General features: G+C 39.6%; 51 protein-coding genes (2 of these 51 running past the window's edge). 36 read left to right on the top strand and 15 right to left on the bottom strand.

What is annotated here, in order from left to right; genetic code table 11:
• Together C7Y70_RS04815 and C7Y70_RS04810 are read left to right on the top strand one after the other, a co-directional pair.
• Window positions 1–180, top strand: the end of a protein-coding gene (locus tag C7Y70_RS04815; protein ID WP_135473575.1) for a discoidin domain-containing protein. 2,670 nt of this gene lie to the left of the window's left edge; 180 of the gene's 2,850 nt are visible here — the last part of the coding sequence; the start codon falls outside the window, past its left edge; it ends in the stop codon at window positions 178–180.
• A 68-nt stretch (window positions 181–248) separates the two neighbouring features.
• On the top strand, window positions 249–1,247 hold the full coding sequence (locus C7Y70_RS04810; RefSeq protein ID WP_135473574.1) for a N(4)-(beta-N-acetylglucosaminyl)-L-asparaginase: 999 nt from the start codon (window positions 249–251) through the stop codon (window positions 1,245–1,247).
• A 64-nt stretch (window positions 1,248–1,311) separates the two neighbouring features.
• On the opposite strand, the gene C7Y70_RS04805 is transcribed toward C7Y70_RS04810, so the two are convergent.
• Entirely contained in the window at window positions 1,312–1,971 is a 660-nt protein-coding gene (locus tag C7Y70_RS04805) for an NAD(P)H-dependent oxidoreductase (RefSeq protein WP_135473573.1), read from the bottom strand.
• Between the two features lie 356 nt (window positions 1,972–2,327).
• Between C7Y70_RS04805 and zigA the strand changes: the two genes are divergently transcribed.
• Both zigA and C7Y70_RS04795 read left to right on the top strand, forming a co-directional pair.
• Window positions 2,328–3,530 carry a zinc metallochaperone GTPase ZigA gene (gene zigA / locus C7Y70_RS04800; protein ID WP_135473572.1) on the top strand — a complete coding sequence of 401 codons (1,203 nt, stop codon included), beginning with the start codon at window positions 2,328–2,330 and terminating at the stop codon, window positions 3,528–3,530.
• On the top strand, window positions 3,527–4,195 hold the full coding sequence (locus C7Y70_RS04795; RefSeq protein ID WP_135473571.1) for a DUF1826 domain-containing protein: 669 nt from the start codon (window positions 3,527–3,529) through the stop codon (window positions 4,193–4,195). Before zigA ends, C7Y70_RS04795 begins: the two co-directional genes overlap by 4 nt.
• A gap of 79 nt (window positions 4,196–4,274) precedes the next feature.
• On the opposite strand, the gene minE is transcribed toward C7Y70_RS04795, so the two are convergent.
• The 3 genes from minE to minC are packed head-to-tail and all read right to left on the bottom strand — an operon-like array spanning window position 4,275 to window position 6,059.
• Window positions 4,275–4,538 carry a cell division topological specificity factor MinE gene (minE, locus tag C7Y70_RS04790; RefSeq protein ID WP_087531477.1) on the bottom strand — a complete coding sequence of 88 codons (264 nt, stop codon included), beginning with the start codon at window positions 4,536–4,538 and terminating at the stop codon, window positions 4,275–4,277.
• Between the two features lies 1 nt (window position 4,539).
• Window positions 4,540–5,349: a septum site-determining protein MinD gene (gene minD, locus C7Y70_RS04785; RefSeq protein WP_099293344.1), complete on the bottom strand. Its 810-nt coding sequence runs from the start codon at window positions 5,347–5,349 to the stop codon at window positions 4,540–4,542.
• A gap of 5 nt (window positions 5,350–5,354) precedes the next feature.
• The gene (gene minC, locus C7Y70_RS04780) at window positions 5,355–6,059 is read right to left on the bottom strand and encodes a septum site-determining protein MinC (protein WP_135473570.1); all 705 of its coding nucleotides are present in this window, start codon (window positions 6,057–6,059) and stop codon (window positions 5,355–5,357) included.
• A gap of 168 nt (window positions 6,060–6,227) precedes the next feature.
• On the opposite strand from minC, the gene C7Y70_RS04775 reads away from it, so the two are divergent.
• Both C7Y70_RS04775 and C7Y70_RS04770 read left to right on the top strand, forming a co-directional pair.
• Window positions 6,228–6,509, top strand: coding sequence for a YcgL domain-containing protein (locus C7Y70_RS04775; protein ID WP_099293340.1), 282 nt, complete (start codon window positions 6,228–6,230; stop codon window positions 6,507–6,509).
• Complete coding sequence (locus C7Y70_RS04770) at window positions 6,490–7,530, top strand: lytic murein transglycosylase (protein ID WP_099293338.1); 1,041 nt, start codon at window positions 6,490–6,492, stop codon at window positions 7,528–7,530. Before C7Y70_RS04775 ends, C7Y70_RS04770 begins: the two co-directional genes overlap by 20 nt.
• 355 nt (window positions 7,531–7,885) lie before the next feature.
• Here the strand turns inward: C7Y70_RS04770 and C7Y70_RS04765 are convergent, their stop codons facing one another.
• Window positions 7,886–8,317, bottom strand: coding sequence for a hypothetical protein (locus C7Y70_RS04765; protein WP_135473569.1), 432 nt, complete (start codon window positions 8,315–8,317; stop codon window positions 7,886–7,888).
• 127 nt (window positions 8,318–8,444) lie between these two features.
• Window positions 8,445–8,990: a MarR family transcriptional regulator gene (locus tag C7Y70_RS04760; RefSeq protein WP_135473568.1), complete on the bottom strand. Its 546-nt coding sequence runs from the start codon at window positions 8,988–8,990 to the stop codon at window positions 8,445–8,447.
• A gap of 190 nt (window positions 8,991–9,180) precedes the next feature.
• Between C7Y70_RS04760 and adhP the strand changes: the two genes are divergently transcribed.
• On the top strand, window positions 9,181–10,191 hold the full coding sequence (gene adhP, locus C7Y70_RS04755; RefSeq protein WP_099293333.1) for an alcohol dehydrogenase AdhP: 1,011 nt from the start codon (window positions 9,181–9,183) through the stop codon (window positions 10,189–10,191).
• A 44-nt stretch (window positions 10,192–10,235) separates the two neighbouring features.
• Here adhP and C7Y70_RS04750 read toward each other — a convergent pair whose 3' ends face one another.
• Window positions 10,236–12,647 carry a TonB-dependent receptor gene (locus tag C7Y70_RS04750; RefSeq protein WP_135473567.1) on the bottom strand — a complete coding sequence of 804 codons (2,412 nt, stop codon included), beginning with the start codon at window positions 12,645–12,647 and terminating at the stop codon, window positions 10,236–10,238.
• Between the two features lie 207 nt (window positions 12,648–12,854).
• The gene (locus C7Y70_RS04745; protein ID WP_135473566.1) at window positions 12,855–14,126 is read right to left on the bottom strand and encodes an amidohydrolase family protein; all 1,272 of its coding nucleotides are present in this window, start codon (window positions 14,124–14,126) and stop codon (window positions 12,855–12,857) included.
• Between the two features lie 144 nt (window positions 14,127–14,270).
• Between C7Y70_RS04745 and C7Y70_RS04740 the strand changes: the two genes are divergently transcribed.
• From C7Y70_RS04740 to C7Y70_RS04730, 3 genes are all read left to right on the top strand, one after another.
• Window positions 14,271–16,094, top strand: a complete 1,824-nt coding sequence (locus C7Y70_RS04740; protein WP_135473565.1) for a DUF885 domain-containing protein — start codon at window positions 14,271–14,273, stop codon at window positions 16,092–16,094.
• Between the two features lie 85 nt (window positions 16,095–16,179).
• Window positions 16,180–16,677: a YcgN family cysteine cluster protein gene (locus C7Y70_RS04735; RefSeq protein ID WP_099293582.1), complete on the top strand. Its 498-nt coding sequence runs from the start codon at window positions 16,180–16,182 to the stop codon at window positions 16,675–16,677.
• Window positions 16,677–17,195 (top strand): RNA methyltransferase, encoded by a 519-nt coding sequence (locus C7Y70_RS04730; protein WP_135473564.1) that lies wholly within the window; start codon window positions 16,677–16,679, stop codon window positions 17,193–17,195. The genes C7Y70_RS04735 and C7Y70_RS04730 overlap by 1 nt, the downstream gene beginning before the upstream one ends.
• Here C7Y70_RS04730 and C7Y70_RS04725 read toward each other — a convergent pair.
• Window positions 17,192–17,875, bottom strand: a complete 684-nt coding sequence (locus tag C7Y70_RS04725) for a hypothetical protein (RefSeq protein WP_135473563.1) — start codon at window positions 17,873–17,875, stop codon at window positions 17,192–17,194. The genes C7Y70_RS04730 and C7Y70_RS04725 overlap by 4 nt on opposite strands.
• Window positions 17,876–18,222: 347 nt before the next feature.
• Here C7Y70_RS04725 and C7Y70_RS04720 point away from each other — a divergent pair, with 347 nt between their 5' ends.
• The 15 genes from C7Y70_RS04720 to C7Y70_RS04650 all read left to right on the top strand — a co-directional run bounded on the left by C7Y70_RS04720 (window position 18,223) and on the right by C7Y70_RS04650 (window position 40,645).
• On the top strand, window positions 18,223–19,497 hold the full coding sequence (locus tag C7Y70_RS04720) for a sugar MFS transporter (RefSeq protein WP_135473562.1): 1,275 nt from the start codon (window positions 18,223–18,225) through the stop codon (window positions 19,495–19,497).
• Window positions 19,498–20,096: 599 nt separating this feature from the next.
• Window positions 20,097–21,986, top strand: coding sequence for a methyl-accepting chemotaxis protein (locus tag C7Y70_RS04715; protein ID WP_135473561.1), 1,890 nt, complete (start codon window positions 20,097–20,099; stop codon window positions 21,984–21,986).
• A gap of 24 nt (window positions 21,987–22,010) precedes the next feature.
• A complete protein-coding gene (locus C7Y70_RS04710) occupies window positions 22,011–23,102 on the top strand; it encodes a diguanylate cyclase (RefSeq protein WP_135473560.1) in 1,092 nt (363 codons plus the stop codon).
• A 38-nt stretch (window positions 23,103–23,140) separates the two neighbouring features.
• Window positions 23,141–23,728: a DsbA family protein gene (locus C7Y70_RS04705; protein WP_135473670.1), complete on the top strand. Its 588-nt coding sequence runs from the start codon at window positions 23,141–23,143 to the stop codon at window positions 23,726–23,728.
• A gap of 383 nt (window positions 23,729–24,111) precedes the next feature.
• Window positions 24,112–24,864 (top strand): DUF3450 domain-containing protein, encoded by a 753-nt coding sequence (locus tag C7Y70_RS04700; RefSeq protein WP_099293320.1) that lies wholly within the window; start codon window positions 24,112–24,114, stop codon window positions 24,862–24,864.
• A 13-nt stretch (window positions 24,865–24,877) separates the two neighbouring features.
• Complete coding sequence (locus C7Y70_RS04695; RefSeq protein ID WP_135473559.1) at window positions 24,878–26,245, top strand: MotA/TolQ/ExbB proton channel family protein; 1,368 nt, start codon at window positions 24,878–24,880, stop codon at window positions 26,243–26,245.
• Between the two features lie 3 nt (window positions 26,246–26,248).
• Entirely contained in the window at window positions 26,249–26,776 is a 528-nt protein-coding gene (locus C7Y70_RS04690) for a MotA/TolQ/ExbB proton channel family protein (RefSeq protein WP_099293316.1), read from the top strand.
• Between the two features lie 49 nt (window positions 26,777–26,825).
• Entirely contained in the window at window positions 26,826–27,236 is a 411-nt protein-coding gene (locus C7Y70_RS04685) for a biopolymer transporter ExbD (protein ID WP_058559390.1), read from the top strand.
• Window positions 27,237–27,251: 15 nt separating this feature from the next.
• On the top strand, window positions 27,252–27,857 hold the full coding sequence (locus tag C7Y70_RS04680) for an energy transducer TonB (RefSeq protein ID WP_180270374.1): 606 nt from the start codon (window positions 27,252–27,254) through the stop codon (window positions 27,855–27,857).
• Window positions 27,858–27,872: 15 nt separating this feature from the next.
• Window positions 27,873–29,180 (top strand): hypothetical protein, encoded by a 1,308-nt coding sequence (locus C7Y70_RS04675; RefSeq protein WP_135473558.1) that lies wholly within the window; start codon window positions 27,873–27,875, stop codon window positions 29,178–29,180.
• A 279-nt stretch (window positions 29,181–29,459) separates the two neighbouring features.
• Entirely contained in the window at window positions 29,460–33,569 is a 4,110-nt protein-coding gene (locus C7Y70_RS04670; RefSeq protein ID WP_135473557.1) for a hypothetical protein, read from the top strand.
• A gap of 68 nt (window positions 33,570–33,637) precedes the next feature.
• A complete protein-coding gene (locus C7Y70_RS04665; protein ID WP_135473556.1) occupies window positions 33,638–36,331 on the top strand; it encodes a TonB-dependent receptor in 2,694 nt (897 codons plus the stop codon).
• A 141-nt stretch (window positions 36,332–36,472) separates the two neighbouring features.
• The gene (locus tag C7Y70_RS04660; protein ID WP_135473555.1) at window positions 36,473–37,276 is read left to right on the top strand and encodes a polyphosphate kinase; all 804 of its coding nucleotides are present in this window, start codon (window positions 36,473–36,475) and stop codon (window positions 37,274–37,276) included.
• A 144-nt stretch (window positions 37,277–37,420) separates the two neighbouring features.
• The gene (gene asd, locus C7Y70_RS04655; RefSeq protein WP_135473554.1) at window positions 37,421–38,563 is read left to right on the top strand and encodes an aspartate-semialdehyde dehydrogenase; all 1,143 of its coding nucleotides are present in this window, start codon (window positions 37,421–37,423) and stop codon (window positions 38,561–38,563) included.
• Between the two features lie 123 nt (window positions 38,564–38,686).
• Window positions 38,687–40,645: a methyl-accepting chemotaxis protein gene (locus tag C7Y70_RS04650; RefSeq protein WP_135473553.1), complete on the top strand. Its 1,959-nt coding sequence runs from the start codon at window positions 38,687–38,689 to the stop codon at window positions 40,643–40,645.
• A gap of 35 nt (window positions 40,646–40,680) precedes the next feature.
• On the opposite strand, the gene C7Y70_RS04645 is transcribed toward C7Y70_RS04650, so the two are convergent.
• Complete coding sequence (locus C7Y70_RS04645; protein WP_210114659.1) at window positions 40,681–41,481, bottom strand: ion transporter; 801 nt, start codon at window positions 41,479–41,481, stop codon at window positions 40,681–40,683.
• A 102-nt stretch (window positions 41,482–41,583) separates the two neighbouring features.
• Between C7Y70_RS04645 and C7Y70_RS04640 the strand changes: the two genes are divergently transcribed.
• The 7 genes from C7Y70_RS04640 to C7Y70_RS04610 all read left to right on the top strand — a co-directional run bounded on the left by C7Y70_RS04640 (window position 41,584) and on the right by C7Y70_RS04610 (window position 50,488).
• Window positions 41,584–41,811 (top strand): hypothetical protein, encoded by a 228-nt coding sequence (locus C7Y70_RS04640; protein ID WP_099293298.1) that lies wholly within the window; start codon window positions 41,584–41,586, stop codon window positions 41,809–41,811.
• Entirely contained in the window at window positions 41,798–42,079 is a 282-nt protein-coding gene (locus C7Y70_RS04635) for a hypothetical protein (protein ID WP_135473551.1), read from the top strand. Before C7Y70_RS04640 ends, C7Y70_RS04635 begins: the two co-directional genes overlap by 14 nt.
• A gap of 7 nt (window positions 42,080–42,086) precedes the next feature.
• A complete protein-coding gene (locus C7Y70_RS04630; protein WP_135473550.1) occupies window positions 42,087–42,539 on the top strand; it encodes a hypothetical protein in 453 nt (150 codons plus the stop codon).
• 57 nt (window positions 42,540–42,596) lie between these two features.
• Entirely contained in the window at window positions 42,597–42,791 is a 195-nt protein-coding gene (locus C7Y70_RS04625; protein ID WP_099293292.1) for a YwbE family protein, read from the top strand.
• Window positions 42,788–43,306 (top strand): DUF4240 domain-containing protein, encoded by a 519-nt coding sequence (locus C7Y70_RS04620; protein ID WP_099293290.1) that lies wholly within the window; start codon window positions 42,788–42,790, stop codon window positions 43,304–43,306. Before C7Y70_RS04625 ends, C7Y70_RS04620 begins: the two co-directional genes overlap by 4 nt.
• Before the next feature lie 269 nt (window positions 43,307–43,575).
• Window positions 43,576–49,881 (top strand): M4 family metallopeptidase, encoded by a 6,306-nt coding sequence (locus tag C7Y70_RS04615; protein ID WP_135473549.1) that lies wholly within the window; start codon window positions 43,576–43,578, stop codon window positions 49,879–49,881.
• A 139-nt stretch (window positions 49,882–50,020) separates the two neighbouring features.
• Window positions 50,021–50,488, top strand: coding sequence for a hypothetical protein (locus tag C7Y70_RS04610; protein ID WP_135473548.1), 468 nt, complete (start codon window positions 50,021–50,023; stop codon window positions 50,486–50,488).
• Here the strand turns inward: C7Y70_RS04610 and C7Y70_RS04605 are convergent.
• Entirely contained in the window at window positions 50,483–51,745 is a 1,263-nt protein-coding gene (locus C7Y70_RS04605; RefSeq protein ID WP_135473547.1) for a Y-family DNA polymerase, read from the bottom strand. The genes C7Y70_RS04610 and C7Y70_RS04605 overlap by 6 nt on opposite strands.
• Window positions 51,733–52,146, bottom strand: a complete 414-nt coding sequence (umuD, locus tag C7Y70_RS04600; RefSeq protein ID WP_135473546.1) for a translesion error-prone DNA polymerase V autoproteolytic subunit — start codon at window positions 52,144–52,146, stop codon at window positions 51,733–51,735. The genes C7Y70_RS04605 and umuD overlap by 13 nt, the downstream gene beginning before the upstream one ends.
• 135 nt (window positions 52,147–52,281) lie before the next feature.
• Here umuD and C7Y70_RS04595 point away from each other — a divergent pair, with 135 nt between their 5' ends.
• The 3 genes from C7Y70_RS04595 (at window position 52,282) to C7Y70_RS04585 (ending at window position 54,949) form a co-directional block, all read left to right on the top strand.
• Window positions 52,282–52,482 carry a hypothetical protein gene (locus tag C7Y70_RS04595; RefSeq protein ID WP_135473545.1) on the top strand — a complete coding sequence of 67 codons (201 nt, stop codon included), beginning with the start codon at window positions 52,282–52,284 and terminating at the stop codon, window positions 52,480–52,482.
• Window positions 52,483–52,782: 300 nt separating this feature from the next.
• Entirely contained in the window at window positions 52,783–53,781 is a 999-nt protein-coding gene (locus C7Y70_RS04590) for an LLM class flavin-dependent oxidoreductase (RefSeq protein ID WP_135473544.1), read from the top strand.
• A 181-nt stretch (window positions 53,782–53,962) separates the two neighbouring features.
• Window positions 53,963–54,949: a patatin family protein gene (locus C7Y70_RS04585; RefSeq protein ID WP_135473543.1), complete on the top strand. Its 987-nt coding sequence runs from the start codon at window positions 53,963–53,965 to the stop codon at window positions 54,947–54,949.
• A gap of 71 nt (window positions 54,950–55,020) precedes the next feature.
• Here C7Y70_RS04585 and C7Y70_RS04580 read toward each other — a convergent pair whose 3' ends face one another.
• The 3 genes from C7Y70_RS04580 to C7Y70_RS04570 form a co-directional block, all read right to left on the bottom strand.
• Window positions 55,021–55,878 (bottom strand): EamA family transporter, encoded by an 858-nt coding sequence (locus tag C7Y70_RS04580; RefSeq protein WP_135473542.1) that lies wholly within the window; start codon window positions 55,876–55,878, stop codon window positions 55,021–55,023.
• Between the two features lie 151 nt (window positions 55,879–56,029).
• Window positions 56,030–56,740 (bottom strand): AraC family transcriptional regulator, encoded by a 711-nt coding sequence (locus C7Y70_RS04575; RefSeq protein WP_099293276.1) that lies wholly within the window; start codon window positions 56,738–56,740, stop codon window positions 56,030–56,032.
• 75 nt (window positions 56,741–56,815) lie between these two features.
• Window positions 56,816–57,247: an Lrp/AsnC family transcriptional regulator gene (locus tag C7Y70_RS04570; protein WP_054201566.1), complete on the bottom strand. Its 432-nt coding sequence runs from the start codon at window positions 57,245–57,247 to the stop codon at window positions 56,816–56,818.
• Between the two features lie 167 nt (window positions 57,248–57,414).
• Here C7Y70_RS04570 and C7Y70_RS04565 point away from each other — a divergent pair, with 167 nt between their 5' ends.
• A protein-coding gene (locus C7Y70_RS04565; protein ID WP_135473541.1) for an ornithine cyclodeaminase crosses the window boundary here: on the top strand, window positions 57,415–57,671 show its 5' end (the start). 835 nt of this gene lie beyond the right edge of the window; 257 of the gene's 1,092 nt are visible here — the first part of the coding sequence; its start codon is at window positions 57,415–57,417; the stop codon falls past the right edge of the window.

Genomic DNA, 57,671 nt, shown 5'->3' with positions numbered 1-57,671 from the left:
ACATGGGAAGAAATTGCTGCTTTTGTAGGAGAAAGCTGGGATACCCGTTTTGAACGCCGTACCTTTGATTTCAGTAATGGTTTTGGCTATTTAAGCTATCGTTTGAATATCAGTAAAAACGCAAACAATGATGGACTCGTCCAAATCGCAGAAATTGAGTTACTAGGGTTAGAGCAGTAATTTTAACAGACCAAAGGTCAGAGCTTATTCTGGCCTTTTTTATTATTGATGAAAAGCTAGGTTAAAGAATGAATACTAAACGAACATTTTTAAAACAATCAATTACAGCTTTACTCGCGTTCGGTGCCTCAACACTAACGAATAAAAGTCTGGCAAATATGCCGCAGATAGCCGCCAATATCAACAAGACAAAAATACGCAATATGCCCATTGTTGTGTCAACTTGGCAACATGGTTTAGCTGCAAATCAAGCCGCTTGGCAAGTGCTTATTCATAAAGGCAAAGCTATAGATGCAGTTGAAGCAGGTGTTAAGATCCCTGAAGCCGACCCAGATGTGATGACGGTTGGCTATGGCGGATACCCCGATCGAGAAGGTAACGTTACACTAGATGCATGTATTATGGATGAAAATCAAAACTGTGGTTCAGTGGCCTATCTTCAAAATATTAAACACCCAATTTCAGTTGCTAGATTAGTGATGGATAAAACACCGCATGTTATGTTGGTTGGTGAAGGCGCGCTGCAGTTTGCTAAAACACAGGGATTTGTAGAGGAGAATTTACTCACAGCAAAAGCAAAGAAAGCGTGGCAAGATTGGCTGGTGGAATCTAAATACGCACCTGTTATCAACATTGAAAACCACGACACAATAGGTATGTTAGCACTTGATAGCTATGGTGACTTATCAGGAGCATGTACCACCAGTGGTGCAGCTTTTAAAATGGCAGGGCGAGTAGGTGATTCACCTATAATTGGGGCAGGGCTATATGTAGATAATGAAATAGGCGCAGCAACAGCAACAGGAATGGGCGAATTGATGATGAAAACGGTGGGGTGTCACCTTGTAGTCGAAATGATGCGCCAAGGAATGTCGCCAACAGATGCATGCAAGGCAGCTGTTGAACGTATTGCAAGTAAGTTAGGTAATTATAAGCAATTTCAGGTGGGGTTTTTAGCATTAAATAAAGCGGGAGACTATGGCTCATATTGCATTCAACCAGGCTTTAATTATGCGGTTAAATCAAAAAAAGAAGATACATTGAATAATGCCAGTAGCTTGGTTTAGCCCGAGTAATAAATAATTTAATAGCCGAGCTAAACTCTACCTTTAAAGGGTCTAATCGTATAAGTTAAGGTGCATTTCGTTGTGATGGAGAGTTTTTAAAGTCGCCGACCATCTCATTTGGATTAACCTCTTGTTTATATTGGTGTGTTGCTGATGCCCACCACATTAACTGGTTAAATGTGCGGTTGTAATAGTTCATCCATGCGCTTTCCTCATCAGTATTTGTATGAGTACCATCCTCTTTAAACACGTCTTGTGCTTTAGGAATATGAATCATTGCAGAGACCGATAAACAACCAAGTTCAGCTAAATACGTACGCATACCAACCGCTGCGCGCATACCGCCCCATTGCCCCGCGGAATAAGTAACGATAGCGCTCGGCTTGTAGGCAAATGAAGAACTTGCAAAATGATTTAAAAGGTTAGCAAGAGCAGGACTCATTGAATGATTGTACTCAGGACTTACCATAATATAGCCATCAGCTGTGGCAATTTTTTCTGCAAGGGTGTTGAGTGGCTCGGGTGCTTTACCTTTAGCATAGGCAAATTGCGGTTTAAACACGGGGTCTAACGGGTAATCCAATGGATCAATTAATTCAAATTGATGTCTAGGGTAACTATTTTGTAAAAAACGAAGGCATGACTTTGCAACGCGCAACCCTAAACGAGCAGGTCTTGGTGGCGTACTGTCGCGCACAGTGCCTAAAAAAATAAGAAACTTCATCCATTTTCTCCTGAACGATATTTTCAGTTTATTAAAAATCGCCATTTATTGTTTGGGTATACAGCTTAAGTGATAGTGAAAAAATTACCTTAATAAAAAAATGCTTAAATCCGAGCTTAACGGATTAGTAAGTATATGGGTAATTATATAAAGTGTATTTTAATTTTGGCCAGTGAAGTCATCAAGTAAGCAATAGAATAACGTCAATTTTGGCTAATTGAGTGGCTTATCATACTAAAATTTCCCAGCTCAACATATATTACGCGGTTGTAAAAAAAGTTAGTAAACACGTTAGCTAGCAAACTCAACTGATATAATATAACATTGCTAAACTGTATCAATTAAAGAGCTATAAAATGAATAAGAAACTGCCCGTCACAGTTTTGTCTGGCTTTCTTGGGGCTGGTAAAACCACAGTGCTAAGCCATATCTTACATAACCGAGAAAATTTAAAAGTGGCCGTTATCGTAAATGATATGAGTGACATCAACATCGATGCCGCTGTTATTAAAAACGAGGTATCGCTCAATCATCATAATGAAAAACTGGTTCAAATGAGTAACGGCTGTATCTGCTGTACCTTGAGAGAAGATCTATTGATAGAAGTAACAAAGCTTGCTAATCAAGGGCTATTTGATTATTTAGTTATTGAGTCCACGGGTATTTCAGAGCCTCTACCTGTTGCAGAAACTTTTACATTTGCTGATGAAAATAATATCTCTTTATCAGATGTAGCAATATTAGACTCGATGGTGACAGTTGTTGATGCAGTCAACTTTTTGCATGATTATCAGCAAGCACAATTGTTACACGATGTTGGCGAGTCCTTAGGCGAAGAAGATGAGCGCAGTATTACGGATTTACTTGTCGATCAAGTTGAATTTGCTGATATTATTTTGATCAGTAAGACTGATTTAGTAAGCACTAAGCAAATTTCTCAACTAACCGCTATCTTAAAAGCCTTAAATACACAGGCTAAGATTATTCCTATATCGGCTGGAAACGTTGCTATAGAAGAGATATTGAATACCGGACTATTTGACTTTGATAAGGCACAACAAGCACCTGGCTGGTTAAAAGAAATGCGTGGTGAGCATATCCCAGAGACGCAAGAGTATGGAATAAGCAGCTTTAATTATGTTGCACATAAGCCTTTTGACCCTAATAAATTTTATAAATTTCTTCACACTACTGAACAATATGGCAAATTGCTTCGCTCAAAAGGTTATTTTTGGCTAGCAACACGCCCTGATTTTTGTGGGCAGTGGAATCAAGCGGGGGGTATTGCTGATTACGGTTTTGCTGGCATGTTTTATAAAGCCCTTGCAAAAGCTCATTGGCCGACAGATAAAGAAACACTTGCTGAGATAAATGAAAAATGGCAAGAGCCATTTGGCGATATGCGCCAAGAGTTGGTGTTCATAGGGCAATCATTAGATAAAGAAGCGATGAAAAATGCACTCGATGCGTGCCTTTTAGACGATGATATTTTGCACAAAGGTAAAGAGCACTGGGCATCGTTAAATGACCCATTTCCAGTGTGGGAGGAAAGTGTATGAATTCCCTTGCAGCAGTTAAAGTAGCTGAGAAACAATTAGCGAGTCGTGCGGCTGTAGGTACTGAGCCCAGTATATTTGCAGCTATTTACCAACCTGAGGTAAATATTGTTATTTGGCAAAGGCAACTTGCAAAGACGCTTTGTGCGGCAGTCGATGAGTTAATAAATAGCAAGCAATTAAAACCACTTGAAATAGCCGTTGCACCTGAGAATACGTACGATGAGCTTACTCGCATTTTAGGTAATTCTGAGGCGGTATCAATTTTGAGTAAAGATATTGCGTTGCAAGTTGACATGTTTTGTTGCTTGTTTGATTTAAAACGAGCTGGTTTGCGATTAACCATGCTAGATAAAGCAATGTGCCCACGCTTTCACGTTGATAAAATACCGTGTAGGTTAGTTTCAACCTATCAAGGTGTTGCTACTGAGTGGCTTGCACATGAGCATGTTGATCGTGCCAAATTAGGCGCTGGCAATAATGGTCTGACAGATGAAGAGTCGGGGTTATTTAACAAACCTGAACAAGTACAAAAGTTAACGAAAGGTGATGTTGCACTATTAAAAGGAGAAAATTGGCAAGATACAGAGGGAGCCGGCTTAGTTCATCGTTCTCCGGCGGTTACACGCAACAGCCAGCGTGTTTTATTAACGTTGGATTTTATGTAGATCCAAAGAGCTTGCACAGTATGACAACAAAAAGGGCGCAATAAAGCGCCCTTAAATTCATAGATGATTTTATAAAAAGCTACTTTTTCTCTTCATCTGGCAGCGTGACATTAAGTTCTAGCACTGCTAAGTCATCTTCATTTTGGTCGAATTGAACTTGCACTGCATCTGTATTCACATTGACATACTTGCGTATAACATCAAGGATGTCTTGTTTTAACTGTGGTAAGTAATCCGGTGTACCACGCTGTGAGCGCTCGTGCGCAACAATAATCTGCAATCGCTCTTTTGCCAATGATGCGGTGTTTTTCTTTTCTGAGCGGAAGTAGTCAAGTAAAGACACATTAACCTCCAAATATCCGTTTAAATAACCCTTTTTTCTCTACATCTAAGAAGCGAAAATCGACGGTTTCACCTAATAATCGCTCAATCGCATCTGCATATGCAAGGCCTGCGTCAGATTCAGAGTCTAAAATTACCGGTTGACCTGAGTTTGATGCGCTCAACACAGCTTGCGACTCAGGTATTACACCCAGTAATGGGATAGAAAGAATGTCTTGCACATCTTCAACTGAAAGCATTTCACCCTTCTCAACACGCTCAGGGTTGTAGCGAGTAAGTAAAAGGTGCTCTTTAATATTTTCAAGCCCTTCTTCAGCACGTTTTGATTTACTGTGTAGAATGCCTAAAATACGGTCTGAATCTCGAACAGATGACACTTCTGGGTTTGTTGTGACGATTGCTTCATCAGCGAAATACATTGCCATCATTGCACCTGCTTCAATACCTGCAGGTGAATCACACACAATATAGTCAAAATCTTTTTTCAGCTCGTTAAGCACGCGCTCAACACCATCACGTGTTAGCGCATCTTTATCGCGAGTTTGTGAAGCGGGTAGTAAAAATAATTTCTCTACACGCTTGTCTTTTATAAGTGCTTGGTTAAGATTTGCATCACCATTGATTACATTTACAAAATCATAAACTACTCGGCGTTCACAACCCATGATTAAATCAAGATTACGTAAGCCAATATCAAAATCGATAATAACTGTTTTATAGCCTTTAAGTGCTAAGCCTGTGCCAATTGCAGCACTTGATGTAGTTTTACCTACACCACCTTTACCAGATGTAACGACAATTACTTTTGCCATAAGATTTATCCTTTAACCAAAGCTGAAATTTCTAAAGATTCGTTTTTTTGTTGTATTTGCACAGCCTGTCCCCAGTGTTCACCCTGTAAAGAGTCACTGATCCAGTAATTACCATCAATTGAAACAAGTTCAGCCTCTAACTTTTGGCAAAAAATGTGCGCTTCTTTTAAACCTTGCGCGCCAGCAATAGCGCGACCACGTAATGTTCCATATATATGAATGTTGCCGTCAGCAATTACTTCTGCACCATGGCTAACTGCGCCAAGTACAATAAGATCTCTGTCTTTCGCGTAGACTTGTTGGCCTGAGCGAACCGTGCCATTGATTACTTGTGCAGGTAAATGAACTGCTTTTTCAACAATTGACGTGTTGGGCTCCTTTTTAACAGGTTCACTCTTAACGTCTTGTGAATAATTTAAAACAGACAGGCCTGCTGACTTAGCGAGTGCATGTTGTTCATCGGAGCCATTACACACACCAACAGCATTGAAGTTTAGCCGCTCAATTAAAGATTTAAGATGTGCAAAGTCTATTTGGTCGTTGTTCACTTCAATTAAATTAACAACGATAGGTGCGCCTTCAAAAAATCGTGGGGCTTGTGATATTTTTATGTAAAGTTGTTCTGCTAAAAGGTTTATATCAGTGCTGTACAGATGCAACACTGATAGCGTAAATAGATTTCCCTTTAACTCAAATATTTGGTCCGACATATACACTCAATTGTATTATTTGATAAGAAATTAAACCTAGATATACACAGCCTAAAATGGCCTAAATTATATGGATTAAGTTGAAATTTCTAATCTATTTTTTCTAACTTATTATTACTCTCATGTTATAGTGTGCGGCACTGTTACGCAAGAATTTATAGGCTCATAATGCTCACTGCGGTATATAAAAGTAAGAAAAAAGCGGATACCTTTCTTTTTGTCGAAAAAAGAGATGATTTTAGCAAGGTACCTGAACCTCTAATGGGTATGTTTGGTAAACCCGTATATGTCATGCTAATAAATTTAGCAAAACGGGAGCACTTAGGTGTTGCTGATCTAAACGCAGTTAAGCAAGCGTTAACAGAAAATGGGTTTTACTTGCAGATTCCACCACCACAAGATAATTTACTTGCTGAGTTTAAAAAACAAAATGGAGTTGAGAGTGACTAAAAGAGTATTAACGAAATTGGCTGCTATTATTTGTAGTGCGTGCATAAGCACATCGGCACTGGCCAATACACAAGAAAAATTTGATGCATATGTTGCAGACCTCAAACAAGAAGCAACACAAAAAGGCTATGACAAACAACTCATTGATGCTGCGTTTGCAACGGCTAAGTTTAAGAAAAAAGTTATTTCAGCTGATAAAAACCAGCCAGAAGTAAAAGAAACCCTTGAAACATACTTACCAAAACGTGTACCGCAATGGAAAATAGACCGTGCTCGTAAACTGTATGCTGAAAATAAAGAAATTTTAGAACAAGTTGCAGACGAATTTGGCGTACAAGCGCGCTTTATCGTTGCACTTTGGGGCCTTGAGAGTAACTTTGGTAAAATACAAGGCGGTCATAATGTTATTTCATCAGTTGTCACACTTGCATTTGATGGCCGTCGCGAAACTATGTACAAAAACCAACTATGGGCTGCGTTGGACATTTTAAAAGCAGGGCATATTACACTCGATAAATTTAAAGGTTCGTGGGCTGGTGCAATGGGGCAAACGCAATTTATGCCAACCTCATTTAATGCTTACGCCGTTGATTATGACAATGACGGTCGCAAAGACATCTGGACCACACAAGCTGATGCCTTTGCGTCAATCGCAAACTATTTAAAACAAGCTGGTTGGAATGACGATTTAACGTGGGGACGCCAAGTTAAATTACCTGATGGCTTTGATAAAAACTATGTATTAAAACGCGGAACGCGCACGCGTAAGCAGTGGCTAGAGTACTGGGCCGATTCAGAGCGTTCATTAGCAGATTGGCAAGCGCTTGGTCTGCGTAAGATGGACGGCACAGATCTTCCAAATGTCGATGTGACAGCGGCCCTCGTCATGCCAGATGACATGGGTGGGCGCATGTACCTTGCATATGATAACTACAAATCACTAATGCATTGGAACCGTTCATACTACTTCGCCACCAGCGTAGGTTACTTATCAGACCGCATTGGTTATCCAGCGATTTAGTAAGTTAATAGATGACTAGTTGCTAGGTAACTAGGTGCTAGGGTGTTTTTAGAAAGCGCGAGTATATCTCGCGCTTTTGTTTATAAAGAATATAAGCGAGCTAGGAGCGGTAAGCTTTAAGTCGTAAGTTCGGAGTTAAAATTAGCTGCGTTGTTTGGGGAAAGAGAACGAAACCCAACGAATAAATACCTTATCAGTCTGCATCTAAGCCTAGCATTAAAGGGTTGTTTTATATTGTTTCTACCTAATGTTACTATGTTAAAAGTAATATTGAGAATATCAACTTTAATTACAATTGTATTTATAGCTTGTGAAAGCTATCTTTTCACCAGCTTCAAATTATAAAAATTATCCCTTATAAACTTATAAACTTATAAAGTCTTAAATTGGGCCCATGTTCTACTAAATCCTTAATGGGTAAAGTCCATTCATCAAAGCCTTTCATTTTAATAACCAATATGTGCATCTCAGCTTCCCCTGCATTACTACCTGCGACAGCCCGCTTATGGCCAATTTCATAACGCATAGATTCTAGTAAATCTTTATGGATAATATCAGTATCGAACACGCCATCTCGGATATGTAGTTCACTTTTGTTAATCCATGCTGCTGGCTTACTTGCGTTCTTAAACCATAAGATCAATGAAGCCAAGTAACAAAGAATAATTATGGCTAATGAATATGCCCAATCAAACTGCAACTCTGCGAGAAGAAGTACTACGAATATCAATGGTGATAATGACGCAAAAAATATTTGAAAGTAATTTCTATTTCTAGCTAGTGCCATGAGTTAATTTAAATTCCTTGTATAGTTATTTATGATCTTTGTATTTTTTTCACTTCTCGATCAACTCAGTGCTTAAAACTATTAGAACCTAGAACCAAATAAACACAGACGCGATATAAAATCGCTGCTACGGTTTCTTCAATATTTTATCTTTAAAGTCGAGTACTTTACCTATGCCTGAGCCGAGTTTCATTAAGCTTTGCAGTTGTTCTGGGCTTAGGCGTTGTAATTCGGCTGACCATTTTGTGACGGTCTCTAACAAGTCGTGAATTTCTTGCATTTGTTGCTGAGCGAAACGTTCATCATCGTTGTGGGCTTGTTCTATAATATTGTCGCGTAGTAAGCTGAGCGTTGGATCTATCTCGCGTTTTTTGCGCTCTTCAAATACGCGGTTGGCCATGTCCCAAATTGTACCAGCTGGAGCATAATACTCTTTACGGTCGCCGGGAATATGCTGCACCTTAATGAGGCGCCACGATTGCAATTCTTTTATTCCCATACTGACATTACCCCTAGAAATGCTTAAGGCATCTGCAATTTCATTGGCCGTCATAGGTTCTTTAGTAATAATAAGTAACCCGCACATTTGACCAATTGTACGATTAAACCCCCAACGACTGCCCATTTCGCCACAGTGCATTACAAATGCGTAGTTTTTGTCTGATAATGTCATATTTTTTAAGTTTCAATAAACAATGAAACTAATGCTAGCACGCTTAAACTGTATAGCAAGTACTACCGTGATTGATAATATGGGCTGCCTAATTTTTGTGCGACCAAAGTTTGATTTAGATTAAATCACATTCCTTTATATTGGCGTAAGCTATACCCATAACGATGACAACTCTCACAAGGAATTAAATATGAAAGCTGCTATAAATACTGAATTCAAAGGACGCTTAGAAATTACTGATTTACCTATTCCAACGGTTGGTATAAATGATGTGCTGGTAAAAATTGCAGCATGTGGCGTTTGCCATACGGACTTACATGCATGCCATGGCGATTGGCCTGTTAAACCTAAAATGCCTTTGGTTCCAGGCCATGAAGGTGTTGGGGTGATTGAAGAGGTAGGCAGTAATATACATCATCTGAAAGTGGGTGATAGAGTGGGTGTGCCGTGGCTTTACAGTGCGTGTGGGCATTGTGAATTTTGTTTAGATGGAAAAGAAACACTTTGTTTGTCGCAGCACAATACAGGTTATTCAATTGATGGAGGCTATGCTGAATATTGTCTAGCTCATGGCGATTACGTGGTAAAAATACCTGATAATGTTGGCTTTGCTGAAGCAGCCCCATTATTTTGCGCGGGTGTGACCACTTATAAAGCATTAAAGGTATCAGAGGCAAAACCGGGACAATGGGTTGCTATTGTAGGTGTAGGTGGCCTAGGTCATTTAGCTGTGCAGTACGCTAAGGCCATGGGGTTTAACGTAATTGCAGTTGATACGGGGAGTGAAAAGCTTGCTTTAGCTGCCAAGCTCGGCGCAGATATAACCCTTGATTTTAAAGAGTGTGTGCCAAGCGAAACAATTTTTGAAAAAGTAGGGGGCGCGCATGCCGTAGTGTGTACGGCGGTTTCAAAGCCTGGTTTTGAGCAAGCGTATAAAAGTGTAAGGCGCGGTGGTAAATGCGTTTTAGTTGGATTGCCACCAGAGGAAATGCCTTTGCCAATATTTGATACAGTCTTAAATGGGGTTTCAGTCGTGGGTTCAATTGTTGGCACGCGTAAAGACTTACAAGAATGTTTAGAGTTTGCAGCGCAAGGTAAGGTGCGTGCCATTATTGAAGAAAAACGCCTCGATGACATTAACGAGATTTTTGACGACATGTTAAAAGGCGATATTAACGGTCGAATTGTAGTTACTATATAGAAAATAATTCAGAGCGCACACGATGTGCGCTCTACTTTGATAATTTACAGTTTATAACTCAATGTTAATTTTGCATTTCGCTCTTCACCAGGCATTCCACCCAAAAACATCGCTTTTGAATAATATACTTTATTAAAGAGGTTATTTAGGTTTAACTGTATGCCCCATTGTTCGGTGTTGTAACTCAGTGCAGCATCATAAACGGTATAACTCGCTACGTAGCCATCTGGAATACCGAATGATGACGAGTTAGTGCTTCTGTCATCAACATATTTAACACCGGCACTAATTTTTAATGGCTCTGTTAGTTCAAACCATTGAGCGCTATAGGTAACCCATGTGCTTGCTGTGACATAGGGAACGCCTTTTTGACGAGTATCAAATGAGCTTGAGTTAGGGTTTTTCTTATCGCGGGCATCTTGATAAACACCGTTAATATTGACTTTCCATTGCTCGTTTAAATACGCATTTAAATCAAGTTCCACACCACGGGTTTGTTCTTCACCATCAAAATAACTTTGTGGTACCGATGCAGGCGATGTAGCTTCATCATAGTCAGGATTTGCATATTCTAAGTTAGTACGTGCGGTATCAAACACGACTAATGAAGCGAGTAATTGATCATCAAAGCCCTTCATTCTAATCCCTAAGTCAGTACTGAGCGACTGCGCGTCTTCACGGTCAGCTTCATTTCCTTTTACTGAACCTAGAACACTGTAAGCTGTGCGGCCTTTTGAGTGATTTATAAACAGTGAGATGTCATCACTTGGTTTATAAGTAGCGCCTAAGTTATAGGTTAAACCATTATCGGAGGTGCTGGCTTCTGGTGTTGCAGCTGCAGCGCTTGCACGATAACGTGCGTCTACACCAAAGTGTTCATATTTTTGTGTAATTTCGTTATAGGCAAAACCAACACGGGTGGTAAATGTGTCATGAATATAGGCCACATGTTGTAGACCTACGCCCCATGCTTGAACTTTCTTATTGTAGTTACTGGTTTTAAGTGGGTCGTAATCACTAAATTGACCTTCGCCCCAGTTTGGTGTGCGAATGTCAAAAATATAAGGTAACGATCCTTGGTATGTAGTATCACCGTTTTTATCTTTGAGAATATAGTCTTTATCCCAAATAGAATATTGTGTGAAGCGGACATCACGGTCTTCGTAATTAGCATTAACTAATAGCTCATTATCTATATCACCCAGGCTAAAGTCATAGCGTAAATCAGCAAAGTACTGCCATGATTTTTCGTTCGCTTCAACTTGGCGATATTCTTGTCGACGAGCAGCAAACGGATAGAGCACATCATCAATAACTAATGGGGCGCGTGGGTCTGCATTAATAACACCTCTGCGGTTCCAATACACATAATTGTAAGCGCCGGTTTGACGGGCAAAGCTAGATTCGTAATTACGATATTGCAGTTGTTGGTTTAAAAATAAATCATGCGTAAGGTAATAATTATGCGTTAATTTAAAACGCAGTTCTTCACCTTTATTATCCTTCGCCATTGGGGAAATTATCCCGTTGTGGCCAAATGTATAAGGCGTTAAACCATCTGAAATGGCTAATGAATCAGCGAGTTGTTGGCGTTGTGCTTGGGTTAACTGTAAACCAGCCAATGATTGGTCATTTACTAGATCATCGCCAGTTACCTGACTCGCTGTTTTGCCACCAACCGACTCTGCATTAAAAATACGGATAGGGTGGCCGATAGAGTCAACAGCAATGGCATCTTTTATATAAGCCGCTGAGAGCATGATGTCTTGTTTATCATCGAAAACATATTTTAGTGAGCTATATATCTCATCACGATCGTCTTTTAAATCACGATAGCCGTCACTGCGTGCTGTTTTAGCGTTTACTCGGTAGGCTAGGTTATCTGTAATCGCATCTGTACTATCAACTGCAAGTGAGTAAGTGTTCCATTGACCAACCTCAGCTTGCACTGAATGCTTTGCTTCAAACTGTGGTTTTTTTTCAATAAGGTTTATAACACCACCGGCACTGCCCATACCATATAAACCCGTGGCTGGACCTTTAAGAACTTCTACTGCTTCAACATTAGTTAGCGAGCGAGTTGGGTTAAAGGTATTGCCTAAACCTGCACCGCCGTACATACCGTCATACGTGTAATTTGCACCTAAGCCACGAATAACCAAGTTATCACCAATACCATAGTTATTACCTGCTTGGGTAACACCGCTGATATTACGCGCTAAGTCTTGAAGGTTATCAACCCCTTGTGAATTTATTAATTCTTGATCCACCACCACAATTGGGGCAGGCGTCTCCATCAGAGACATATCAGATTTTGTTGCTAAACCGGAATTTAGCACAACATGGTTTTGCTTTTGATAAACAGTGATATGTTCTAGTTCAGACTCTTGAGCTGATAAAGCATTGAATGAAGTTAAGCACGCGAGCGTAATTAAAGAAAGTTTATGTGTTGTCATACATAGTCGCCATTAAAGTTTTTCGCAATGATAATGGGTTGCATTTTCATTACAAGTAAAAATTAACTTTTATTAAAATTAAATAGGCTGTATACATTTTTATAACGGCATGTTTTATAAATATTTACTTTTGATGGGCAGCGGGGATGAATAGTTTATTACGTGGGGTGAGGGTGCCCCACGTTTAAATGAAAATAGCACTTTGGTTTACTTAATACGCTCGCCGCCTTTCATAATGAACTCAACGTGTTCTAAGTAAGTAATATCATCTAGTGGGTTTCCTTTCACTGCGATTATATCGGCGGCAAAGTTTGGCTTGATCTGACCAAAAGATTGCTCAACCTTTAATAATTTGGCACTGTTAATTGTTGCAGACTGTATCGCCTGTAACTCAGTCATGCCTAATTTTACCATTCGTGAAAACTGTTTTGCATTATCGCCATGCGGGTAAATAGCTGCATCAGTGCCAAACACCATGTTTACACCCGCCTTAACTGCTCGAGAAAAACTGTCGCGTTGTCTTTTAGACACTAAGCGCTCTTTGGCAAGGTTTTCTTCTGCAACACCGTTTTGTTCACCGTAGGTCAGGGTATACTCAGTATTATAAATATCCATTGAAAACCACGTACCATGTTTTTTAGCAAGGGCGATGGCTTCATCATCAACGTAACTTACGTGCTCTACACTGTCTACTCCTGCTACAATAGCGGCCTTAATGCCACTGGTTCCATGTGCGTGAGCTGCAACGGTTAAACCTCGCATATGGGCTTCATCAACAATTGCATTCATTTCATCTTGGCTATATTGTTGAATACCCACTTTTGTGCCTTTAGAAAAAACACCGCCTGTTGCGCAAAATTTTATAGCATTGGCACCGTATTTTATATTTTCGCGTACTTTTGCTCTAGCAGCCCAAGGGCCATCAGCAACACCTGTTGCTGTGTACTTTAGTTCTGGTGGTAGCCGATTATTATCGCAGTGGCCACCAGTAACACCTAAAGAGGGGCCTGCTGCCCATATTCGTGGTCCTATTATATCGCCTGCGGTTATACCATCTCTAACGGCAATGACACTGTAACCGTCAGCGCCTACATTTCTAACTGAAGTAAAACCAGCATGCAGAGTTTTTTTGGCAAAATAGGCCGCTTTAATTGCTTTGCGTGGAATTGACTGACCAATTCGCTCGCTGCGCGGTACGGTAGGGTCGCTGGTTAAGTGCACATGCATATCCATCAAGCCAGGAAGCAGCGTTAATTCATCAAGCTTGATATGATTATCACCTGGTTTTAAATTTGGCTGTTTGGCATATTCAACATGAGTAATTACGCCGTCGTCAATGCTTAAAAGAGGTTGATTTTTTAACTGACCTGTTTGCACGTCTACCATTGCTTTAGCAGTTATATAAGTAGTAGCTTGTGCCATCGGACTACACAATAAAAACGCACTTAAGCTAAGTGTGATTACTTTTATATTTTTCATTATTTTAGTTTTTGTCGCTTGTTAGTACGTTTAATTTAGCAATGCGCACCAAACAAGTAAATAAAATGTCAAAGCTAACACAAAGCTTGCCATGCAATGTACTCAAACCGCATAATCAACTCTCTCTCATTCAAGGAATAAATTATGAAAAAAGTAAAATTAGCCGTGCTAAGCACTGCTATCGTATTGTCGCTGAGTGCATGCAGTGGTCAAAATAAGGAAAATACTCTCAGTGTTAATAACGAAACACCTCCAAGCACAGAGCAGGTTATGAATGAGAGCAAAAAATTAACCCAGTTATTGACGCACTATTTTGATGATGGGCTAGCGTTTAACCCCATTGGCGGCACATTTATAGGACGTGCTGAGTACAATAATCAATTTATCGCACCATTGACGCAAAGCAATATCGATGCTCAACGTGACTTTTATAAGTTGTACCAACAAAAATTGAGTAAAATTGATAAGTCAGCTTTACAAGGGCAAGACTTATTAAGCTATGAAATACTTGAACGTGATTTGGCATTAGCGCTACAAAGAGCTCAGTTTCCTATGCACTTAATGCCGATTAACCAGATGGGTGGAGCACATAACACATTTGCTGGCTTTGGCTCAGGTAAAAGCGCACAACCCTTTAATACACCAGAAGATTACATTGCGTTTATAGAACGAGCACACGCATACACTGCGTGGTTGCAAAGTGTTGAAAATATGATGCGACAAGGGATTAAACAAGGGGTTGTATTACCTAAACCGCTAGCTCAAAAATTACTTCCTCAGTTTCAAGCACATATTGTATCAAAAGCAACCGACTCTTTGTTTTGGGGACCAATAAAGAACCTTCCAGAAGACTTTACTCAACAACAACGAGTTGAAATAAGTGCTGCCTATAACACGATGATTTTGCAAACCTTGGTACCTGCCTACCAACAAATGAGCGATTTTTTAACCAATGAGTATATCCCAAATAGCCGCAATTCAATTGGCTATGCAGACTTACCAAATGGTAAATCGTGGTATGAGTATGAAATTAAAAAACACACCACGCTTGAATTAAATGCTGATGAAATCCACCAAATAGGTTTAGATGAAGTTTCACGTATATTAAATGAGATGAAAAAGGTTAAACAGACGGTGGGATTTGAAGGTGACTTAAGCGCATTTTTTACCCATTTACGTACCTCAGATGAGTTTTATTATGACACTCCTGAGGAGTTAATTGCTGCCTATGAAGCAGTTAAAGTCAAAATAGATGCCCAAGTTCCTTTGTTATTTGATGTTGCCCCGAAGGCTGATTACGTTGTAAAAGCGGTTGAAGATTTTAGAGCTGAGTCAGCGGCGGGGGCATCTTATCAGTCGCCTGCGCCAGATGGATCACGTCCAGGCATTTTTTATATCAATACATTTAACTTAAAAGCGCAGCCTAAATTTCTACTTGAAACCCTATCAATTCATGAAGCGGCACCTGGTCATCACTTTCAAATTGCATTACAGCAAGAAATTGAAGGACTTCCATTATTTCGTAAATTTGGCGGCTATACGGTTTTTGCTGAAGGTTGGGCTTTATACGCTGAAAGCCTAGGTAAGGAGATGGGCTTATTTACAGACCCCTACATGTGGTATGGACGTTTAGCTGATGAGCAGTTACGTGCAATGCGTTTAGTGCTTGATACCGGTTTTCATGCTAAAGGTTGGACTCGCCAGCAAGGTATTGACTATATGTTAGCTAATTCATCGATGGCCAAAAGTGATATTGTCGCAGAGGTCGAACGTTATATTGCATGGCCTGGTCAAGCATTGTCATACAAGTTAGGACAATTTAAAATTCAAGAGCTTAGAGATTACGCGAAGAATGAATTGGGCAATAAATTTGATATTAAGGCATTCCATACTCAAATTTTAATTGATGGTGCGCTGCCGATGCCTATTCTTGAAGCTAAAATAAAACGGTGGGTTTCTCAACAGTAATATACATTATGCGCAAGGCTACTGGCTTTGCGCGATGACGTTGTTTACGGTAAACTGCGCGCTCTTAGGGGCGCTGAGTTTTAACATGTTAGAAAATCAATTTTGGCTTAAGAAATCACTTGAGCAAATGTCATCATCAGAATGGGAAGCCATTTGTGATGGTTGTGGTAAATGCTGTTTGAATACATTTATTGACAGTGAAGATGAAGACGAGTTCACGGCTACGGATCAACTTCGTGAAGGCGAAGAGCTTATTTTTACAAATATAGTATGCCAATACCTAGATAACAATACATGTGGCTGCAGTGAGTACGAAAACCGCCAAACACTTGTACCGTCTTGTGTAAAACTCACCAAAGAAAACCTCGACAGTATTTTCTTTATGCCGCAAAGCTGTAGTTATAGGCGTTTACATGAAGGACGTGGTTTGGCTTCATGGCACCCCTTAAACAATAACGGTAGCAAAGAATTGATGCACGAACTGGGTATATCAGTGCGTGATAAGACTGTTAAAGATTGTGATGTAGAGCTGGACGATTTTGATTTATATGTTGCTCAATGGCCAACACAGGACTTTGACTAATGACTCAGTTAGTATCAACAATAGGATTAATTAACCCTAAAAGCCCAACTAACGTTGGAGGTGTATTACGTGCCGCGGGTTGTTATGACGCCAAACAAGTATTTTTTACTGGCACACGCTATTTAAATGCCCAAAAATTTCACACTGATACAAAAAATGTGGTTGAGCGTATTCCACTGACACCCGTTGATGATCTTAAAAGTGCAATTCCTCCAGGTGCTAAAGTGGTTGTCATCGAGCTAATAGAAGGAGCAACGCCGCTGCCTGAGTTTACGCACCCTGACAATGCGTTTTATGTTTTTGGACCAGAAGATGGGTCAATTAGCAAAGATGTTCTTAAGTGGTGTGATGAAGTGGTGTATGTACCAACAATTGGATGCATGAATTTGGCAGCAACGTGCAATGTTGTGCTATACGATAGGCTTGCAAAGTTAGGTGGAGTTGAAAGCTCAGATAATACAATTATCCAAAGCCGTGACACGAACAACAAAATGAGCTGGGTAAAGCCACTGATCTAAAATTGAAATGATGCACTGATCACAGGACCATGGGTGAGTGCTTCGTATTCATAATTGTAGTTTTCTACAGTATTACGGCTATCAAACTCCAAATAGCTACTTTTATAAAGTGCGGAGACATCCCACCGCGGCGTCAATTTATAAGTAACTCCAAGCTTAAAAGTACCCGATAACGACTCTTTAAACCCGTAACCGCCAATATTACCTGAAGATGTTAATTCCCAGTTATACCCAATAGGCTGGCTTATCTGATAAGCTAATTTTAAACCTTCTGTCTTATAATTAATCGGTCCAATAAGGCGAGGAATCTTAATTTCATTATACAAATCAACTTGTGGTTTTGAATAAAAGTGATTTAGACCTATCGAGTTTACCCAGTTAGAGGGAGATGATTTGGATGAAGAAATAGATTTAAACAAAGGAGCAAGTGACACTGAGATAAGCGTTTCAGCTTTAACCGCTGCCAATGAATGATTGCTTGCTGATGAAGCAATTAAATTGACCAAATCATTTTGACTACTAGTTGATTCTATACCTTTTTCTTGTATTGGCCTTGTGCCATTGTGAGCTATATTTATAGCAGTCGCATGGTCTAATTTAAGTTCCCAAGATTCACAATACCCATTTAATGAATACAAACCGAAAAGCATTATAGATATACTCAACACTGTGGTGTTCATTCGCTCTCCAATAAGCCAGATTTATTTATGTAAAAAAATAAGTTTTATGTCTAAAAGTTTGAGTCTGTGTATTTTATAGTTTGAAACAACTTGCACCCTAAAATGCATCCAATCCTTAACTTTTGTAATTGAAATTTAACTATAGTCGTTAAAAATGCTGAATGAGAAATACCTATACAAAAATAGCTGTATAAACTTACTAAGCACAGAAATAACCTCGTTATAAAATTGACGACTTTGACTAGCAAAAGTTAGGAGTCTACTTGGAACGTTCCTAATAATAGTTTGTGATCTTCTTGATGCTATGTGTAAAATCAGTAGCAACTTGTTAATGGAGTGAAAACCACGTGAGTGAAATAAATACAAACCAACATTTTGAAACAAATGAGCAGCAGCAAAATAAAAACTATCTGCCAGCTTTAACGGCAATGACCACCCTGTTTTTTTTATGGGGGTTTATAACGGTTTTAAATGATGTGTTAATTCCTCGTTTGAAAGGCGTTTTTGATTTATCTTACACCGAAGCAATGCTTGTGCAGTTTTGTTTTTTTGGTGCATATTTTATTGTTTCTTTACCTGCGGGCTTACTAGTTAAAAACTTTGGCTATAAAAATGGTGTTTTATCGGGTTTAGTGGTTGCTTCAATAGGGTGTTTATTGTTTTACCCTGCGGTCGTAGTGCATGAGTATTGGCTATTTTTAACCGCTTTATTTGTGCTTGCTGGTGGCATTACCGTATTACAAGTTTCGGCAAACCCATATGTTGCGGCGCTTGGCCCTGAAAAAACAGCTTCTTCACGCTTAAACTTAGCTCAAGCATTAAATTCGCTCGGTACAACAGTGGGCCCTTATGTTGGAGGGATTCTTTTCTTTGGCGCTGCGGGCTCTTTAACTGCCGGTGCTGCATCTGCTGAATCGGTTAAAATTCCATATTTAATGCTCGCCGCTGCACTACTAACCATTGCTGTTGTATTTGCATTTTTAAAGTTGCCTGAAATAAACGCCCACAAAGAGCAAAACGACTGTAAGGCGAAAGATCATTCTTTAACTAAAGCGCCTCACCTTATTATGGGTGTGGTTGGTATATTTTGTTATGTAGGTGGTGAAGTTGCTATTGGTAGCTTTTTAGTTAACTTTTTTGGTGAGGCACATATTGCAGGGTTAGAAGAACATGCAGCTTCAGCACTGATAGCTTATTACTGGGGTGGGGCAATGGTCGGTCGGTTTATCGGCTCTGCTTTAATGCAAAAAGTAGCGCCATCTAAAGTATTGGCCTTTAATGGATTTGCGGTTATAACATTGTTGCTAATCACTATTTTTACGCAAGGAAATGTTGCTTTGTACAGCGTGCTTGCCATTGGTTTATTTAACTCAATCATGTTTCCAACCATATTCTCTCTGGCGATTAAAGGTTTGGGTTCTCAAACAAGTAAAGGTTCAGGCTGGTTATGTTTGGCTATCGTTGGTGGTGCACTTATCCCTTTACTGCAAGGGTTTGTAGCAGACACTATGAGTATTCAAGATAGTTTCTTTATACCGGCTCTTTGTTATGTATTTATAGCTTGGTATGGTCTTAACGTTGTTAAATTATCAAATAGATGGCAACAACTAGTCAGTAAATAATTTTTTATAAAAAACATCCGTTTTATAAAATGCACTTGCCTTGGCAAGTGCATTTTTATTTATTGTATCTATACCCAAGCTACGAGTGTCGTTGAAATTAAAAGCGGCTTAGGCAAGGCATTGACCGATACAATAGTGGTTCTATTGCCAAAACTAATAACGCAGTAGGCATCGTTTTTAAACCAACCCTGTGAAATGCGCAATTTTGTATCTTGAGCTGGTTTGGTTATATATAAAGTTAATTGTTGTCACAGCACAATTAATAGCATTACCAATCAGCTAAACCTGTTATATAAAATTATTGAATACGTATTCACTACAAAAGCAATGAAAAATAATAGGATCGTTCCAATAACTGCTTTACATGATTAATTTAGAATTTTAACTACACTGTAATGACAATATATAAATGATATTGTTAATTATCTGGCAGCTTAGACTTATTTAATAAGCTTTATGCTTCACATTAAGTAAATCACAGTTAGTACTAAATGCTTATTTTTGTTGTTAATAGTGTGACAAATAGCGATTAAATGAGACAAATTAACTGTTATTTGTTAAAACTAAGGTGCTAATTAAGAAAAATAAATAGGCTCCCTATGCAAAGCTCCTTAAAGTTTACAACCAAAGTTACTATTGCAGCATCAATCGTTTTAGTGTTGGTGCTTGGTTTGTTTACTATCAATAATTTTATTTCAATGCGGACCCAAACCCAACAGCAGCTATCAGCAGTGCTGCAAGAAAGCTCTCAATCTGTGTCACAAAATATTGCTAATTGGCTTAATAATAAATTGGCAATTGTTGTTTCCGTTGCCAAAACTCACCAGCAAACTGACTCTGAAGCTTTAACGTTGAGCCAACTTAACACCGCTGAAATGGCGGGTAGCTTTAAAAATACTTATATAGGCAAGCCAGATGGTACATTTGTGCTAAACGATCAAAGTATTGTTCTCCCTGCAGATTACGATGCCACAAAGCGGCCTTGGTATAAACTAGTCGAAAATAAAACGAACACTGCTTTTACCACACCTTATATCGACGTTACGACAAATGAACTCACGATATCGGCAGTGGCACCGATCACCATAAATGGTTCATTCAATGGTGTAGCAGGTGCCGATATTGATATGAAAACAATCACTAAAATTGTAAACGAGATTGATTTTTTAGGGTTTGGTTATGGCTTTCTACTTGATAGTAATGGACGAATTTTAAGTCACCCAAATACTAAATTGAACGATCAAAACATGGATAAATTGTTTGCCAAAAATCTTCCCTTGGAATCTCAATTTGTTGAAGTTGAAATTAATGGCGATGACTTTCTAGTTTCCTTTACCAAAATTAAAGGAATTGAAAATGTTAATTGGTATCTTGGTGTTGTAATTAACAAAGAGATTGCTTATTCCTCTGTTGCATCATTTCGTAATATGGCCGCTATATATATGGTTTTAGGTGTGTTTGCGATTGTTCTTATGATGCAGTATTCACTGCGTTATTTAATGCGCCCAATGGGCAGACTAAATGACGCTATCAAAGATATTGCGCAAGGTGAGGGTGACTTAACACGCCGTTTAGAAATAGAAAACGATGATGAATTTGGTGAGCTATCGGCCTATTTCAATGCGTTTATTGATAAAATTCACACTTCAATTGATCAAGTTAAAACCACAACAGTGCAACTAGAACGCTCAGTCGAAAGCCTTGTAGAGCAAACAGAATCAACCTTGAATATGTATAGCGACCAAACTAAGCGAACGGATAGCGTTGCAACTGCAATCAACCAACTTTCATCCAGTGCAGTTGAGATATCTAATAGTGCAAGCCATGCATCTAGCCTTGCTACTGATGCAAATGCACAATCGGTGCAAAGCCAAAAATCGTTAAACGAAAATATAGCGGCAATTAACTCGCTGTCTACTAATATGGAGAAAGCTCAAACAACCATCAACAGTGTTGCCAAACACTCTGCTAGTATTGAACAGGTGCTTGAAGTCATTAAAGGGGTGAGTGAACAAACCAATTTACTGGCATTAAATGCAGCAATAGAAGCAGCTCGAGCAGGAGAAGCGGGCCGTGGTTTTGCTGTTGTTGCGGATGAAGTGAGACAGCTTGCTCATCGAACGCAGCAATCGACAAAAGAAATTGAAGACACAGTTGTGCAATTACAAAAAGGGTCAGAAAGCGCTGTAAATGTTATGAAAGCGAGTTTACTCGAAAGTGATAACAGCGTAAAACAAGCTCATGTTGCTGGCGACAAAATGGCAGACGTTACTAAAGCAATTGAATCAATCGATAATGTTAATCACAGTGTTGCCAATGCGACCACAGAGCAAAACCATGTAATTCAATCCTTAGATAGTGATATTCATACAATTAGTGAGTTATCGCAGCAGGGTCAAGTTAACTTAAACAATACGTTGGAAGAGTGTACGCGTTTGAAGTTGGAGTTTGATGATCTCGAAAAAATGGTTCTTCGTTTTAAAGTATAATTATATAAGAATAATAACTCGTTAATGCCAAAATTTGAAAATAAATCAAGTTGGTTAAGTTTAATCAACATTGAAAACGTTTACAGCGCGGAAAATCAACGCCGCGCTTTTACTTTTTTCACCATGATATTCGTAGCTTTGATTCTTATCACAACGTTAGTTGTTTCAAATTACGACGTCTATCCAATATTTTTAACCGTTACCCTCATAGTGTCTGACATTAGCTTATTGTTGTTTGCTTTGTATTTTTATAGAACAGGGCGCTTCAACACTATTGCAGTAATAGTGCTAACCATTATATGTATTTTATGTTTGGCGCTTGTTTATACTGGAGGAAAAGAAAGCACTGCGCTTTATTGGGTAATGTTCTACCCCGTGGTGGCATTTTCTACACTAGGGTATCGGCTAGGATTTGTCCTTGTATCACTTTTATTATTTTTCACCAGCTTATTACTTTATGGGCCAAGTGTTGGTCAAGTTGAATACCCTGTGACCGAGAAGGGTCGGTTTACTGCTGCGTTCTCACTTGTGTTTCTTTTTAGTTTGATTGGTGAGTACTTTAGAAATAAGAGCCACTTAGAGATAGCAGATATGACCTTGTCGCAAAAAAAAGATGCTCATACCGACCAATTAACCGGCTTAGCTAATAGACGCTTCATATTGAGTCACTTCTTGCCACTTACTAGCGCTAACCCTGCTAAATATTTACCGTTAAGTATATTATTAATCGATTTAGACCACTTTAAAGTTATTAATGACACCTACGGCCATAATACTGGGGATAAAGTGTTAGTTGATTTTGCTACTTTACTTGAAGATCATTTAAGAGTTCACGATATTAAAGTACGTTATGGTGGCGAAGAGTTCATGGTCATTTTACCTGATACAGCGCTTTCAACAGCAGCAACGATAGCTGATACTTTATTAGAGCAAGTAGATAAAAAAGTCTTTATTTATGAAAACATAAAAATTGATCTTACATGTAGCATCGGTATTTCAGAGGTTACACAGATAACACAATTTAATGAAGGTATTAAGCTTGCCGATGACAGGCTCTATAATGCTAAAAATAGTGGCCGCAATCGTGTTGTTTACTCAGGGAGTAATTTTTTATAGTGTCTAACAAAGCAAAGCTTATCTATATTTATGATCCTATGTGTAGTTGGTGTTGGGGATATGCACCTGCCTGGCATGAACTAAAGCAAGCCCTTGATGGTATTGTAACTATTGAATACCGTGTTGGTGGCTTGGCCGTTGATAGTTCAGCGCCAATGCCTGAGCACATGCAGCATATGTTACAAAACACTTGGCATACAATAGGCAACAAACTTGGTACCAAATTTAACTTTGACTTTTGGCACACGTGTCAGCCTAGACGTTCAACTTATCCAGCATGCAGAGCCGCTTTGCTGGCTCGAAAAGTAAAAAAAGAAGCAAAAATGCTTGAAGCGATACAACATGCTTATTACCTTCAAGCACGTAACCCCTCAAACAATAATGTGTTAGCAGAGCTTGCCCAAGAATTAGGGATAGCAACGAAAGAGGATTTCGAACAGCAGTTAACCTCACCCAATTTAGATAAAGAGCTAATGACAGAGATAGCAGGTGTCAGAACATGGCCTATACAAGGTTTTCCTTCATTAGTTTTAATTGCTCACGGCAGCATATATCCTATCTCTATAGATTATATTCATTGGCAACTTACCTACAGTACAATTGAGGACATTGTTAGCAAGTTATGATGCGGCTTTATAAATAGTCTCTAACGCAGCATTAATGCTAAGCAGGCGCTGTCGTTTGGTAGCAATTTACGCTTTGTTGTCGCCATGGGTGGCTCTCTAACTTAAATGAAATTTAATCCGGCAAGTTCATCATACCCCATTTAGATGTTGTTAATTATTTATGCTTCGTTGCCTGTCATAATATTTGTTTTCTATTGCTCACACTGTAATTCTGAAATTCATATCAATTTCAATGATTTATAATTTAAGCATCACCCTAGTTGTATTATTTATTACAGCTGTAACAAAAAAGACTTTTTCAAGCAACACTCTTGTCATCTTTAATCTCTAAACTTTCGCTCATTAAAACAAACCAATAGTAATTAACGAGTAAGGTGTATGCGATGATAGGCGTTAAACCATTGATTCTTGCAGGTATTGTAGCAGCAACTGCCACAGTACAAGCTAATGAGCTTAATACGGTAATTGACAAAAGTAGTGAAATTAATAAATCAGCTGCGCAATCACAAACAAAAATAGACAAGATTGCAGACTCTATGCAAGGTCGTCTTCAGCAATTTACAGCACTAAACAAAGAGATTGATGGCTTGGCTGTATACAACGCACAGCTAACCAAGCAATTAAATAATCAGATCACAGAAATGGAAGACTTGAATGCTTCTATGGATAAAGTATCTGTGATTGAACGTCAAATTACGCCATTGATGATCCGAATGATTACGGGTCTTGAACAATTTGTATCGCTTGATGTGCCTTTCTTAAAAGAAGAGCGTGCAAAACGAATTGCATCGCTTAAAAGCATGATGGACCGTGCTGATATCAATTCAAGCGAGAAATTTCGCCGCCTTTTAGAAGCTTACCAGGTTGAAGTAGATTACGGTCGCACAATTGAGGCTTACACAGCATTACTTAGTGTAGAAGGCCAAGAGCGCGAAGTTGATTTTTTGCGCATTGGTCGTTTAGAGCTTATCTATTTGACGCGTGATGGTAAAAAAGCTGGAAGCTGGGATCAGCAAACAAAGTCATTTGTTGTGCTACCAGATTCAACAATTAGCCAAATCAGTAAAGGCTTACGCATTGCTCGTAAGCAACTTGCCCCAGATATGTTAACACTACCAGTACACGCGGCTGAATAAGAGGTTTTTGACGATGAAATTACTTACTAAAATGACAAAAATGGCCGCACTTGTAACTGGCTTAGGCTTTGCTGCAAGCAGCATGGCAGCAGAACCAATGGATTTAGATGTGTTATTAAAAACCTTAGAACAGGGTAAATCAGCGCAATCTGCACAAAATCAGCAACGTGAACAAGAATTCAAATCACGTCAAAACGAACAAGTACAAATGCTTCAAGACACGCAGGCCAAGCGCAATCAAATGCTTGCACAGTCTGAGCGCCTTGAAACCCAGTTTGAAGAAAATGAAGTTAAACTTGCTAATTTAACAGACACTTTATCAAACCGTATGGGTTCACTAAAAGAACTGTTTGGTGTACTGCAGCAAGTGGCAGGGGACTCAAGCAATAAGTTTATGACCTCAGTTGTATCTGCCCAAATTCAAGATCGCAGCAAATTTATGGATGAACTTGCTGTTAAGATGGGTTCAACCTCAAACCTTGCTTCAATCGAAGATATTGAACAAGTGTGGTACGAGCTACAACGTGAAATGACAGAGCAAGGTAAAGTTTCTCGCTTTACGACAGACGTTATCGTAGAAGGCGGTGCTAAAGCTCAACAAGAAGTTGTTCGAGTGGGTGCATTTAACCTTATTTCTAACGGTAAATACTTAGAATACAACGCAGCTACAAATACAATTAGCCAACTTACACGTCAACCAGTATCGCGTTTTACAGCGACTGCTGAAGATTTACAGAGTGCGGATTCAGGTGTTGTGCAATTTGCACTTGACCCTACAGGTGGTTCAATTCTTGGTTTATTAGTTCAAGCGCCTGATACTGAGGAGCGAGTTCATCAAGGCGGTACTGTCGGTTATGTAATTTTAGGTGTGGGTGTTATTGCGCTACTAATTGCTATTGAGCGTTTCTTATCGCTTATGCTGATTGGCGGCAAAGTTCGTCGACAACTTAAAGATAACGTGGCGCGTGATGACAACCCACTGGGTCGTGTAATGAAAGTAAAAGACCAATACCCTGATGTTGCTCATGACACTTTAGAACTTAAGTTAAGCGAAGCGATTTTACGCGAAATGCCTAAAATCACCCGTAACTTAACGCTTATCAAGATTATCTCAGTGGTCGCACCGCTACTGGGTTTACTCGGTACAGTAACCGGTATGATCAATACCTTCCAAGCAATAACGTTGTTTGGTACAGGTGACCCGAAACTAATGGCGGGCGGTATTTCACAAGCACTTGTAACAACAGTACTGGGTCTTGTTGTGGCAATTCCAACCGTATTTTTATACACCTTGCTTAATACACGCGCTAAAAACATCTTGTTAATTATCCAAGAGCAAAGCGCAGGTATCATCGCCGAACGTAGCGAGAAGGGAGCATAAACCATGGTGCAGTTGATTGACTCAATCAATGCTATCCGTGATTTTCTCGACACTGGTGGCCAAGTTCTCTTGGTCATCGGAGTGTTAATCTTCGCGATGTGGTTATTGATACTCGAGCGATTTATATTTTTCTTTCAAGGTTACAAACAATACAAACGCGATGTAAAAGCCACTTGGCGTAGCCGAGATGAGCGTAATAGTTGGAATGCAGAGCAAATTCGTCAGGCGATGATCTCACGCGCAGGTATGCAGCTTAATACTAACTTAGCGTTAATTAATGTGATGGTTGCGCTATGCCCGCTGCTTGGCTTACTTGGCACAGTAACAGGCATGATTGAAGTGTTTGATGTAATGGCAGTGACAGGCACAGGCAGTGCTCGTTCAATGGCATCGGGTGTATCTAAAGCAACTATCCCAACAATGGCGGGAATGGTTGGTGCGCTCTCTGGTGTATTTGCCTCTACATTTTTACAACGCCGTGCGAAACGTGAAGTCGAGTTACTTGAAGATAATATGGTTTTAGACCACTAATAAAAATTTTTGTAAAGCAGCCAAGCGCTGCTTTACCAAGGAGTAAAAAATGAGAGCCCCATTAGGTAATTTATTACAAGAAGACGAAGCAGAAGAAATTAACATGACGCCAATGCTAGACGTTGTTTTTATCATGCTTATCTTCTTCATTGTAACAGCTTCATTTGTTAAAGAAGCGGGTATTGATGTAAATCGCCCTGAAGCGGCAACCGCGGTTAAAAAAGAACGTGCGAACATCTTAGTTGCTATCTCTGATACGGGTGAAATTTGGATTAATAAACGTAAAGTAGATGAGCGTGCTGTACAAGCCAATATCGAACGTTTAAAAGCAGAAAACCCACAGGGTAGTGTGGTTATTCAAGCAGATAAAAAAGCCACCACTGAAGTATTAATTAAAGTGATGGATGCATCACGTGCAGCTGGCGCTTTCGATGTTTCAATTGCTGCGCAAGAAGCGTAATAAGGAACTGATATGTTGCGATATTTAGTTGCATTAGTAATTGCAGGTATTGTTACTTTTTTACTTTTTTTAGGCATGCAAGCGTTGATAACGGGTGGTGAAGGCGCTATGAGCGAGCCTGCAAAAGGCAATGTACTTGATTTTGTTCGTTTGAAAAAAGAAGAAACAGTGCAAAAGAAAGAGCGTAAACCACAAAAGCCGCCAAAGCCGAAAGAGCCGCCTCCGCCAATGGATTCACCGCAAATGCAAAACAGTGACCCTAACGCAAGTGCTTCTAACTTTGATTTTGGAGCCAATGTAGAAGCTGACGTAAACCTAGCTGGGGGTTTAGCACTTGAATCGAGTGATGGCGAATATTTACCAATTGTAAAGGTGGCGCCTGTTTACCCTAGAAGAGCGCTCTCAAGAGGGATCGAAGGGTACGTCATTGTAGAATTTATAGTGACTAAACAAGGCACGGTACGCGACCCACAAGTTGTTAAAGCTGAGCCCGAGTCACTATTTGACCGAGCTGCGATGGATGCGGCACTTAAATTTAAATACAAACCACGCGTAGTAAACGGAGAAGCCGTTGAAGTTGCGGGTGTACAGAACAAAATCTCATTCCAAATAAACGGATAGAGTAGCGAGGCGATTATGAAACCATTAAAAATTGCACTGATTTGTGCCACTGCATTCACCACGAGCTTAGCGTTGCCGACAGTTGTTAGCTCTATACCTGGCGTAAACATCGCGACAGCCTATGCGGCAGAGCAAAAAACTAAGCGTGTACCAGCACTGCGTGAAAAAGTATACAGCCAACTAGCACGTGCGCAAAAGCTAGCTGATGACGGTGATGCAAAAGCCGGGTTAGAAGCTCTTGATAGCATAAAAGAACGTGCATCAAGTATGAATGACTATGAAATAGCTATGATGCATAACTTTTATGGTTTTATTTATTACAACGAGAACGATTTAGCAAAAGCGATTGCATCATTTGAGAACGTTGTTAATGCTGAGGCTATTCCTGAAACATTACGCCTAAGTACGACTTTCAGTTTAGCGCAGTTGGCAATGGCAAATGGTGATTACAACAAGGTTATTTCATTCTTAGATGATTGGGATGAAATTAACACCAAGCCAAAAACCGATGCTTATTATGTGTTAAAGGCCCAAGCTTTTTATCAAATGAAAGACTACAGCAAAGGCATTAACAGCATCAATCAAGCAATTGCGCAAGCTGACAGTGAAGGCAAAGAACCCAAAGAAAACTGGTTAGTTTTACAGCGTGCTATGTACTACTCGCTAAATAAACCGCAAAGTGTAGTTGGTGTGCTTGAGCGCATGGTTAAACTTTATAATAAGCCTGAATACTGGGTACAATTAGGCGGTATGTACGGTGAAACGGGGGCTGAGAAAAAACAGTTGGCTGTTTTAGAAGCAGCATACCAGCAGGGCTTTTTAACCTCTAAGTCTGCGTTAACTCAGCTTTCACAAGTGTATATGTATAATGGGCTTTCTTATAAAGCAGCCGATGTGATGCAGCAAGCTATGGCGTCGGGTGTAGTTGAAAAAACAGCTAAAAATTATGCTTTTATCGCTGAGGCAATGGTACAAGCGAAAGAAGATGAAAAATCAGCACAATTTTTCACAAAAGCTGCTGACTTATCAACTCATGGCAAGTATGACCAGCGATTAGCTGAAGTGCTAATAAATACGCAGCATTACAACAAAGCGGCTGATGCTGCCCGTGCTGCACTGGATAAAGGCGGGTTAGATTTTGAATCAAACGCGTACGTTGCATTGGGTATGGCGCAGTATAATTTAAAGAATTTTGATGCGTCTATATTAGCGTTTGAACAAGCTGAAAAGCACAAAAAATCACAACGTTTAGCGACACAGTGGATCAAGTACGTTAAAAACGAAAAAGTCCATGCAGAGACACTTCGCACCGCTTTACTTTAAGTAATCGCATACGCGTTTACTGAGCAATTTATAATCGCAACACCAAAGCCGCCTTCGGGCGGCTTTTTTCATTTCTATAAGCCTAAGTTATTGTAATAAAATGACTTAGATTGTCATTTTATGTTTATTAAAGTGTAACCTCTCTGTCATACAGCTCCCGTAAGGTAGTCACGTTGAAAAACTCAAGTGACCTTAAAGCATGTCAATCGTGTTTTAAGCTGACTTGGGTTTTATTTAAATGCACTAACAAAATAATTAAATATCTTAACGGAGTGAACAATGAAATTATCTGACTTATTTAAAGTTAGTTTAGTAGCAGCAGCGGTTTCTTTAGCAGGTTGTGGTGGTGACTTAGTCGTAAAAGAAGGCGACGCCAATACAACAGTTAATGAAGGCGACACTATTAATAATAATTATGAAAATGGTGGCGACAATGGTGGTGATAATGGCGGCGGCGATTCAAGCCGTGATGATTCACAAAATGCTACAACTGGTTTCCCTACCGATATTGATAATGCATTAGTTCAAGGTTTAGCGACTGATGTTTCAAGCTCTTTCCCACAAATTACTGATAAGCCAGTTTATAAATTAGCTGCTGATACTGTATTTACAGCAGATGTTTCGCTTACAAACGATGCACATTGGATACTACAAGGGCGTACAGCGGTTGGTAATGACCGTGCTGACAATACCGTTCTTTATATTCAACAAGGTACTACACTAATTGGCGAAACAGGCGATGATTTCCTTGTTGTACGTCGTGGTTCTCAAATTGAATCAGTAGGTACTGTTTCTCAACCTATCACGATGACATCTATTCAAGATGTAACGGGTGCTGAAACAGGCATTGGCCAATGGGGCGGTTTAGTTCTTTTAGGTAATGCTCCGGCAAACTCGTGTGGTGACCAAAAAGGTGAAACAACAACTGAAGAGCTTGCAGGTTGTGGTGTTCCAGCTGAAGGTGATGCTGGCTTGTTCGGTGGTGAAGACGAAGCTGATAATTCAGGTACTATCAAGTACGTTGTTGTTAAACAAGCAGGTAAAGCGCTGGGTAATGGTGATGAATTAAACGGTATTACGTTTGGTGGTGTTGGCTCTGCAACGACTGTAGATTACATCCAGGTTCATGAAAATCTTGATGATGGTATCGAGTTCTTTGGTGGTACAGTGAATGTTAGCAATGTTGTTTTAACTAGCATTGGTGATGACTCATTAGATTGGTCTTTTGGTTGGACAGGTAAAGCAACTAATGTATACATTCAACAAGCTGCTAACCTTGGTGATAATGCAATTGAAGCAGATAACTCAGAGTTTGATTCAGAAGCATCACCGCTTACAAATCCTTCTATCGAGAATGTAACTATTGTTGGTGCAGAAGGTAACAACGGTATCCGCTTACGTGCAGGTACAGCAGGTGTTTTAAAAAATGTATTTGTTACAGGTCCTGCTACGTATGAAAATTGTCTACGTGTAGGCTCAGACTCTGTACCTCGTGCAGAAGATGGTTCTTTAACTATCACTAACTCAATTGTTGCGTGTCAAACGCCGGCTAACAACTTCGGAAGCGAAACCATTAACGGCGGTACAGTTCAAGCTTGGTTTGAAGGCCAAGATGACAACCAAACACTGACACCAGCACAGCTTATGTTAGACGATAACGGCTACATGCCATTAGCGGGTTCTCCACTTGTTGCTGGCACACAAATTGGTGCGTTTAATACATCTAATAACTGGATGGAAGGCTGGACTGTTGCAATCAACGGCGGTTTCCCTTCAGATATAGCTAATGCACAAGAGCAAGGTTTTGCGACAGATGTATCAAGCGAGTTCCCACAAATTACCGATAAACCAGTGTATCGCCTAACTGAAGACACTGAGTTTAACGCAGATGTTACCTTAACAAATGACGTACACTGGATCTTAAACGGCCGAACTGCTGTAGGCGGTGATAGAACAAATAGTGCAACATTATATGTTCAAGCAGGTACAACGTTAATTGGTGAATCAGGTGATGACTTCCTAGTTGTTCGCCGTGGTTCACAAATCAATGCGAATGGTACTGCAACAGCACCAATCACTATGACATCTATTCAAGATGTAACAGGTGCAGAAACAAATATTGGTCAATGGGGTGGCGTTGTATTACTAGGTAATGCACCAGCTAACTCATGTGGTGATCAAAAAGGTGAAACGACCACTGCAGAACTAGAAGGGTGTGGTGTACCAGCTGAAGGTGATGCTGGATTATTTGGTGGTACAGATCCAGAAGATAACTCAGGTGTTATCCGTTATGTAGTTGTTAAACATGCTGGTAAAACATTAGGTAATGGTGATGAACTAAATGGTATTTCGTTCGCTGGTGTAGGTTCAAATACTAAGGTTGAATATATTCAAGTTCACCAAAACCTTGATGATGGTATTGAGTTCTTCGGCGGCACAGTGAATGTGCGTAATGTTGTATTAACAGATATCGGTGATGACTCTTTCGATTGGTCATTTGGTTGGACTGGTCGCGCTCAAAATGTTTACATTCAGCAAAGTGCTGCTGGTGGTGATAACGCATTTGAAGCAGATAACTCTGAGTTCGATTCAAATGCTACACCACTCACTAAGCCGCTTGTATCAAATGTAACAGTAGTGGGTGCTGATGGCGTTAACGGTGTTCGTTTACGTGCAGGTACAGCAGGTGTGTTACGTAATGTTGTAATTACGGGTCCAGATGGTTACAAAAACTGTTTACGTGTTGGCTCAGACTCAGCTTCAAATGCAGAATCAGGTGAGCTATCAATTGAAAACTCTGTAGTTGCATGTAGCACAGACAATAACTTTGGTGACGAAGCAATTGGTTCTGGGAATGTTCAATCATGGTTCGAAGGTCAAACAGGTAACCAAACGTTGACATCTGCAACTTTAAACCTAGCGACTGACGGTTTCACGCCAAAGTCAGGTTCTCCACTGCTTGGTGCCGGTGTTGATGCATCTGACCTTGACCCGTTCTTTACCAAAACAGATTACATTGGTGCGTTTGACGGTGATAATAATTGGATGGACGGCTGGACAGTTGCTGTAACGCCTAACTTCCCGCAATCAGTAACCAATGCACTTGAGCAAGGTTTAGCAACGGATGTATCGGCAAGTTTCCCGCAACTGACTGATAAGCCAGTATATCAACTTAACCAAGATGTGATCTTCACGTCAGATGTTACATTAACAAATGATGCACACTGGATTCTAAAAGGGCGTACTGCTGTCGGTGGTGACCGTGTTGATAGCGCAACTCTATATGTTCAGTTTGGTACAACATTAATTGGTGAGTCAGGTGATGACTTCTTGGTTGTTCGTCGTGGTTCTCAAATTGAAGCAGTGGGTACTGCTTCTCAGCCTATCGTTATGACCTCGATTCAAGATGTAACGGGCGGCGAAACTGATATAGGTCAATGGGGTGGTTTAGTATTACTAGGTAATGCACCTGCAAACTCTTGTGGGGACCAAAAAGGTGAAACAACGGATACTGAACTTCTAGAGTGTGGAGTACCAGCTGAAGGTGATGCCGGTTTGTTTGGTGGTAACGAGCCTGAAGATAACTCAGGTACATTAAAATATGTTGTTGTTAAGCAAGCAGGTAAAACACTGGGTAATGGTGACGAGTTAAATGGTATTACTATTGCGGGTGTGGGTAGTCAAACAGAGCTTGATTACATCCATGTACACGAAAACCTTGATGATGGTGTTGAGTTCTTCGGTGGCACTGCAAGCATTAGTCACTTAGTACTAACTAATATTGGTGATGACTCATTAGATTGGTCTTTTGGTTGGACAGGTAATGCGCAATACGTCCTAATTAAACAAGACTCAACAAATGGTGATAACGCTATTGAAGCTGACAACTCTGAGTTTGATTCAGATGCGTCGCCGTTAACTACTCCTACCATTTCAAATGTAACAATTATTGGTGCTGATGGGGTAAATGGTGTTCGTTTACGTGCAGGTACAGCGGGTGTTATCAAAAACCTAGTTGTTACAGGACCTGATGGATACAGCAACTGTTTACGAGTAGGTTCTGACTCTGTGCCACGTGCAGAAGATGGTTCACTTAACATTAGCCATTCAGTCGTAGCGTGTGCTGCGGCAAGTAACTTCTCAGATACGGCAATTGCAGATGGCAATGTTGAGTCTTGGTTTACAGCCCAAGATGGCAACTCTGTTTTGGAAGCTGCAATGCTTGGTTTAAGTGATAATGGATATATGCCAACGGCTGAATCAGCGCTACTTGGCGCAGGTTTTGACTCATCAAGCCTTAATAGCTTCTTTGATAAGGTCGATTACGTTGGTGCAATGGATGCACAAAATGACTGGACAGCAGGTTGGGTAAAAGTAGGTCTTAAATAACCCTCTTTTTTATCCCGGGTGAGAGCATGCTCTCGCCCAGCTTCTAGTTCATGTTTCGGAGTATAATAATGAATTCTTTTAACCTCTCTAAACTTGGTCGTTCAAAGCTAAATCAAGCAGTTGTTGCTGCTATTTTAGGTTTGTCTATCCACTCAGCTCACGCAGAGCAGGAATCAGACCAAGCAATAGAAGAAGTGGTCGCAGTTGGTCAACGTTTGAAAGGGAGTGCTGGTGCGGTGCTTCAAGAACGTCAAAACCAAGCATTTGTTGCGGACATTATGGGGGCAGATCAAATCTCACGTACGGGTGATGGTGATGCTGCTGCTGCATTGCGCCGTGTAACAGGTTTGACACTTGTTGATGGCAAGTTTATTTACGTGCGCGGTTTGGGTGAACGTTACTCAAGTACGCAGTTAAATGGTATGTATGTTCCCAGCCCAGATCCAACTCGTTCAGTTGTACCATTAGATTTATTTCCAGCAGATATTATTGAAAGTCTAAGCGTACAAAAATCATTTTCACCTGATATGCCTGCGCATTTTGGTGGTGGTAATGTCAATATTAGAACCAAATCAATCCCAAGTGATTTCTTGTTTAAGGTTGAAGTAGGCACCTCTTACGATACAAATAATAGTGACACAGGCTATTTTTATGAAGGAGGGGACGATGACTGGATGGGCCGTGACGATGGAACTCGTGGATTGCCTCAACAGTTTAAAAATGCCTTCGCAGCTGATGGTATTGAGGGTAATTTAGATACCACTTTAGAGCAGCGTAAAGCGTTGATGTCTTCTCTTGACTGGGATATTGGGCCAACAGAGAAAGATGTGCCGCCTGAAATCGATTTTTCAGTTTCGTTGGGGGACCGTTTTGATAGTGATCTAGGTACTTTTGGTGTACTTGCTGCTGTGTCATATGAAAATGAGTGGGAAGTAAGTAAAGAAGAAAACGGTACAAATCTAGGTAGCTTAGGCTGTGAAGATAAGTGCTTTGCGCAATATTATGATGGCACATCTACCGAACAAAATGTTCGCTGGAGTGGAACGTTAAATCTAGGGTATGAGTTTAGCTCTAACCATAAAGTTGAGCTAACTAATATTGCTTTACACGATATGCGTGACCGTGTTCGTGATCGTAACTTCTATGATGCAAACGAAACTGAAGATGGCGTGCGTGACCTTCGTCGTGTTGATGTGGTGTATGAAGAGCGAGAAATGTTCGCTAGCCAGTTAAAAGGCACACATAACTTTGCTGAGTATAATAACTTATTTGTTGATTGGTATGCCGGCACCAGCCGTGCAAACCGAAATGCACCAGGTATGGTTGATGCTGTTTTTCAACGTAATTATGCTGATGACGTATATGTATCAGAGCAACTACAAGATGTTTCAGCCACTAACCTAAGCCGTGAGTTCCAAAACCTGCACGATAAAGTAGACACATGGGGTTGGAACATGGGCATGCCATTTTATGGTGACGGTTATGAACTTGAATTAAAAGCTGGTGGGGATTTCTCTGAAAAATCGCGTGATGCTGCAAATACACGCTTTGGTATAACGCACCGTGGTATTGCTGATGAGTATACATTTGGTTCGCGCTTAGATGAAATTTTTGCTAATGATAATATTATCAACGATGATTTTTATGCAAGTGCTACTGGTGCAGGGATTTTTGATGATAGAACCGCTGACGGTGACAAGTATACCGCCGCTAATAAGCTTGACGCTTATTACTTTATGGCTGATTTTTTCTTAGATAATACGTGGCGTTTCACAGGTGGTGTTCGTTGGGAAGACTTTACCCAAGTATCTATCCCATTTAAAGCTCACAGCAACTTATTTGATGCAACAACCGATGAAATCGTTGATGTTGCGGTTAAAGATGATGACTTATTCCCGTCATTAGCTGTGACGTACATTATGGATGATGAAATGCAGTTCCGCTTAAACTTAAGTGAAACGACAATTCGCCCTGATATGCGTGACGTTAGCTCAACGTATTATGTTGACCCATTAACTGAGTTTTTAGTTCGTGGTTCGCCTAGTTTACAAAGCTCTAAACTAAAAAATATTGATTTTAGATTCGAGTGGTATATGCAATCGGGTAATAATTTCTCAGTGGCACTTTTTCATAAAGACATTGAGAACCCAATTGAAATGGTTGAGCTTGCAGCTGTTGGTGGCGCCGCGCCCCAATTATTAACAGCCAATGCAGAATCAGGCGAGCTAACGGGTATAGAGTTTGATTTTTTATCTGACTTTAGCTTTATTGATTCATCATTGGCTAATATATTTGTCTCAGGTAACTTAACGATTTCTGACTCAACAGTTGATTTAGGAATTGATGACTCAGACGGTGCAGACTCTTTGTTTGAGCAACAGCTAAAAGCTGCGTTAGAAGCAGATTCAGTATCTAACATTGTGACAAATAACGAGCGTCGCTTAGTCGGTCACTCAGAGTGGGTAACTAACTTACAAATGGGTTATGACTCTGATGATGGTTTCCACTCAACATCATTAGTGTATAACGTATTTGGCCCACGTATTATCGTACCAGGAACACGTGGTAATGAAGATGCGCAAGAGCAAGCATTTCATTCACTAGATTTAGTTTATTCTTATTTCCCTAACTTCAATAGTAAAGTGAAGTTTAAAGTTGAAAATATTCTTGGCCAAGATAAAACAATTGAGCAAGAAGGACTGACTTTATGGAAAAAAGAAGAGGGCACTAAATTTAGTGTTTCATATTCTTACGAGTTTTAAGTTTGTTCTGCCCGGGAAGGCGAATATAAAAAATCTAACTATAATTGCCTTACTTACGTAGGGCTTTTTTTTGCCTGCATTTTTGTTATGTTAATTTTATCATATAAAAAATAACTGCCTCTCCCTCCATAAGGAAATATTGTGCACACAGTCAGTAGAATCAAACTAAGAGAACCGACTTTACAATTAGATGAATCAGAACAGCAATGGCCTAGCATTAAAGATAAAAAAACCTATAAACGACAGCTAAAACACTGGCAAACTAAACTTTTGCATGTTCAACAAGCGTATTTTCATCAAGGCCGTCGCACTATTATTGTTTTAGAGGGGTGGGACGCAGCTGGTAAAGGCGGTGCAATCAGGCGTTTAACTCAGCGTTTAGACCCCAGAGGATTTAGCGTTTATCCAATAGCTGCGCCAACGCCTCAGGAACAAGGAAAACATTACCTCTATCGCTTTATGACTAAGCTACCAGCTACAGGAAGTATTGCCATCTTTGACCGTTCATATTATGGGCGTGTTTTAGTTGAGCGTGTGGAAGGGTTTGCGAGTGACGAACAATGGCAGCGCGCATATCAAGAGATTAATGAATTCGAACGCTTATTAATAGATGACGATGTACGTATTGTTAAGTTGTTTTTAAATATTAGTAGTGATGAGCAACACAAACGCTTTGAAGGTCGTTTACAAGACCCTCATAAACGCTGGAAATTAACCAGTGAAGATATTCGTAATCGCGAAAAAAGATGTGAATACGTCACTGCCATAAACGAAATGTTTGCTAATACCGACACTATTGCAGCCCCATGGCATGTTATTGCTGCGCATTACAAATGGTATGCTCGCATAGAGGTGTTAAAAACTGTGGTTAAGCAATTGCGCAAAGGAATAGATATTACACCGCCTAGTTTAGATCTTATTTTAGAGGATATAAACATAGATTAAACCCATGACTGACTTTTCAATATGAAATATTTTTATGTTCTATGACTATTGCTGGTTTTGCATTTACTGCGATGCTAGATTGAAGTGGCTAAAAATTGAATCTCACGCAATGAATTTTAATTTTTAACGTATTAGGTATTTCTTATGACTCAAACAGTGGAACAAATAATGAAAAAAGTAGGATTAGTCGGTTGGCGGGGCATGGTTGGCTCAGTGTTATTAGAACGTATGCAGCAAGAAAAGGATTTTGCCAATATTGACACCACTTTTTTTACAACCTCACAAGCAGGTCAATTAGGGCCTGACATAGCCGGCGCTGCGAAGCCTTTACTTGATGCTACTAGCATTGAAGAACTTGCTAAAATGGACATTGTCATTACGTGCCAAGGCGGTGATTACACTAAAGCAGTCTACCCACAACTTAGAGAGTCAGGTTGGAACGGCTATTGGATTGATGCAGCGTCAGCTCTGCGCATGAGCGACGATAGCATCATTGTGCTCGACCCAGTTAATAAAGACGTAATCGAGCAAGGCCTTGAACAGGGTGTTAAAACCTACGTAGGTGGTAACTGCACGGTTTCATTAATGTTACTTGCTTTAGGAGGTTTGTTTGAGCAAGACTTGATCGAATGGGTGAGCCCTATGACTTACCAAGCGGCGTCAGGTGCAGGGGCTCGCAACATGAAAGAGCTCATTGCTCAAATGGGCTCTATTCACGCCAGTGTTGCTGATAAACTTGCCGATCCGCAAGCTGCCATTTTAGAAATTGATAAGCTGGTAACTGAGCAAATTGCTTCAAGCGATTTACCACAAGATCAATTTGGTGTGCCATTAGCGGGTAGCTTAATTCCGTGGATTGACGTGCCAATGCCATCTGGACAATCAAAAGAAGAGTGGAAAGCGCAAGTTGAAGCCAATAAGATTTTAGGTTCATCAAAGCAACCAATACCTGTAGATGGTTTATGTATTCGTATTGGTGCGATGCGTTGTCATTCACAAGCAATGACTATTAAATTGCGTGAAGACATCAGCGTTGAAAAAGTAGAACAGATCTTAGCCTCTCATAATGAGTGGGTTAAAGTGATACCTAACGAGCGTGATATTACTGCCACCGATTTAACACCCGTTAAAGTAACTGGCACGCTTGATATCCCTATTGGTCGCATCCGTAAACTATCGATGGGGCCAGAGTACATTAGTGCGTTCACTGTAGGTGACCAATTACTGTGGGGTGCGGCAGAGCCTTTACGCCGTATGCTACAAATTGTTGTTGCTAAAGGCGGTTAAATTTACGAGTTATTGATGAGGCCAGCTTTTGCTGGCCTTTTTTATTTACATATTTACCTTTGTATTATTTGCTCAAATAGAACTTCAGCACTATTCTTTTAGAAAGCTCTTTAGGTTTTTTTTATGAATATTTCTAAAAAACTGAAGCTCTCTTTTGCTTCAGCAATAGTACTGCCTTTATTCATTATTGCCGTATTAGTTATTACACAAACTCGGCAGCAAGCTAATGATAACTTTGCATTATTAAGTCAGCGCGAAGCAACGCAAATTGATAATGCTATTGTGATGTTTTTTACTGAAATTGCTAAAAACGTCGATTATCTTGCATCTGATCCCCGCGTTCTTGCTGCTCAAGCAAATGTTAAAACCCACATGGACGCGACCACCTCTGTTGCCCTTAACCATCTTGAACAAAGTACAACAGAACAGGAGGTGTTTAAAGCATATGATCATTTCGGCCTGACTCATCCAGGATTAGCTTATATTTATATGGGTAATGAACAAGGAGGTTACATACAATGGCCTCAGGGTGAAGTTAATGCGCGGTACGACCCACGCGAAAGGCCTTGGTATAAAACTGCGGTTCAAGCGAATGGCGAAACTATTCGCACTAACGCCTATTATTGGGCAATAGACGACATGGTAATCGTATCTACTGTCAAGGCGATTAAAGACAATGGCAACATTGTCGGCGTTCAAGGGATGGATGTATCATTAAATGGCCTTACCGACATCATTGCAGATATTAAGCTAGGAGAAACGGGTTACTTAATGCTGATAGAAGATAGCGGTACCATCCTAGTGGATCCTAAAAATAATGATTATCGATTTAAGAAATTATCCGAGGTTGCCGATGGTAAGTATCAAGCATTAGCCAATAATACAGCCGGCCAGTTTGAGCTTACACTTAATAATACCGATTACCTTGCGAGCATATATACATCTCGTAGTTTAGGGTGGAAATTTATTGCGTTTGTCGAAAAGTCTGAAGTAATGAGCGCTGCAAACACAATCACCCTGTATATTATATTTATTAGTGCCGTGCTGATTGCCGTTTTCATCATAATTGCGAGCTATATCGCAAAACTCATTTCCGCACCTATTGTAGAAGTAAGTGATGGTTTAACTGAAATCTCTCGTGGTGGTGGGGATTTAACACAACGGCTTTCGATTAAAACAAAAGATGAAACTGCTAAGTTAGCGAATAGTTTTAATTTATTCCTTAATCTTATTGCCGATCTGGTAAATCAGATAAACGAGTGTGCGCAAAAGGTGAGTGATACCTCGTTGCAAACATCGTCAGAGGCATCGCAACTAACAAGCTCCACATCACAGCAGCAACAAGCGCTTGAAATGGCGGCGACAGCGATAAATGAAATGGCTGCAACGGCGAATGAGGTTTCAGCCAGTTGTGCGAATGCCGCTGATTTAGCCATGCAAACACAAAAGGCCTCTGAGATTGGTCAGTCTGTAATAACAGAAACAGTGCAAAGTGTTGCATCATTAAGTGATGTTATCACCAAGGCTACTTCAGACATATCGCAGTTGGATGCCGAAAGCGAAAATATTATGTCTATATTAAGTGTAATAAGAGGCATTGCTGAGCAAACTAATTTACTTGCACTTAATGCCGCAATAGAAGCTGCTCGTGCAGGTGAACATGGTCGAGGTTTTGCTGTAGTGGCTGATGAAGTGAGAGCATTATCACAGCGGACATCTGAATCAACAGAGGAAATTGCTGGTCAATTAGATAAATTAAGAACTATGTCAGGCCAGGTTTCAAGTGAGATGAAACGAAGCTTGGAACGTACTGAAAAAACAGTAGGCTTATCTCAGTCAGCGCAGCAGCAGTTTACTGAAATCACTGAATCAATTGTTACTATTAGTGATTTAAATACTCAAATAGCAACAGCTGCTGAGGAGCAGCAGCATGTTGCAGAAGACATCAATCGAAATGTAATAGAAATTAAAAACGCTGCGGATGATGTCAGTGAGATTGCAACCAGTACCAGTGAAAATGGTGACAAGCTCAACGTTTTATCTGACACATTGACCGCTCTTGTAGGCAAGTTCAAAACATAAGGTGATAAATAATAATTACTTACCACCTTTGTTTATCATTTTTTGAGGAGAGCCTTTAATTCAGCGAGTTGCTGCTTAAGTTCGTTCACTTGCCCCTGAGTTGCTGGTAATGAGTTTGTATCAGCTTTTTCTTCCCGTGCGTTGCGGTGCTCTTCAGACATAACCTCTAAAATAGCGCCAACCATCATATTTAAAAATACAAATGCAGTTAAAAAGATAAACGTAAGGTAAAAGATCCAGCTTAACTTATAAACTGCCATTGTTTCGTACATTACATCTGTCCAATCTTCAAACGTTGCAACTCTGAACAATGTTAGCATCGAGATAGATACATCTCCCCACAGTACTGGGTTTATTTCAGCAAATAGCATACTGCCCATAGCAGCATAAATATAGAAAATCACAAACATGAGTAAGGCAATATACCCCATTTGTGGAATCGCTTTAAGTAACGAATTTACTAATAAGCGTAACTCAGGGATCATTGATACTAAGCGTAGTACGCGGAATATTCTGAGTAACCGAGCGATAAATATTGTCGATCCTGCTGCCGGATATAAACTGCCTACCACAATGATAAAGTCAAAAATGTTCCAGCCTTTGGAGAAGAAATCTTTTATACCTTTACTGGCAATGTAGCGAATAACGAGTTCAACAAGAAAAAATACAGTGATCCCTACATCCATCCAGTGCAAAGCAAGCTCGGCTGTGGGATGTAAAGAATAAGTATGAGCGCCTACAGTTAGCGCAGATATTACAATAACGGCAATAACAAATGATTGAAATATTTTACTTTTATCGATACGCTGGAATAGCTCTTGTAACTGCGACAACATCATAATTCAGCCTTAACGGTAATTAATTCAAAACGTGTGCAATATACAGCAAAATCGCGCCGGATGAATTATTTTTTCGGCATAAAACGTAAGGAATTTTTAATGGTTTTCAATACACTGAAGTTGTTATTTAGTGTTTTATTTGTACTTTCTTTATCGGCTTGTACATCTGACAGTCGTTATCATGAGATTCAATCAGCGCGATTAAATGAGTGTAACTACATGGCTGATAAAGAATATCACGAATGTGTAAAGCGCCAAGAAAGCGGTTACGACGAATACAAAAACAATAGGGCTAACGAGCAAGCATCTAAAAATGACAAAAACTGAAAAACGACTCGATAATACACTTCGCAAAATATTGACGACGGCTTGCGAAAATATAAAAGATGCGCAGCCCGAATTCAGCCATCTAACGCATATAATTAATTTGAAAAAGCCTGATAGTACATTACAAGTCACCTGTTTCTTTATTGATGAGCTCGCACTAGCCCAAGCTAGTAGCCAACAGCAATTACCTTTTATTGAAAGAGAGTTAATTGAGCAGCTTCGAGTCGTGGGCTTAAAGCCCCAGACAATTAATTTTTTAGCATTGTAAGGTGCCCATGTTTTCGAATTTAACTCACAAGAAAAAACAAGTCAGCTTATTGGTGCTGGCTTTGGTGTTTTTTATTTTAGGGATATATCAGATCACAGTATCGCCGAATGGCACACCTATACCCATTTTTAGTAATGGGTTTGTCATTGCAATCGCATTTTGGGCTTTTTCACGTCGTTATAGTGCAAAATTTATAGAGAAATATGCGCTTGAAAATGCAATTACTAGAGATAATAACCAGCTAATTGTAAAGCAGGCACCAATACAAAAAGTATCTCAGGTTGATATTACTCGAATCAGCCAAATTACAATCGCAGACAATTACTTCAGTTGTATACTTGATAACAATGGCCAAGGCTATGATTTTCAAATAATTGGTAAAGCGTGTGACATTGAATTGCATTTGGCCTCAATTTTAACCGCGAGTGAACGCGAAGCTGTCATTATTAGCCTTGTTTAATTTGGTATAGTTTTCACATACAGTTATAATCTAGCAAAATAGTAAAAGAGATATATCATGGCTGTACCTACTCGTTCTGAAATTTCCCCGGGCACTGAAGTCAACATCGTTTTAAAGCAAGATCAGCGAAGTGGCACATTAACTAACGGCATTGTTTCGCGTTTATTGACTAAATCACCTAATCACCCTCATGGCATTAAAGTGCAGTTAGAAGATGGCCAAGTAGGGCGTGTTAAAGAGATTATTTCATGAGTGAGTTTACAGAGTCTGATTTTTGGCAATTAGTCACCGTCGATGATAAAACAGCTGATCCCGAATCTGTCACTCAACGTTTAAAAGAGTTACTTGCTGATTTAGATGACGATAGCCTGATTTCATTTGATAAGCAGTTTAGTCTTTGTATGCGTAAAAGTTATACATGGGAATTATTCGGTGCAGCGTTTGTCATGGCAGGGTGTAATGATGAGTATGGTTTTTCTGAGTTTCGTTGCTGGTTAATTTCGCGTGGTGAAAGTGCATTTAACGCGGCAATTGAAAACCCAGACTCGCTGGCTGATTGTACTCCTGTTTACCATTTAAACGAACAGCCATACCCATACTTAGATGAGTACGATCTTATAGCAGGGCTGCTTTATGAAGAGCGTAATGACGATGAGCTTCCATTTGTTCCGTCAGGCCTTGAACAACCAAAGGGTAAACGTTTTAAAGATAAACCTAAATTTTTAAAGCTAGCTTATCCGCAATTATTTGCTAAATATTGGCAGTAAAACATCCTTAATTTTTACTAATTTGCTTACATGGATGTATAAGCATTTAGATAATATACACTGTTACCTTTATCTGTTAATTTATTTCAAATCTTATTTAAGCTATTTATTTCACACATTATTTTTATTTATTAGTTCGTATACGCTTCCTACTTATTTTTATTTTAAAGAATAATAAAAGTTACCCAAAAGAGATAAATATGTTACATTTGTGTGTTTTTTTCAATAAACACAGACTGTAAAATAATAATATACGACATAGGAATGTTATGTATAAATCATTGTCATTAAGCTTAATTGCATTTAGCTTACTAAATTCTTTTAGTACTGAGGCGGCAATTTCGCAGCGGGTAACTAAATCTTCATCACCTGAAGTTCAAACCCTACTTACGCAAAACTTAACAACTGCACAATCCTCTAACAAGTCATACTTCGTTGAGGTTGAAGGTGTAAGCTCTCATCGCCATAAACCATCAAACACGCTTGCAGTTAAAAAAATGCAGCAATACTTTGCTGGTGTGCCTGTTTGGGGGCAACAAATCCGCGTAAAACCTAATAATAACCATATTAGTGGATTTTTTGCTAAGAATATTGAGGCTTCTGCCCTAAAGTTAACGGCTAATACCGAATTTGAAGTATCTCTGGCTGCGGATGCTTTATTACAAAATGCAAAACTCGGAACGGATTCAACTTTTGAGCTTCTTTCAAATGAGCGTTATATTTATATTGATAATGAGCAGGCACATTACGTTAGGTTAATTGAACTTATCGTGCATGAACAAATGAATGAATATCGTCCCATTGCGCTTGTAAGTGAATCTAACTACCGTATTTTTAAACAGTGGAACAATATTCAATCTGCGCATGGTAAGGGTCCCGGCGGCAATATAAAAACGGGTCAATATGAATATGGAACAGACTTTGAAGCACTAGATATTACGCAAGTTGATGATGTGTGTTTTTTAGAAAATGAAAAAGTTAAAACTGTGACGATGGAATCAGGAAATGAGCCGTCAGAAGCTTTTTCATTTCCATGCGACCGCAATACTCATAAAGAAATAAATGGTGCATATTCGCCTTTGAATGATGCGCATGCTTTTGGTACAGCGGTTTTTGATATGTACCAACAGTGGTACAACACCGCGCCATTAACTTTCCAATTGCTTATGCGAGTTCATAATGGCGATGGTTGGGAAAATGCGACGTGGAATGGTGCAGCGATGACTTTTGGTGATGGCGCTGATAATTTTCATCCACTGGTATCTTTAGACATTGTTTCACATGAAGTAAGTCATGGCTTCACTCAGCAGAATTCCGATCTTTTATACTTCGACCAATCAGGTGGTATAAACGAATCATTTTCTGACATGGCAGGGGAAACAGCCGAGTACTTTTTGCGTGGTCAAACTGACTGGCTCTCTGGTGCTGATATCAGTAAAGTGACTCCAGCTCTTCGTTATTTTGAAACCCCATCACTCGATGGTTATTCCATCGACAATGCGAGTGATTTTTTATATGGTATGGATGTTCACTACAGTAGTGGTGTATTTAACCGTGCTTTCTACTTCTTGTCTAACACTGAAGGCTGGGATCCGCGCAAAGCATTTGAAATAATGCTCAATGCAAATCAAAATTACTGGGTAAATTCTACCGATTTTATTGATGGTGCCTGTGGTGCAATAAACTCTGCGATTGATTTATCTTATAATGCTGTCGATGTTATTAATGCTTTTCAAATTGTTGGAATACAGTGTGACAACATTCAATTCATCGATACTGATGCTGATTCAATGGATGATAACTGGGAGTTAGTATATGGTTTGAATCCTAACTCAGCCGATGATGCCTCACTTGATTTGGATCTGGATGGCTTGTCAAATCTTGAAGAATATCTTGCTAATACCTACCCAAATGATTCTGATTCAGATAATGATGGTTTATCAGACTTTGATGAGTTAAATACTTACCTTACTCAACCAACTAATGCAGATTCTGATGCGGATGTTATGCCTGATGGATGGGAAGTGTCTTTTGCACTTAACCCTCTTGATGGTGCTGATGCTCACTTAGACTTAGATGATGATTCATTCACTAACGTTATTGAGTTTATAGGTGGAAGTGACCCCTCCGACTCTAATTCTTTACCGAGCGTCCTTGAACAAGCAATGTTTAATTTTGATGATGGGCAAGTTCCTAGTGAATTTATCTCATCAAATGTTTCTATGCCTTGGTTAGTAACAGAGGTTGCTGGGTCACAAGGTTTTGCCCTTACTAATAACGATATCGGTGACGCACAACAAACCAGCATTAAGTTTAACTTTTTAAGCGCCGAACAACTCTACCTAAACTTCACGTACATGCTTGTAACTGAGGTTGGTTTTGATTTTCTAAGAGTATATTTAAATGATGAGCTAATTTTAGAAGGCTCGGGTTTAATTGATTGGACTTCATTTTCTGCGCCCATTGCTTCAGGCCTCAATGAATTAACATTTACTTATTCTAAAGATGGCTCTGTCTCCACTGACTTGGATGCTGTATTTATAGACAATATCCATATTGGCACTGAATTCTCCGATACAGATAATGACGGTATGGCAGATTCGTGGGAGTTATTACATGGCCTTGATATCTACAATAGTGAAGATGCTGCTTTAGATTTTGATGAAGACGGCTTATCAAACTTATTAGAGTTTTTAAACGGCGGACTTCCTCGCCAAGCGGACACTGATAGCGATTCTATGCCAGATGGTTGGGAATATAATAATGGTCTTCGCCTCACTGATGCGCTTGATGCACTAGAAGACCCAGATAATGATGGCTTTGATAATCAAACCGAGTATTTTGCTCAAACAGATCCACAGCTTGCCAGCTCTTACCCTGAGTCTTTAAATATTTCATCTTCATTTGAAGCGGCAACATTACCACAATGGATTACTCACTCAGAGGACTCATCAGCCCCATGGTTTATAACCAATGGCTTTGCTACAGATGGTGAACAGAGCATTCGAGCTGGAAATATAGATGACTCGCAGTTTAGCCAGTTTACTATTTCAGGTTTATTTGCAAAAGGCATTTTTACATTCGACTATAAGTTAGAATCAGAATCATGCTGTGATAATTTGTTTGTATTAATGGATGGGATTGAAGTTTTTACAAGTCGAAATAGAAACGACTCTGCTACCATATCGGTTAAATTGGAAATACCGGGTGGTCTACATCAGTTATCATTTAAATATAATAAAGATAGTTCCGCGTCAACAGGAGAAGATACCGTTTGGCTTGATAATTTTATTTATTTTTCTGAAACTGATTTAACCGATAGCGATGATGATCAACTTCCAGATTACTGGGAATTAAAGCATGGGCTTGACCGTTTAGACCCATCGGATGCGTTATCTGATCTTGACGATGATGGTCTCTCTGCTCTGGATGAGTTTAATTTAGGAACAAACCCTTCATCAGGTGATTCTGATAACGATGAGCTTGCAGATGGTTATGAGGTTATGCATAACTTACTACCGCTTGATGCATCTGATGCGAACTTTGATGCTGATAACGATAGTTTCACTAACTTGCAAGAGTTTTATGCGCAAAGTAGTGCCAGCGATTCAACATCAACCCCTCAGCGCTTTGAACAGCTTAATGAGAGTTTTGAAGAGGGAAGGTTACCGAATTACTTTACTGAGCTCGCCCTTAATATTGGTACGTGGGAAAGCAATACACACTGGTCCACTGCCGATAATGCTAGTTTAGCATTATCCCAAAATGACGCTAGGGGTATTGCAGGTTTTGCTATTGCAGGAGTTTTTTCTTCGGGCTTTATTACGCTAGATTATCAGACTAATTACACTAATCTTTTAGAAGTCAGTGTGAATGGTACTGTTGTTGAAGCAGAATACTCCACATCTCGTTTATTATTACCTGTTAGTGAAGGCTATAATATTGTAAAAGTTAAATTTGATTTGGATTTACAATACAGTCAGGGCGTATCATTTGACAATGTAATATGGTTCTCTGAACTTGATACAACTGCAGACTTTGATTCAGATGGTTTGCCTGATTATTGGGAATATGAAAATGGTCTTAATGCATTATATTCATATGATGCGAATGATGACCTAGATTATGATGGTTTATCTAATTTAGAAGAATTTAATCTTCAAACTAATCCACGTGTCAGAGATAGTGATGCTGACGGTGTATATGATAGCGAAGATAGTCATCCAAATGATGCAAGCTTAGGTGAAAATCAAGCCCCTATTTTTGGTAATCTTGAACCTATTACTATAGAAGCAGAGTTTGAAAGTACGTATATTCCAAATGTATTTTTGCCTCAGGTTACAGATAATGGACATCTAGAGCCGCAAGTTTATATACAAAATGGATCTTCCTACCCATTAGGAGAGCATCAAATTAGCTGGGTAGCGCGTGATTTTGTTGGTAATGAAACCACTGCGATTCAAACAGTGACGATTGTTGATACTACACCGCCAGCGATCCGAGAGGGATATTATGTTTCTTTTTATGGTAATACCTTAGCGGGGCTTAAAGATGCTATTAGTAATAACTATGTAATTGATGAGGCTGCATCAGGTATTAGCTCGTTGGAAATTGATAGTAGCTTTATCTTCAGAACAGGCAATGTACAAGTGCCTGTAACGGTGACTGATGGTGCGGGCAATAGCACAACCGGTAATTTAATGGCTAGAATTTACCCTGAAGTGAGTATTCAACCGCATACTCAAGTGTACCAAAATGGTAAAATTGTTGTTGATTTGTTCATTCATGGTGAAAGCCCTTCAAGTTATGCTAGCTTTTCTTTGAATATGAATAATCAAAATTATTACTTTTATACCTATTTGTATGGTCCGATCAAAGTTGAACTAGAACGCCCTTCTTCTCAAAGTCCTGCAATTATTAAGCTTAATGGCAACAGTAATGTTTTTGTTGGCAAGAACGACACCAGCACGTTGGTATATTTAGAAGAACAGGCTTCGCCTACGTTAACAGTAGACTTACGTCAAAATGGTAAGGTAATTAATAAACATGTGCAACGTTCATTAAATGACTTCTTTGCAGAAATTAAAATTTTAGGCCTACCTTCATCAACTTCTCAGCATGATCTTGAATTAGAGGTTTCTCCAAATATTGCGTTTACTCAATATCATTCGAGTGAGTCTGTTTGGACTATTAATTTTGATCCAAATACGCTTGATGGCGACATTTTTGAACTATCAGTGACAGGTAAAGTTGATAATGAAGTTGTGGTATCTAAAGTTATTAATTTGCAAGTGATAGACGATGTTTCATTTGATGATCGTGAGGTTGATACCGATGGTGATGGTATACCTGATTTTGAAGAAGGCCTGGGTGATGGTGACAAAGATGGAATTGTTGATTACTTAGATAACTCCGCACTTACTCACACTGCTATATTGGCATCTGGAGATTCTGTACAGAGTGTAGACCAATTCAATCATATATCTGTAGGTACAATTAAGGAAAGCTCAAACAACGGTACTATTGCCAATATGTCTATTAATGAGCAGAGCTTAACTGAATATTTTCCTGAAGTGGATATAGTTGAACCACATTTTCAAGCTAAGAGTGATTTGGTTAACTTAAATATCACCCTTGCAAATATGGCAAGTAGTGCTGAAATTGCGATACCTCAAAGTGTTAATTCACTATTAAGTTCTCACCTGCAAGTCCGTGTATTATCACATATGGGGTGGCAGTCTGTTCCTGCTCTAACGGGAAATGTGTACGATAACCTGTGTTCAGGTTGTGTTGCCTTTGGTATTGTTGATGGCGGTGAGTTTGACCTTGATGGCAAAGTAAATGGTGAAATTGAGGTTGTTGCAAAGTTAGCCGAAGAGAGCCTTAATCAAGCACCTGTATTAAACGCATCAATTCCGCAAAGTATTGATGAGTTAACTGAGGTTGAGCTTGATGCATCAGGTACTGTTGACCCTGACGGTGATACGTTAACGTTTGATTGGAAGGTTGAACATCCACAGCTGTCTATAAGCAATACTGATACTCAGGGTAAAGTCATCCTTAATGTGGCTGAGTTAATAGAGTCAACGGAGGTGATTGTAAACTTAGTTATATCTGATGGGTATGAGCAATTTACGCATGATTTTAAAATTAATGCACTGCATATCAATCAGTTACCAAGTGTTGAGCTCAGTGATTCAACGATTACTGCAGATGAAGAAACTGAAGTTACAGTTACAGCAACAGCCACAGATAAAGAGTCAACTGAACTTATTTATACGTGGATACAAACACAGGGTATTGAGGTCGTACTTGAAAATGAAAACACCAATACACTTAAGTTTGTAACGCCAAATGTATCTCAGTCGACAGAGCTTGCGTTTAAAGTTGTTGTATCTGATGGCGAGGCTGATGTTGAACAAGCGGTTACAGTGACTGTGAACGATGTACCACAAGTTGTTCAGCCTACTAAGTTGGATGATAAGAAAAGTGGCGGTGGTTCATTCGCTCTGATGCTTCTATTGCTTCTGGCAACTTTGGTATTGAGACGGTCGCAGTATAGTCGTTACGGCTAGCATTCAATGAATATTTAACAAATCAAAACCCCTGATATTTATCGGGGGTTTTGCTTTTAGGGTAAAATGATATGGATCTGAAATTGTGTTCTGTGAGTATGTTATGATATTCGTACGTGCAAAAATTATGGTTTTTTTAATGCGTTATTTTAAACTGATACTACTTAGTAGCTGTGTATTATTAACAATTCAGCTTCAGGCACAAGTTGTTTTGCCTAGTAATAAAACAAAGTTTGAAAGCTTATTTAATAGTAAAGCTGGCTCTTACACATTATTAAATGGTGATCCAACCTTTTGTGATTCTGGTCAACTTAAGTGGCTTGATGATACTCAGCCTGATTTAGGTTTTAGCTTAGGTAATTTAATTACATTTAACGGACTTCATAACGGTACACAAACCAATAAAGTGCCCAATTTTTGTTTAGTCACGACTAAATTTAAATACACCAGTGAAGGTATAACCATGGCTCTTCGTCATGACCGGTGTGACAACCCTGAAGACTCACTTGATAGTAGCCAAACACTGCGCTTTTTGGCGGGTAACAAACTACAATACACTGTTGAAGATACGGATGTTATGTGCAATTTTGAGCTGCAGCGTTTATAAATCACATGTTATTTTAGGTAACGCATGCCAACGAGTTGTGTAATGGGGCGATAAGTACTCGCGTTGCATATGCCATGACTGTGTTTGTTGTTGGCTTGCCAATGATAATGTATTACTGCCGTAACGTTTGTTTATAGTATCTAAGCATTGCATAAGCTTGCTATTATCTTTTGACACAGCAAATAAATCTGGTTGTTGAAATTGTACAGAGCTTAACTCTAACGCTCCCACACCACACTTATAAAACTGTATGCCAGGTTGATAGAGTTGATCAAATAACTGATTAACAGCACTGGCTAATACGCAACTATCGGAGCTTGGGGTTGCAAAGTCATAGACTAAAGACTTTTTATAGTAGATTTGTTCGTGTGCGGAGCTTGCAACAAACAATAAAAGCCTTTGAGTGACAGAGCGTTGTTGGCGAAGCTTTTTCCCAACAGTAACGCAGTGGCTTACTAATGCTGTTTTTAATGCTATTGGATCAGTTAACCGCTTACCAAAACTGCGAGTCGAAAATATTTCGCGTTTATCTTGACGTACTTCATCCCAGCTCAAACAAGTTACTCCGTTAAGCTCGTTAACGGTGCGCTCAAGTACGACACTAAATTGTCTTTTTATACGCCGAGGTTCTTGCTGCGCCAAATCAAGCGCTGAATGTATATTCATTAATTTTAATTTTTTTGCAATCCGTTTACCCACACCCCATACATCGCTTACATCCATCATGCCTAGTACGTGTTTGCGTGCGCTTTCATCATCAATAACGGCAACACCATTAAAGCCACTAAGCTTTTTAGCTGCATGATTGGCTGCTTTTGCTAAAGTAGGGGTTGGGCCAAACCCAACTCCTACAGGAAGCTTGGTTTCTTGCCACACGGTACGGCGGATCTGATGTCCATAGTGATGCCAATCACTTATTAAGGGTGTAAAACCGTTAAAGCATAAAAACGATTCATCAATACTATAAATGTGCTGATTGTCACAAAAGCGGCTTATTACATTCATCATTTTATCGCTCAAATCAGCGTATAACTCATAGTTAGATGAACGAACAATCACGTTATGCTTAGCAAGTAAGTGTTTTACTTTAAAGTAGGGCTGAAACTTAGGAATATTTAATTTACGCGCAATAGGGCATACAGCGCAAATACAGCCATCGTTGTTAGTCAGCACCACAACGGGTTTAGTACGGATAGCTGGGTCATATACTTTTTCGGCACTGGCATAAAATGATACTGCATCAACTAGGGCATACATTGGTGTAACTCAGGGCTTAAACGGTGTAGGCGAATTGAGCGCGTGACCACGCCTTCTAATTGAAACTCATCACTGGCTGAAAGCTGAACAGGCCCATAGGCAGGAGATGCTGACAATAACTGTGCGTTAGTTCTATCAAGTAATTTACACACAAATAGGCCATTTAAATTGGCCACAATCACATCGCCATTTTTAGCGTCTTCAGCTCTGTCAACTAACAGTAAATCGCCATCAAAAATACCCACGCCTTGCATTGACTCCCCAGAGGCAACACCGATAAACGTAGCATCTGGGTGTTTTATTAATAATTGATCAAGCGATAAGCCTAATTCTTTGTATTGCGCTGCAGGAGATTCAAATCCACACACGCCAGCTTCGATATAAATAGGGATAACACGCATACTAAAACACACTTAACTGTATATTTGTACAGTATAGTACTTGGCAAGTTAAAATGCCAAGGGTTAGATCAGTATGCCAAGCGCAAACGATCTATTTTACTCATGTTTTATATTGCTGATCATAGTGTTAGCTGTATGCAAAAAATTATTAGTTTGGTTTTGATCCTGCTCACCCGCAGCGGTAAACGAGAAAAAACAACGTTTGTCGTTTTCATCGGCACGTTCGTACAGTCACACGGTAGCTCTGAGTTACCAGCCAGTGCTACCGTTCATGTACCTGATAAGCAGGGTATTACTGACTTAGCTACAATCAAAAATAACTACCACGTTAATTAGTTTGTTAGCGAGCAACCAAGCACTGATTTAATTAATGCCGTGAGCACTCAATTAGGCCAAAGTCATATCAAGCCGATATTGTTCATCTTGAGTCTTCATTGGTGCGTGAAATAAACCCCCTCGTACGTGAACGCTTTACGATTGAACGCGAGAATATTGTGTTCAGCCTATTGGAAACAAGGCATAACAGCTGATGGTTTTAAAGTCGAAAAACAGCACCAATCAAATGCCTTAACGGCATTTGAAAAATAAAGTTACGGCACCACTTTACATTTACATTGAATATAAATAGAGCGTGTTATGAGCGTACTTAACAATATGCACTTTTCATTGTTAGAGCTTAGCCCAATGAAAGAGCATGAAACAGTCTCGCAAACACTGGCAAACAGTGTTGCGTATGCACAAAAAGCAGATGAGTTAGGTTTTAATCGCTTTTGGATGGCTGAGCATCACAATATGCCGGGTATTGTATGTGCAGCAACATCGGTATTAATCGGGCATATCGCTGGGCAAACACGTAATATCCGTGTTGGTGCTGGTGGCGTAATGTTACCCAACCACCCACCGCTTATCGTGGCAGAACAGTTTGGTACATTGGAAAGCCTTTACCCCGGGCGTATTGATTTGGGTTTAGGTCGTGCCCCTGGTAGCGACCATATAACAAGCCGAGCACTTAGACGTGATGAGCGCAGAGCTGAGAATTTTGCCGATGAAGTTACCGAGCTGCAATCATTACTAGGCCCAAATGATGGTGGCTCCCCAGTACGCGCAATACCTGGCGAAAACACTAATGTGCCCATTTTGTTGCTTGGCTCTAGTTTATATAGCGCCCAATTGGCAGCTGAAAAAGGCCTGCCTTATGTTTTTGCAGGCCACTTTGCGCCGCGCTTTTTATACGATGCAATCACCTTGTACCGTCGCGAATTTAAACCATCTGATGTATTAGACAAACCCTATGTCATGCTGGGGTTACCTGTTGTAGCAGCAGATACAGATCAACAAGCACAACACTTAGCAACCACGTCAAAACAACGAGTGCTGGCACTATTACGCGGCCATGCTCTTTGGTTAAAGCCTCCGGTTACGAGTATGGATGAGCTTTGGAATGAGCAAGAGCAAGCACAGGTTGATAACTTTTTAGGTTTATCAGTTGTTGGCGGCCCAGCGACCATTAAACATAAGCTTGAGATGATAATAAAAGAGCTTGGGGTCGATGAGTTTATTTTTACCAATGATCTATACCACAGCCAAGATAGACACAAAGCGCTTGAAATCTTAACCACATTAAAAAATAGCTAAATTAAGCAAGCATACATTTTGCGCTTGCTATTGTAGCTATACAGCAAAACAGCGGTAAACCATGCAGTTTACCGTTTTGTTTTATTAATCAGTTCGATTCATACAATCAATTTTAACGTTTTATAAAAACTCATTAGAATGAAGGTATAGACTAAAAAACATATTTAAAGGAAGGCTCATAGTGAAACCTCAAGACCCTGAAACCACCGATACTTTCAATAAAACAGCATTGATAGCTGAAGGGGGCGGTCAGCGAGGAATTTTCACAGCAGGTGTACTAGATGCATGGCTTGAGCACCAATACGACCCATTCGACCTTTTCATTGGCACATCAGCAGGCTCACAAAACCTAACTAGTTTTCTTTCACGCCAAAAAGGCTATGCTAAACGTCTTATTAGAGGTTTATCTCGCAACAAACGATTCTTTCAATTAGGAAGAGGGCTTGTGGGTAAAAGTATCGTGGATCTTGATTGGTACTTTGATAAAACCACAGAGTTTAATCGTGCACTTGATTTCAAAACGGCTAAAACAAGTTTAGGTGAAAGAGAACTGTTGATCACAACCACAAACGCTCGCGATAGAAAACCGTATTTTTTGTCCCCAACCGGTGAAGATAAACAATGGCGCGAGCTATTAAAAGCGTCCAGCGCGTTACCATTTTTATATAAGCAAGGCGTTAGATTAACTCCTTGGCTTGATAAACCTGCTGCTAATGAAGATCTTAAAATCACTGATTATAACGCGCACTCAGATAACTTCTTTTTAGACGGCGGGCTTGCCGCGCCACTACCTGTTAAAGAGGCCTATAACCGTGGCGCAAGAAAAATCGTGGTAATAAGAACCGTTGATGAGAACTTTCAAGCGCAAACTGCGTGGGTTCAAAAGCTTAGAACATTTGCATGTGCATCGGGCTACTGCCCAAAAACACTTGATTACTTGATTCAACACGAGCAAGCATATCTGGACGAGCTATCATTTATAGCCAATCCGCCTAGTGATGTAGAAATTATACAAATTTTTGCAGACGAAAAGCTGCACAGTAAATTATTAGGCAGCTCTAACGACGATTTACGCTTTGATCATAAGCTAGGTGTAAAGGCTGGCCGGGCTTATTTAGAAAGCCAAAACGCACGTATAGTAGATTACGCACAGAGCTACGCCATGTAACTGTGTATCAACGCTTAAACTTAAATTACCACTTAAGTTTAAGCGTTGGTAAAATACTCGGAAAATTAAAACTATGCTTTTTTTAAACTTATCGATGGCTTTTTATTGCTAATCGTCGCCCCTAATAAAATAAGCGCTAAAGCTATAAATACTGACCAACTAAAGGGAGCCTGCAAGGCGAGTATTAAAATAAAGGTAGAGAGCACCGGCGTTAAAAAACTCAATGAGGCTAATAGCGATCGGTTACCAAATTTTAAGCCATGATCCCATAAATAAAATGCACCACCTACTGGGCCTAATCCCAATAAAATAGCACCTAGCCATTGTGAGACAGACAAACTAATAACGGTCGTTTCAAAATAAAAATGTGCAAAAAGGGCAAGCACTGCCACAATAAGTGAAAGCCAGCCTATGTCATCTACATGGCTATCAAATTGCGACATTAAATAAGAATAACTAGACCAAAGTACTGCGCAGCAACCTGCAAAAAAGTACCCTAAGTAATACTCACTATTGATAGATAATCCACTGCCATCGGTAATTAAACTAAGCGTGCCTAAAAACCCCAGTAATCCCCCTAATATTGCTTTAAATTTAGACCCTGGGGTAGCCACAAATACACCCAGTAATAATGGCCAAAGATACACTATTAAGCTTACCTCTATTAAGGGGCCGTACTTTAAAGCCATAAAATAACAAAAGTGAAAACCAAATAAACCAGTAACACCTATTATCATTTGTTTTTTAGAAAGCTTAGGAGGGGTTAATAATGGCTGTTTTGAAGCAAAACGCTTTACTAATAAAATAATAAAAGAGAGTGCAAAACACATAAAAAGTAACTGAAAAGCAGGGAGCGCTTTGGTTAAATTACCCAGTAAAGCTAAAAGCCCCCACAAAAATATTGCTAAAAAACCTATGTGTGTTGCCATTAATTATCCTCCGTAAATACTATTTACTGAGTGTATCAATACAGGCTTTTAAAAAATGTGCTAAAAAGACGGTGTTATTGTTTGCTATGACGTAATTTAACCTACGCTCTGCTTAAGCTTGATTTATTATCTCGTGTTTAGGTTATCTATATTATTGCTTTGCAAATGCTTTAGGTGGCTGACCAAAGTATAAATTAAACCGGCGGCTAAACGCAGAGGCATCGTTATAACCAATGCGCTCGCCCACTAAAGCAATCGGTAAGTCTGAATGGGTTAAAAGGGCGCGAGCGTGCTGCATTCGCAACATAGTTAAATATTGCAGTGCACTCATAGTGGTACTTTTTTTAAACACAGTTTTAAATTGCGTAACGCTTAAACAGGCTATATCGGCCAGCTCTTTTAACGTGTAGGGGTACGCTAAGTTTTGCTTAACAATGGTTATTACATTATCTATTCGCTTATCAATATTACTGTGGCTACTTTGCTCACAAAGTAATAAGTAAAATAAATCAAAGGTTGAACTAGTAAGCTTTTCATCGCTAACAAAAAGCAGTTGCTGCTCTATAAACTGTAAGTAACTTAATAAACGACTATCTATTGAGATTTTAGGGCATAAAAGATGAATAAGGTTTTCAGGTAGCGCGTCTAAATCTGCCACAATAAAACGCGCGGCTTCATCGGCCGTAAAGGCATGCACCACGTTTTTCTCTATAACGATACAACTACCCGTACTAACCGTTGTTTTAAAGTCATTATTTAACGTTATGAAAATTTCACCGTGTAAGGGTAAAACAAGTTGATGGTAATTATGCTGGTGGCGCTTTATATCTTGCGAATAATACCGAATAGAAAGCTTATTCATTGCCTACTCCATTACCTAATAAATAACCCGAGTATTGCCTAAAATACTTTAAGTAAAACATGGCGTTAATAAAACCTAAGTAGATGATAATAATATACTGGTTTCGCTATTTAAAATGCCTTCTATTTCGCGCACTTGCCTAAGTACGCCATCAAACTCACCTAAATTTGCAGCCTGTATTTCAGCCACTAAATCCCAAGCACCGTTGGTTGTATGTAACTTTGTTAGCTCTGGTATGCCGCGAAGGGTTTTAATTACCTGCGATGTAGATTTTCCCACCACTTCCACCATCATTATTGCTCTTACAGCCTCGGTTTCGATGTGTTCATGTACACGCACCGTAAAGCCTAATATAGCGCCCGATGAAACTAAACGGTCTAAGCGATTTTGCACCGTCCCGCGTGACACCTTTAAAACATCGGCTAGGGCTGAAATAGAAGCGCGGCCATCTTTTCGTAATTCGGCTATTAATGCGTTATCTAAGGAGTCGTAAATGTACGGGGTCATAAAACGCCTTGGGTTATGTGTTTATTACAAATTACTAAATTTGTACTTTAATGCATAGCAATTTGCTAAAAAATAATACTATTTGTATGAACTTTTGGCATTTTAACTGTCACCTCTGGCCTATAAACTTATTTCAATTAACTTATTTAGTCATTAAAGAGGTATTTATGAGTCATTTTATAGCAGAGCCAAAACAAGGTGTTCCATTTGTTAGCGTACAGGCAATGGCCAAACTTATAAATAAAGTCGGAATAGAAAACGTTTTGCTTGAGCTTACCCAAAGATTAGAACGCGACTTTGCTCGCTGGGACGAATTTGATAAATCGCCACGTTATGCGGCGCACTCTACGGATGGCGTAATAGAGCTTATGCCCGTAAGCGACGGTAAAATGTTTAGCTGTAAATATGTAAATGGTCATCCAAA

Source organism: Pseudoalteromonas sp. KS88 (assembly GCF_004766475.1).
Taxonomy (GTDB): Bacteria; Pseudomonadota; Gammaproteobacteria; order Enterobacterales; family Alteromonadaceae; genus Pseudoalteromonas.
Note: the sequence above shows the minus strand (reverse complement) of the source record. Positions and strands in the feature narration are given on the sequence as shown.

Excerpts from the sequence above, each read along its gene's own strand:
- C7Y70_RS04685 (WP_058559390.1), top strand. The coding sequence starts at position 26,826 with ATGAGAGCCCCATTAGGTAATTTATTACAAGAAGACGAAGCAGAAGAA.
- C7Y70_RS04695 (WP_135473559.1), top strand. The coding sequence starts at position 24,878 with ATGAAATTACTTACTAAAATGACAAAAATGGCCGCACTTGTAACTGGC.
- C7Y70_RS04665 (WP_135473556.1), top strand. The coding sequence starts at position 33,638 with ATGAATTCTTTTAACCTCTCTAAACTTGGTCGTTCAAAGCTAAATCAA.
- C7Y70_RS04645 (WP_210114659.1), bottom strand. The coding sequence starts at position 41,481 with ATGTTGTCGCAGTTACAAGAGCTATTCCAGCGTATCGATAAAAGTAAA.
- C7Y70_RS04805 (WP_135473573.1), bottom strand. The coding sequence starts at position 1,971 with ATGAAGTTTCTTATTTTTTTAGGCACTGTGCGCGACAGTACGCCACCA.
- C7Y70_RS04705 (WP_135473670.1), top strand. The coding sequence starts at position 23,141 with ATGTGTAGTTGGTGTTGGGGATATGCACCTGCCTGGCATGAACTAAAG.
- C7Y70_RS04575 (WP_099293276.1), bottom strand. The coding sequence starts at position 56,740 with ATGAATAAGCTTTCTATTCGGTATTATTCGCAAGATATAAAGCGCCAC.
- C7Y70_RS04625 (WP_099293292.1), top strand. The coding sequence starts at position 42,597 with ATGGCTGTACCTACTCGTTCTGAAATTTCCCCGGGCACTGAAGTCAAC.
- C7Y70_RS04635 (WP_135473551.1), top strand. The coding sequence starts at position 41,798 with ATGACAAAAACTGAAAAACGACTCGATAATACACTTCGCAAAATATTG.
- C7Y70_RS04640 (WP_099293298.1), top strand. The coding sequence starts at position 41,584 with ATGGTTTTCAATACACTGAAGTTGTTATTTAGTGTTTTATTTGTACTT.
- C7Y70_RS04690 (WP_099293316.1), top strand. The coding sequence starts at position 26,249 with ATGGTGCAGTTGATTGACTCAATCAATGCTATCCGTGATTTTCTCGAC.
- C7Y70_RS04700 (WP_099293320.1), top strand. The coding sequence starts at position 24,112 with ATGATAGGCGTTAAACCATTGATTCTTGCAGGTATTGTAGCAGCAACT.
- C7Y70_RS04765 (WP_135473569.1), bottom strand. The coding sequence starts at position 8,317 with ATGGCACTAGCTAGAAATAGAAATTACTTTCAAATATTTTTTGCGTCA.
- minC (WP_135473570.1), bottom strand. The coding sequence starts at position 6,059 with ATGTCGGACCAAATATTTGAGTTAAAGGGAAATCTATTTACGCTATCA.
- C7Y70_RS04595 (WP_135473545.1), top strand. The coding sequence starts at position 52,282 with ATGCAAAAAATTATTAGTTTGGTTTTGATCCTGCTCACCCGCAGCGGT.
- adhP (WP_099293333.1), top strand. The coding sequence starts at position 9,181 with ATGAAAGCTGCTATAAATACTGAATTCAAAGGACGCTTAGAAATTACT.
- C7Y70_RS04740 (WP_135473565.1), top strand. The coding sequence starts at position 14,271 with ATGAAAAAAGTAAAATTAGCCGTGCTAAGCACTGCTATCGTATTGTCG.
- C7Y70_RS04725 (WP_135473563.1), bottom strand. The coding sequence starts at position 17,875 with ATGAACACCACAGTGTTGAGTATATCTATAATGCTTTTCGGTTTGTAT.
- C7Y70_RS04760 (WP_135473568.1), bottom strand. The coding sequence starts at position 8,990 with ATGACATTATCAGACAAAAACTACGCATTTGTAATGCACTGTGGCGAA.
- C7Y70_RS04670 (WP_135473557.1), top strand. The coding sequence starts at position 29,460 with ATGAAATTATCTGACTTATTTAAAGTTAGTTTAGTAGCAGCAGCGGTT.
- C7Y70_RS04735 (WP_099293582.1), top strand. The coding sequence starts at position 16,180 with ATGTTAGAAAATCAATTTTGGCTTAAGAAATCACTTGAGCAAATGTCA.
- C7Y70_RS04675 (WP_135473558.1), top strand. The coding sequence starts at position 27,873 with ATGAAACCATTAAAAATTGCACTGATTTGTGCCACTGCATTCACCACG.
- C7Y70_RS04570 (WP_054201566.1), bottom strand. The coding sequence starts at position 57,247 with ATGACCCCGTACATTTACGACTCCTTAGATAACGCATTAATAGCCGAA.
- C7Y70_RS04620 (WP_099293290.1), top strand. The coding sequence starts at position 42,788 with ATGAGTGAGTTTACAGAGTCTGATTTTTGGCAATTAGTCACCGTCGAT.
- asd (WP_135473554.1), top strand. The coding sequence starts at position 37,421 with ATGACTCAAACAGTGGAACAAATAATGAAAAAAGTAGGATTAGTCGGT.
- C7Y70_RS04590 (WP_135473544.1), top strand. The coding sequence starts at position 52,783 with ATGAGCGTACTTAACAATATGCACTTTTCATTGTTAGAGCTTAGCCCA.
- C7Y70_RS04610 (WP_135473548.1), top strand. The coding sequence starts at position 50,021 with ATGCGTTATTTTAAACTGATACTACTTAGTAGCTGTGTATTATTAACA.
- C7Y70_RS04810 (WP_135473574.1), top strand. The coding sequence starts at position 249 with ATGAATACTAAACGAACATTTTTAAAACAATCAATTACAGCTTTACTC.
- C7Y70_RS04770 (WP_099293338.1), top strand. The coding sequence starts at position 6,490 with ATGGAGTTGAGAGTGACTAAAAGAGTATTAACGAAATTGGCTGCTATT.
- C7Y70_RS04730 (WP_135473564.1), top strand. The coding sequence starts at position 16,677 with ATGACTCAGTTAGTATCAACAATAGGATTAATTAACCCTAAAAGCCCA.
- C7Y70_RS04650 (WP_135473553.1), top strand. The coding sequence starts at position 38,687 with ATGAATATTTCTAAAAAACTGAAGCTCTCTTTTGCTTCAGCAATAGTA.
- zigA (WP_135473572.1), top strand. The coding sequence starts at position 2,328 with ATGAATAAGAAACTGCCCGTCACAGTTTTGTCTGGCTTTCTTGGGGCT.
- C7Y70_RS04710 (WP_135473560.1), top strand. The coding sequence starts at position 22,011 with ATGCCAAAATTTGAAAATAAATCAAGTTGGTTAAGTTTAATCAACATT.
- C7Y70_RS04775 (WP_099293340.1), top strand. The coding sequence starts at position 6,228 with ATGCTCACTGCGGTATATAAAAGTAAGAAAAAAGCGGATACCTTTCTT.
- umuD (WP_135473546.1), bottom strand. The coding sequence starts at position 52,146 with ATGCGTGTTATCCCTATTTATATCGAAGCTGGCGTGTGTGGATTTGAA.
- C7Y70_RS04745 (WP_135473566.1), bottom strand. The coding sequence starts at position 14,126 with ATGAAAAATATAAAAGTAATCACACTTAGCTTAAGTGCGTTTTTATTG.
- C7Y70_RS04630 (WP_135473550.1), top strand. The coding sequence starts at position 42,087 with ATGTTTTCGAATTTAACTCACAAGAAAAAACAAGTCAGCTTATTGGTG.
- C7Y70_RS04715 (WP_135473561.1), top strand. The coding sequence starts at position 20,097 with ATGCAAAGCTCCTTAAAGTTTACAACCAAAGTTACTATTGCAGCATCA.
- C7Y70_RS04795 (WP_135473571.1), top strand. The coding sequence starts at position 3,527 with ATGAATTCCCTTGCAGCAGTTAAAGTAGCTGAGAAACAATTAGCGAGT.
- C7Y70_RS04615 (WP_135473549.1), top strand. The coding sequence starts at position 43,576 with ATGTATAAATCATTGTCATTAAGCTTAATTGCATTTAGCTTACTAAAT.
- minD (WP_099293344.1), bottom strand. The coding sequence starts at position 5,349 with ATGGCAAAAGTAATTGTCGTTACATCTGGTAAAGGTGGTGTAGGTAAA.
- C7Y70_RS04580 (WP_135473542.1), bottom strand. The coding sequence starts at position 55,878 with ATGGCAACACACATAGGTTTTTTAGCAATATTTTTGTGGGGGCTTTTA.
- C7Y70_RS04605 (WP_135473547.1), bottom strand. The coding sequence starts at position 51,745 with ATGTATGCCCTAGTTGATGCAGTATCATTTTATGCCAGTGCCGAAAAA.
- C7Y70_RS04750 (WP_135473567.1), bottom strand. The coding sequence starts at position 12,647 with ATGACAACACATAAACTTTCTTTAATTACGCTCGCGTGCTTAACTTCA.